Source organism: Leeuwenhoekiella sp. NPDC079379 (assembly GCF_044542075.1).
In the GTDB taxonomy this organism is placed as follows: domain Bacteria; phylum Bacteroidota; class Bacteroidia; order Flavobacteriales; family Flavobacteriaceae; genus Leeuwenhoekiella.
This window is the reverse complement of record NZ_JBITTU010000002.1, coordinates 115,344-173,014: the sequence shown is the minus strand read 5'-3', so window position 1 is coordinate 173,014 and position 57,671 is coordinate 115,344. Positions and strand designations below refer to the sequence as shown.

Here is a 57,671-nt window from a genome sequence, read left to right as displayed (position 1 = left end):
TATGATGTCTGGGATTCCGGTGACTAGAATTGCTAAGACTGAAAGCAATAAGCTTGCTGAATTACCTAAGTCTATTAAGAATAAAGTTATAGGTCAAGATGAGGCTGTTGCTAAAGTTGCCAAAGCAATTCAACGGAACAGGGCAGGATTAAAAGATCCTAATAAACCTATTGGTTCCTTTATTTTCTTAGGTCAAACTGGTGTTGGTAAAACACAATTAGCAAAAATTCTGGCAACAGAATTATTTGATAATGAAGATGCCCTTGTACGTATAGATATGAGTGAATATATGGAAAAATTTGCCGTATCTCGCTTAATCGGGGCACCTCCAGGATATGTGGGTTATGAAGAAGGCGGGCAACTTACTGAAAAAATACGCAGAAAACCTTATGCTGTAGTACTTCTTGATGAGATTGAAAAAGCGCATCCAGACGTATTTAACATGTTACTACAAGTGTTAGATGACGGATACTTGACAGATTCTTTAGGTCGTAAAATTGACTTTAAGAACACTGTTATTATTATGACATCAAATATTGGAGCTCGTAAGATTAAAGATTTTGGTCAAGGTGTTGGTTTTGGGACTAATGCCCGAAAAGATCAGGCAGAGGAAAATGCAAAAGGAATTATTCAAAATGCTTTGAAAAAAGCTTTTGCACCAGAATTTCTAAATCGTGTTGATGATGTAATTGTTTTTAATGCTTTAGACCGAAAAGAGATTCATCAAATTATTGATATTGAATTAAAGAAATTATTCAATCGCATACAGTCTTTAGGTTACAACCTACAGCTTAGTGACAAAGCAAAAGATTTTATAAGCGATAAAGGTTTTGACAAAGAGTATGGTGCACGACCTTTAAAAAGAGCAATTCAAAAATATATTGAAGATGCTCTTGCAGAAGAAATCATTACTGCAAAAATTGCTGAAGGAGATAATATCTTTATGGATATTGAAGATGGTAAAGACGAGTTATCAATTAAGATTGAAAAGGCTGAAAATTCTGCTCAATCCTAAGATTTATAAGACTTTAAACCACTAAAAAAGAACCACATTTGTGGTTCTTTTTTCTATTTATAACATTTCCTTAATGCCTTCTAATTACATTTTAATTATATTTAATTATGGGATTAACAAGAAAGCTAATACAACTTAAAGCTGGTATCATAGAGTTTACAGATTTTTATGCTCTGGGTATTGTAAATCCTGACATTAATTTTGACGAGAATGATCGTAAAGCATTTTTAAAAGCCTGTCTTGATCATTTTAAAAATCAACCTTTTGGGTATATATCTGTGCGTGATCATTCCTACAGTATTAATCCGTTAATATATTTAGAACTTAATAAAATTGAAAATTTGCGCGCATTTGCAATAGTTAGTCGCACACATATAGGAAGAGGGAACGCAAAAATTGAAGGCCAATTTTATAGAAAACCTTTCGGTATTTTTGAAACCAGAAATGATGCTAAAAAATGGATGAGGGCAGAAGTGATTAAATCTATCGACACAAATTAAAAAAAGGTGCCTTGAGCACCTTTTTTTTTATTATTTATTAATTCGAATTGGTATTACCCTACCTTTATTTGGTTTAGGTTCAATATTTATTAAGAACGTATAAACCCACATCAATGTGAATGAAGGAATAATATCTGTAAATGGAAGAAGTTCTTCTATAAAAACAAGAATAGAGGCAAATTTACCATTACGACCGGGATACATTTTGCTCATTTGTTTTGCGGCTACCGGAGCCCAGGCTAAATCTAAGAAAGGCCCAACAACAGGAATTGCCATACTCAACATCCCCACTGCATCAAAGAAAATGCCTTTCATTAGTAAGTTATAATCTAAAGTCTTCATAACTATTTGTTTTTATAAATATAAAGCAAATAACCTGCCATAGTTATCTTAAATCTGAACTAATAAGCTTTAAAAATTCATTTCGCGTTTCAATTTTCTCAAATTGCCCTCTAAAGCCTGAAGTTGTCGTAGTTGAATTCTGCTTTTGAATTCCTCGCATCATCATACACATATGTGATGCCTCAATAACAACTGCAACACCTTGTGGTTTTAAGGTATCATTAATGCACTCTAAAATATTATGTGTTAAGCGCTCCTGAACTTGTAATCTACGTGCAAAAACATCAACTATACGTGGTATTTTACTTAATCCTACAATATGCCCATTAGGGATATATGCAATATGCGCTTTTCCAAAAAATGGCAGTAGATGGTGTTCACAAAGCGAGTATAATTCTATATTTTTTACAATAACCATCTCATTGTAATCCTCCTTAAACATTGCACCTTTTAAAATAGCTACAGGATCAATATCATTACCACTAGTTAGATACATCATAGCTTTTGCAGCACGTTCTGGTGTTTTTAAAATTCCTTCACGAGAAGGATCTTCACCTAAACCTTTAATTATAGACTCATAATTATTTTTTATTTCGTCTTTAACCGTAATATTATACTCTTCAAACTTTCTGTAGGGTGACATAAGCAATTTTTTGTTTTTTTTTAAAGATAGGCTTCCTGTAATTTATCTTGAAAAAGCTTTTTTATCTTATTAATTTTTGGATCTATAATAAACTGGCAATAACCTTGTTGCTTATTATTATTGTAATACGAACTGTGCTCTTCTTCAGCTAGGTAAAAAGGCTTTGCCTCAGTTACTTCAGTAACAATTTTAGAATCAAATATTTTCTCTTTTTCTAAAAGAGCAATAAAATTTTCAGATTCTAATCGCTGGTCTTCCGTATGATAATATATCGCACTACGGTACTGTGTTCCAACATCATTTCCTTGACGGTTTAATGTTGTAGGATCGTGTGTAGTAAAAAATATTTGAAGTAGCTCTAAGTAAGTAATTATATCAGGATTATAATCAAACTGAATTGCCTCAGCGTGACCGGTTCTACCTTGACAGACTTCGCGATAGGGAGGATTTTTTATAGCACCTCCTGTATAACCACTTCGTACATTATAAATCCCGTTAAAACGTTGAAAAACAGCTTCAGTGCACCAGAAACATCCGTTTGCAAAAGTTGCAGTTATTAATTTAGTATTCATAGCATCACAAATTTAGACTCTAAGTATATTCTAAAATTTAGTTTAACTTTTTGTTAATACTTTTCTTCAAATCGTTAAACAAAATGATAAATGACAGTGTTGTTGTATAAAATTATAACGGGTGCTTTATCTTTACCCACAAATAATAACACTGTTTCTCTAGAAATAAAAGAGGTTAAAATAGTCGTAGTATACGACCTTAAATTACATTAAAATCACCCATTACCTTTATGATTAAAGCTGATTCTATATTTAAATCCTACGGAGATGTACAGGTCTTAAAAGGTGTTGATCTGTTGATCAAAGATGGTGAAGTTGTTTCTATAGTTGGGGCGAGTGGAGCAGGTAAAACAACGCTTTTACAAATTTTAGGAACCTTAGATCGTGCAGATTCTATTAAAAATACCCATCTCTCAATAAATGATATTGAAATATCAACGCTAAATGAGAGAGAACTCAGTCGCTTTAGAAATTTAAATATTGGTTTTATTTTTCAGTTTCACCAGTTATTACCTGAGTTTACGGCTCTTGAAAATGTATGTATTCCCGCATTTATTGCAAAAAAAGATAAAGATGTGGCTGAGAAAAAAGCTAAAGAATTGCTTGAATTTTTAGGTCTAAGTCACCGTATGCATCACAAACCTAATCAGCTCTCTGGAGGTGAGCAACAGCGTGTAGCAGTTGCACGATCACTTGTAAACGAGCCTGCGTTAATTCTGGCAGATGAACCTTCTGGCAACCTTGACAGTGAGTCTGCAGAAAACCTACACAAACTATTTTTCAAACTTCGAGATACTTATAATCAAACATTTGTAATTGTAACTCATAACGAGGATCTAGCTGCAATGGCAGATCGCAAATTAACTATGGTAGATGGCAAAATCATCTCTTAAACTTAAAAAGAGCGAACTCAAAGAATTTTTAGATGAAAAGGCAACTCTTTATGAAAGCCCTAAATTTATAGGTACAGATCCTATACAAATTCCACATCAATTTAATCAAAAAGAAGATATTGAAATAATAGGATTTTTAGTTGCCACAATAGCATGGGGAAACCGAAAAAGTATTATTAATAATGGTAACAAACTTATTGAGCTTTTAGATAATGCTCCACATGACTTTGTTATAAATCATTCTTCTAACGATTTAGCTAAACTTCAAAGTTTTGTGCACCGTACCTTTAATGGTACAGATTTGATCACTTTCATTGAAAGTTTAAAAAACATATACACACATCACAATGGGTTAGAGAATGCTTTTAGTACTAATACAACTAAAACGGGTATGCAAACCGCAATTAGTGATTTTAAAAAGTTATTCTTTGAAATCCCTCACTTAAACAGAACTCAAAAGCATATAAGTGATCCTCTAAAAAATTCAGCTGCAAAACGCATCAATATGTTTTTAAGATGGATGGTTAGACCCGCCCAGGCAGGTGTAGATTTTGGTCTATGGAAAAGCATTGAAACCACTCAATTATCTTGCCCGCTTGATGTACATAGCGGTAGAGTTGCGAGACAATTAGGATTATTAAAACGAACTCAAAACGATGCTAAAGCACTAGGTGAGCTTGACAAACAGCTACGTAAATTAGATCCAATAGACCCTGTAAAATACGACTTTGCCCTATTTGGGCTAAGCGCTTTTGAAAAAGACTTATTTTAATTAAGATAATTTGTAATTTTAATTTTTATAATTAGTCTTGTATTTAATCAAGTTGATATATTTTTGATTTTTAATAATAAAATATTATCGATTATAGTAATATTCTAACTATGCCAATACCCTCTTATCCTAAAAATGAATCACAACGGCTTGTTGAGTTAGAGCAATTGCAATTACTGGATAATGCTTCAGATCCAAATTTTGATACTATTACCAGGCTTGCTGCCTCAATTTGCAATGTTCCTGTTGCGCTAATTTCTTTGGTAAGTGAAAATAAACAATGGTTTAAATCTAAAATTGGCTGGGATATTTGCGAGACAGATCGTGAGGTTTCGTTTTGTGCTCACGCTATCTTACATCCTGAAAACATAACCCACGTTCCTGATTCTAGATTAGATGAGAGATTTAAAGATAATCCCTTAATTTCAGCAGAATTCCCTGTTATTTTTTATGCTGGGGTACCCTTACTTACGCCTACAGGAGAAGCATTAGGAACTTTATGCGTTATAGACAAGGTTCCTAGAGAACTTAATCAGATTCAATTAAATTCACTCAAAGACCTTGCTACTCAAGTAGAAAACCTTTTTGAACTTAGACGCAATAACATTCGCCTGGTTGAGATTGAGAAATTGCTTAATGCTAAAAACGAGCAGCTTAAAACTTTTGCAGGAGTCATATCTCATGATATGAAAATGCCGCTTGCAAATATGATTATTACAACAGATATTTTAAAAGCTAAATATGCATCACAATTTGATGACCAAGGCAATGAATATTTAGCATATTTGAAGCAATCATCTTTCTCTTTAAGTGATTATATTGATAATTTATTATCCTATTATGAGAGTGAAGATTTAACTATTCAAAACTTAGAATTTTTTGAACTAAACCATCTTATAGAAGACCTTATAGATCTTCTCAATATAAGTGATGACTACATTATAAATCTACCCGAAAAAAATCTTGAACTTCAAACAAATCGTTCTGCTGTAAGTCAAATACTTATTAATTTAATAACCAATAGTCTTAAATACAACGATAAGGAAACAGGCTTAATAGAATTTAAATGTACAGAAGATCACGCTTTCTACTATATTCAAGTTAGAGATAATGGTAAAGGTATATCTAAGGATAAACAGGATTCAATATTTGAATTATTCTCAACAGCTTCACAGACTGACAATAAGGGAAGAAAAGGAAATGGCATTGGGCTTTCTACTGTTCGTAATTTAGTAAAATCCCTAGGTGGCATAATTACCGTTAATAGTGATGGTATTAGTGGTACTACATTTGATTTTACCATAAAAAAGGTGCTTTCTTAAGAATATTTGTTTAACTATCTTTAGGGCCAATTAAAACCGGTAGTTCTGAACGAAAAGAAACGACAAGCAGCTGTAGATTCTTACAAATTAGTAGGGACGCTTCCTGAAAGAAGTTATGACGATATAACACAGATTGCAGCATATATCTGCAATGCGCCTATAGCATTAATTACAATGCTTGACTATAATCGTAATTTTTTAAAGTCGCATTATGGTGTTCCCTTTTCTGAATCACCACGTCAAATTTCATTTTGTACTCACGCTATACAATCACCAGAAGCTATTTTTGTGATTCCTGATGCACGTATAGATGATCGTTTTAAGAGCAACCCCTTAGTAACCGGCGATATGAAGGCTATATTTTACGCCGGTGTCCCTTTAATTGATAAAGGTGGCCATGCGCTGGGAACGCTTTGTGTTTTTGATCACGAACCCAGAACTCTAAATGAGCGCCAGCAAGTAACACTCATAGCGCTTGCAAACCAGGTCGTAAATCTTTTTGAACTCCACCGTCAAAATATAGAAAACAAAGCTTTACAAAAAAATCTGATTAAGAAAAATGGTCTTTTGAAAGATTTTGCAGGTGTTGTATCTCACGATATGAAAATGCCTTTAGCTAATATCATTACCACGACAGACTTGCTAAAAGCTAAATACAAAGAACTTCTAGATGATAAAGGTCTTGATTATCTCAATTACCTTAAAAGCTCTTCGTTCTCGCTTTCTGAATACATAAATGGTATTTTATTGCACTATGAAAGCGACAACCTTACCATAAATCAACGTCAAATATTTGACCTTCAGGATTTATTAGAAGAGTTAGAAGATTTGTTGAATACAGATTACAAGTGTGTAATTCACTTACCTGAAACTAATCACGCCATAAACTGTAATCGCGTTGCTTTAAATCAGATATTTCTAAATTTAATAGGAAACAGTTTAAAATATACAGACAAAGAACATCCTGAAATCACCATTACTTTTGATGAAAACGAGGATTTTTATTTGTTTGAAATTACAGATAATGGTATAGGTATTCCTAAAGATAAATTAGAAGAAATATTTGACCTGTTTACCGTTGCGACAGATACAGACAAAAACGGAAATCGTGGAAATGGTATAGGCCTATCTACTGTAAAAAAGTTAGTTACTAATCTAGGCGGAAAAATAAAAGTTATATCTACTGTTGGCGAGGGTACCACCTTTAAATTTACTGCTCGTAAAGAAGATATTCCTACACAATTGAGCGGCCCTGAAATAGACATTTCTCAACATATAAATTAATTGAAATAAAGGTTTTGTTTATGAATACTTTTACTTGTAAATCTCTTAATTTCGTATAGCACAATTAGCGCTCTAATATGCAGTTTAAAAACCCCGAAATTCTTTACGCTCTTTTTTTGCTGCTTATTCCTATTCTTATTCATCTTTTTCAATTAAGGAGGTATAAGAAAACCCCGTTTACAAATGTCGCTTTTCTACAAAACCTAGTTCAAAATACACGTAAAAGTAGTTCCCTTAAAAAATGGCTCGTTCTAGCCACTCGCCTTATAGCTTTAACTTGTTTGATCTTTGCGTTTGCTCAGCCGTTTATACCCGCTTCTAAAATAGCCACACAACCTAAAGAAACTGTTGTTTTTATAGACAATTCTTTTAGTATGCAGGCTACTGGTAAAAAAGGCAATTTACTCACTGAAGCTACTCAGGATCTTTTAACTAATTTACCTAAAGATAAAAATGTTACTATTGTAACTTGGAATGATGTAATTAGAGATTTTAAGCCTCAAGCAGATCAGAACTTATTATTAAATCTTGACTTCTCTTCACGTACTACAGACTCTCAAAGTCTTCTACTTAAGATAAACACATTATTTACAAAGAATAGAAACACTGTAAAACAGCTTGTTTTACTTTCAGATTTTCAAGACCTTGACTTATCTAGTACTCTTGATACAAACGCGATTCAACAATACCCTGTAATGTTGAAGCCGGTAAGTATCAATAATTTTTCGATAGATAGTATTAGTATTAATAGAAACTCAGAATTATACGACCTGCAAGTTCTATTATCTAGCACAGCCGCAAGTGATAGTGAATTACCAATATCGCTTTATGATTCAGATAAACTTATCGCTAAAGCTTCGGTGAAATTTGAATCTAAAGATACTGCTTCAGTAAAATTTCAAATTCCTACAGATAAAAAAATTAATGGAAAATTAAGTATCTCTGATCCGTTCTTAAAATATGATAACTCGTTTTATTTCAGTTTAAATAAGCTAGCACCCTTAAAAGTACTTGCTATATCAAATAATGACGATGACTTTTTAAGAAGATTATATCGTTCTGAAAATTTTGAATTCACGTCAATCCCCGAAAAACAACTTGACTATGCACTTCTGCAAGATCAAGATATGCTCATACTCAATGAACTCAAAAACATACCTGGTTCATTAATTAATATTTTAAAAGCTCATACTCAAAAAGGTGGCTCTTTAGTCCTAATACCTTCTATGCAAAATCCTGCAAGTAGTTATAGTACTTTACTTACAGCTTATGGTTACCAGCCTTTTTTAGAAAAAGTTGAAACCCCCAAGCTTATAAGTCAGATAAATTATGATCACCCACTCTATAAAAACGTTTTTGACGGAAGATCTTCAAATTTACAGTCGCACATCGTAGAGTCTTACTTTAAACTTCCCTCAAGCAATACCATACTTACGCTTGAAAATGGAGATCCTTTCTTAACCAGTAACGATAATTTGTATTTATTTACAGGATCGTTAGCCACAGCAAATAGCAACTTCACTAATGGACAGCTTATTGTACCTACTTTTGATAAAATAGCTTTAGCCGTTCTGTCACTTCCAGAAATTTATTATACCATAGGGAATAACTCAAAATTTGATATAAATACCACTCTTAGCACTGACGCCACTTTAGTTATTGAACAAAATGGCAAGCAATTTATTCCTTTACAAGAAAAGCAAGGCGATAAAATAGCAATTTCAACTGCCGAAGGTATTTTTACAGATGGGCTCTATGCTGTCAAATATAAACAAGACACCCTGGCTACTGTTGCGTTTAATCATAATAGAGCAGAAAGTAAATTACAAAATGTAAGAACACAGTTTAATACGGATTTTGCGTTTGCAACAGATATAAAAACATTGTTTAAAAAACTAGAACAAGACTCAGATCTTAATTTATTTTACAAATGGTTTGTTATTTTTGCACTACTCGCATTTCTTGCTGAAATGCTTCTACTAAAATTTCTTAAATGAACGCACGGATCGCACAGGCAACTCTTATTGATGAGAGTAATGACCACCACGGCAAACAGGTTGACATTCGCATTAAAGATGGGATTATAACAGAAATTGCTCCCAGCCTCAAAGCTAACAAAGGTGAAGAGCTTATTGATTTTGAGAACTTAATTGTTTCTCCAGGTTGGTTTGACAGCAGCGTAAGTATCGGAGAACCAGGATTTGAAGAACGGGAAACCATAAAAAATGGACTTGTTGTCGCTGCAAAAAGCGGTTTTACATCTATAGCGGTTAACCCAAATACTTATCCGGTAATAGATACCAATTCAAGCGTTTCTTTTTTAAAAAATAAAGCATCCGGCAATGCCGTATGCCTCTACCCTATAGGTGCTTTAACCCGAAAATCTGAAGGTGTAGATTTAGCTGAATTGTATGATATGAAACAAGCCGGGGCTATTGCCTTTGGTGATTATCAGCACTCGGTAAGCAATCCTAACTTGCTTAAAATTGCTTTACAATACACACAGGGGTTTAATGGTTTAGTACTTTCATTTCCGCAAGAAAATGATTTAGTAATAAAAGGTATGGCTAATGAAGGAGAAACTGCTATAAAACTAGGCTTAAAAGGAATTCCTGCTCTTGCCGAACATTTGCAGATCTCTCGTGATCTTTATATTTTAGAATATACGGGAGGCAAATTGCATATACCTACAGTATCTACCGCTCAAAGTGTAAAATTAATTAAAGAAGCAAAAGCTAAAGGTCTCGATGTAACCTGCAGTGTTGCTATTGCAAATCTTTTTTTTACAGATCAAGAGTTAGAAGAATTTGATACCCGCTACAAACTACTTCCTCCTTTAAGAGCCGAAGAAGACCGCAAAGCTTTAGTCGCAGGCGTTAAAGACGGCAGTATAGATATGGTTACCAGTGACCACAATCCGCTTGATATAGAGCAAAAGAAACTTGAATTTGATCACGCAAAATTCGGAACCGTGGCACAAGAAGCAACTTTGGGAGCGCTACTTACCTTATTTTCAGAACGTAAAGCGGTACAACTACTTACGGCAGGAGCATTACGATTTACGGGTAAAAAAGCCACAATAGCACTTAATGAACAGGCAAATCTTACTTTATTTACTTCAAAAGGCACGAGTATATTTACTAAAGAAGCGATTCTAGCTAAATCTAAAAATGCAGCTTTTCTAGGAGCTAAATTAAAGGGAAGCGTTTACGGCATTATTGCAAACAATCAATTTATAGCATCATAATAAATGAATGATCAAATAATTAAAGAAGGTAAAACAACCGCTATAATCGCTTATCTAAGTATGATAGGAACGGTAATCGCTATTTTTATGAATTCAGATTCAGAAAATACATTTGCCCGCTTTCACATCAGACAAGCCTTCGGTATTTTTCTAACCTTTTTTGCGTTGGGCTTTTTAGTTTCCTTTTTAAACAGTTGGCCCGCATCAATAGGCTTTTATATTTTTATCATTGTACTTTGGGGTTATGGTATTACCAGCGCCTTTCAAGGTACATTCACCCCTGTACCACTTTTAGGAAAACAGTTTCAAAAATGGTTCACCTTTATACAATAATATGAGTACGCTTTCACTTGAGCATCTAATACAAAGACCAAAAACTACAACAACTTCAAAATCTCCACTTATACTATTGCTTCATGGCTATGGTAGTAATGAAGAAGATTTATTCTCATTTGCACCAGAATTACCAGATAATTATTTTGTTATTTCTGCAAAAGCACCCAGACCTATGCAACCTTCAGGCAATGCATGGTACACAATACACTGGGATGCTACAGATGGTAAATGGTCTGATGATAAAGAGGCCATCGAGTCTCGTGAACTTATTTCAAAATTTATTGACGAGGCCGTAACGGAATATGATTTAGATGCCGAAAATGTTACGCTTCTTGGCTTTAGTCAGGGATGCATACTAAGTTATGCAGTTGCCTTGACCTATCCTGAAAAGGTTAAAAATATTATAGGACTTAGTGGCTATGTAAATGCAGATATTACAACTGCAAAAACCGACCTAAGTGCATACAGTCATTTATCAATATTCAGTTCACACGGTACAGTGGATCAGGTAATCCCTGTAACGGCAGCGCGCCAGATTCCTGCGTATTTAAAAAATTTAGGAATTTCTATTGAGCTAAATGAATATCCCGTAGGTCACGGTGTAGCTCCTCAAAATTTTTACGATTTAAAAAACTGGTTGTTAAAACATTAGACTTTATGGATAAAGGACACTTTGAAGCGTTTCAAAAGAAATGCTTCCGTCCTTTGCCACATTATAAAGTAAAATAAGTTCTCCCCAGCGTTTGCCGTCGCTAAAATCTGCAATAACCCATTTGTGGTTTAGAACCTCTATTTTATTTATTTGAAAAACATTTCCGTCTGCACTATCATAAGTTACAAGAGGGTTTCCTGAAGTACCATTTTTACTTATTAGAGCAGATTCTATTCGTGCCTCTAAATCTGTATAATCTACCCCAAAGCTTTCAAAATAGGAATAGGCATTATCATTGTTTGTTAGTTTAAAATAACGTGCCGATTGATCTCCTTGAATATTTGCAGACACAGAATTTGCTCTCTGCAATTTTTCCTCAAGCCTGGCAATTTGAGATTCTTGATTTTCATAAATCTTAGTTGAGTTCACATATTGAAAGACAACCCATAAAGAGACAAATAAAAATAAATACAAAAATATATTACGACGCATAATTTTAAATTTCTAACGTTAAGCCATCATAAGCTAAATGAACATTTTCAGGAAGCTTCTCTTCTACTTCTGCATGAAAACCTAGCAAATGACTAATGTGAGTAAAATAAGTTTTTTTAGGATTTATCTCGGCTACAAATTCGAGTGCTTCTATTAAATTAAAATGAGTGTAATGAGCTTCTTCACGAAGTGCATTTACAACCAAAACATCAAGGTTTTTAAGCTTTTCTTTCTCTTCAGCAGATATAGTTTTTACATCGGTTAGATAAGCAAATTTGCCAAAACGGTAACCAAACACCTGAAGATTGCCGTGCATTACATTTATAGGTTGCACCTCGAGATCGTTTATTTTAAAAGGTACATTATTTACAACTTCATTAATTTCTACCGCAGGAGCACCCGGATATCTATTTTCGGTCTCAAAAATATAATCAAAACGCCGTTTAAGCTCATTAATTACGCGCTTATGGGCAAACAATGGAATATCACCTTGTCTAAAGAAAAACGGTCGTATATCATCTAAACCGGCAGTATGATCAGCGTGCTCATGCGTAAACAATAATGCCTCAAGATGAGTTACATTTTCACGTAACATTTGCTGTCTAAAATCAGGCCCACAATCAATTACATAATTCGCATTATTGTAGTTAATTAAAACAGAAACACGCAACCTTTTATCACGTATATCGCGACTTTGGCAAACGGGATGCGTACTGCCTATAATAGGGATGCCCTGTGATGTTCCTGTGCCTAAAAAGGTAACTTTCAAACCTGTGAAATTTAGAACAAAACTACACTTAATTTTTTGTAAGCCCTACCATTTTGTTACCTTTAACCCCTAAAGGAACTATCCTATATTTACCCAAAACTTAGCACAATGCCTATAACAATTCAAGGTGACAAAGAGTTTGAAAACATCCCTTCCCTAATTAACAAAGCACTACGCATAAATCTTAACGAAAACATCTATGGGACGTTTGCTGAGATTGGTGCAGGGCAAGAAACCGTAAGGCATTTTTTTAGAGCAGGAGGAGCCAGTGGTACTATTGCAAAGGCGATGTCTGCTTATGATAAAGACTTTAGTGATGCTGTTTATGGTGTAGAAGAAGACCATCGTTATGTTACCGAAGCGCGATTGAAAAAGATGCTCACGCACGAGACTAATCTACTTGAGAATAGAATTTCGCGCGAAAAACACCCTAATAAGATCTATTTTACCTACGCTAATACTGTTGCTACTATAGATTTTGCCAAGAAGTATAAAGGTCACGGTTGGGTAGGTATAAAATACCAAACAGAGCCGCAAGCTGAGTTTAATGAGATTATCTTACATGTACGTTTTCACGAGACTGATGCCCGGTTGCAGCAATTAACACTTGGTACATTAGGTGTAAATCTAATTTACGGGGCCTACTATAAATACGACTCTCCTAAAAAATTACTGCGTTATTTATATGACCATATAGATAAAGATCAAATAGAAATTGATATGATCAATTTTTCTGGTCCGCAGTTTGAGCGTGTAGACAATCGCTTAATGAGTTTGCAACTTGTAAAAAATGGCTTTACAGACTCGGTGATGTTTGGTCCTGACGGAAACAATGTACTAGCTGCAAAAATCCTATACAAGAAAAACATTTTAGCGCTTCGCGGAAGTTTTAGACCGGTGACTAAAGTGAATACCGATATGTATCGTAAATCACTTGAAATATTCTTGAATGAAAACCGGGTAAAAGAAGAAAACACCGAAGTTATATTTGAAATTACCCTTTCTAACTTACGTGCAGAAGGTGAAATAGATGAAGAAGATTTTATGGCGCGTGCGCGATTGCTTTGTAATCTGGGCCATACGGTAATGATTTCTAACTTTCAAGAATATTATCGTCTTGTTGAATACTTCTCGCGCTATACTAAAGAGCGTATGGGGCTTGCAATGGGCGTAAATAACCTTATTGACATATTTGATGAGTCGTATTACAGACATTTGAGTGGCGGTATTCTAGAAGCCTTTGGCAAACTATTCTTCAAAGATTTACGCGTGTATTTATATCCTATGCGTGATCCTGAAACAGGCGAATTCTTCACCAGTGAGAACTTAAAAGTTCATCCTCGTATGAAGGAGTTATACAAATTCTTTAAATACAACGGTCGTGTTGTAGATATTGAAGATTACAATCCAGATATTCTAAACGTATTTTCGAGACAGGTATTAAAAATGATTAACAATAACGAAGAGGGCTGGGAGGCTATGCTTCCAAAAGGAATTGCAGATCAAATTAAAGAACAGCGTCTTTTTGATTACACACCACCGTCAGAATTATTATAAAATAAATAAAGTAAATATTAATAGCAAAAAAAAATCCCGAACTTTTCAGTTCGGGATTTTTTTAGTTTTAGCAATATCATGAGATTGCTGTTATCAAATCTGTGAGATTCAAACGCTGCTGATCTCCTGTTTTCATATTCTTTAGAGTAAAAACATTTTCTTCCATCTCTTGAGTTCCGGCAAGTACGACAAACTTGATATTGCGTTTATCTGCGTGAGACATCTGTTTTTTCATCTTTGCAGCATCAGGATATAATTCTGCTGTAATGCCCGCTTCTCGAAGTGCTTGCACCGCCTTTAAACAATACAGTGATTCATTTTCACCAAAATTTATAAAAAGCAATTGTGTTCCTTTAATGGCTTGTGTCGGGAAAAGATTTAATTCTTCAATAACCAGATAAATACGATCAAGACCAAAAGAAATCCCAACACCACTCATATCTTTTAAACCAAAAATACCAGTAAGATCATCATAACGACCGCCACCGCCTATACTTCCTATAGCTACCCCTTTAGGCGCAGCAACTTCAAAAATCGCCCCGGTGTAATAATTAAGTCCGCGAGCTAAGGTTACATCAAGGTCTAAATAAATAGTTTTGAGCCCTAGAGCTTCAATTTTAGTATGTATATATTCTAATTCTTCAATACCTCTTTTACCAATTTCAGAATCAGTTAAAAGTGCCTTTAGTAAAATTAGTTTATCAGCAAAATTTCCGTGCACTCTAAAGATAGGCTTCACGCGTTCTATTGCATCTTCAGAAATACCTTTTTCAAGCATTTCTTTAATAACGCCTTCTTCGCCTATTTTATCAAGCTTATCTAAAGCTACTGTAAAATCTATTAACTTATCGGCTTCACCAATAGTTTCGGCTAGGCCGGAGAGAATTTTACGGTTATTCATTTTTACCGTTGCGCCTTTCAGCCCTAAATCTGTAAAAACCGCATCATAAAGCTGAATAAATGCAACTTCTTGCAGTAAACTATCTGATCCCACTGCATCTGCATCACATTGAAAAAATTCTCTGAAACGCCCTTTCTGAGGACGATCTGCACGCCAAACAGGTTGAATCTGATACCGTTTAAATGGGAATTCTATCTCATTCTGATGCTGAACCACATAACGCGCAAACGGCACTGTTAAATCGTAGCGCAACGCTTTTTCTGATATTTCTGAAGTAAGCGCAGTGCTATTTTTTGAAGATAAATTTTCTTCAGAAGCTTTATTTAAATAATCTCCGCTATTTAATATTTTGAAAATGAGACGATCACCTTCTTCCCCGTATTTCCCCATTAGAGTACTGCTATTCTCGAATGACGGAGTCTCTATAGGCTGAAAACCAAATAACTCAAAATTATGTCGTAATGTATTTATGATATAATTACGTTTTGAAACTTCTTCGGGAGAAAAATCTCGTGTTCCTTTAGGTATACTCGGTTTTTGGGCCATTTTTAATATCTGTTCAAAAGCAGTAATTGCTTAAATTTAAGTTCTAAAAACATCCTATAAAGATGCGCGGCTGCAAATATCTTAAAAATTGAGGGTTTGCCACTTCTTATTTTTTTAAAACGGTAACTTTTTAGCACTTTAGCAGACCTATAGTTTCAAATCTTAATTTTATGTTCTCACTTTTTAGGGAAAATCTACGTATCGCTTTTGATGCGATACGCAGTCAGCTTTTAAGAACCATACTTACCGTAGTCATAATTGCTATAGGTATAACAGCTTTGGTTGCTATTTTAAGCCTTGTAAAAGCACTTGAAAACACAATTAGTAGTGATTTCTCTTCTATGGGGTCAAACACCTTTAACATACAGCGCTATGAATTTACAACCCAAAGACGCGGTAGTGGTGAAACTCAAAAAGTAAATCCTACCATTCGATACACCCAGGTTCGCGATTTTGAGGAGCGTTACACCTACCCAATGACTCACGTTGCCGTATCGTTTACAGGTACAGCAAATGCAGAGGTTAAATATGAGAATCAAGATACAGATCCTGAAGTAACCGTTCTAGGAACTAATGAAAATTTTCTTGAGAATTCTGGACTAGAATTGGCGCAGGGACGAAATTTTAATCAATTTGATGTAGAAAATAATAACAACGTTTGTATTCTGGGAAGTGATTTTAAAAACGGTCTACTAAAAAATTTAGACCCTATTGACAAAACAATAAGCATACGCGGAACAAAATTTAAAGTTATAGGTATTCTGGAAGAAAAAGGCTCGACTTTTGGAAATAGCCAGGATTTACGAGTTCTCATACCTATACAAATCGCACGCTCAATGTTTACCGCTCCCAATATAAATTACAACGTGAGCGTTAAAGTTGACGATAAACAACTTCTTGATGGTGCCTTAGATGAAGCTGTTATAACCTTTAGAAATGTTAGAAAATTAGCTCCTGTTGAAGAAAATGACTTTGGAATAGGCAGAAGTGACGATCTTATAAATCAAATCTCACAAATAAGCGGATATCTATCTATGGCCGCCTGGATAATAAGTATGATCACCGTATTGGGATCTTCTATAGCGTTAATGAATATCATGTTAGTTTCTGTAACAGAACGAACACGGGAGATAGGTGTTAGAAAAGCATTAGGTGCAAAGAAATCTATTATTGCCGGTCAATTTCTAATGGAAACTATAATCATTGGACAATTCGGAGGTATACTTGGTATTATATTGGGTATCTCTATAGGCTTACTAATCTCTACAGTGGCTAATTTTAACTTTACCACCCCGTGGATGGCGATGCTCTCTGCTACCGCTATAACTATTATTGTAGCTATTGTTGCCGGCTTATTCCCTGCTATAAAAGCTGCCAAACTAGACCCGATAGAATCGTTACGTTATGAATAAAAAAAAGCCTGTCTGATTTAAAATCAGATAGGCTTTCTTATAAAAATTAATTTCTATTCTACTTCTACAAATTTCTCAAACCAGGCAAATAAATCTCCTTGAGTTATTGAAGCTCCCTGTCGTATTAAAACGAAAATATCATTGTTACGATCTTCAGATAAGAGCTTACTAGACGTATACAAGTTAACTTCATCTTTCATAAAGTTATTTTGTAGCCATTTATATCCGGCAGGTGTAGTAATATCTATTTCCTTATTTTCTACCTCAATAGAGATCATACTAATTTTTAGATCTCCTACGTTAAATAAAAACATATGCTGAGGAGAGAAATGCTCAAGGAATTTTACCTTACTTAGCACGCCTTCCCAAACTAAATCGCTAAAAACATCGAGCTCTTGCTCTGCTACTTCAGGCTTATCTTTTTTAATAGATTCCCACTCCTCTGCAGTTATAGATTGTGCAGCTAAAAAGTTTATAAACTCTTTATGCATCTCTTCTAATTGCTCTTTTGAAAGTCTGATATACTTCATTACCTCATTTTTTAAAATAAAAAAGCTCCCGCGGTTAGCGGAAGCTTTAATTTATAACTTGATTGTCTTAAGCTTCTGCTATAACATCAAATGTAAGAGTAGCAACAACCTCACGGTGAAAACGAAGACTAGCTTCATATTGACCTAAACGTTTAATGTTACCACCAGCAATTGTAATATATTTTCTGTCTATCTCTACGCCATTTTTAGCTAGAGCAGCTGCAAGATCTGCATCTGTAATAGAACCGAATAACTTGTCTGCTTCACCTGCTTTAGCCGTAAGTTTAATATCTAAACCATTTAACTTCTCAGCTTGAGTCTTAGCAGCATCTACGATCTTCTTATCTTTATAAGCACGTTGCTTTAAATTTTCAGCTAGAACCTTCTTAGCAGAAGGAGTTGCTAAAATAGCGTGACCTTGTGGGATAAGAAAATTTCTTCCGTAACCGTTTTTCACAGTTAAAAGATCATCAACAAATCCTAGATTTTCGACGTCTTTCTTTAAAATAACTTCCATCTTATCTAGTTTTTATTTGTATAAATCAGTTACATATGGCATAAGCGCAAGATGTCTTGCTCTCTTAACTGCTACACTTACTTTACGCTGGTACTTCAAAGAAGTTCCTGTAAGGCGACGTGGTAACAATTTACCTTGCTCATTTACAAAAGAAGCTAACCAATCTGCATCTTTGTAATCAATATATTTAATACCAGAACGCTTAAAACGACAGTATTTTTTTGTCTTAGAGGTTTCAATATTTAACGGAGTTAAATATCTAATTTCCCCATCTTTCTTAGCTTTTGCTTGTTGCTCTATAGATGATGCCATAACTATGCTTTTTCTTTGTTACGTTTTCTACGCTTTTCAGCCCACTCGATTGCGTGCTTGTCTAAGCTTACAGTTAGGAAACGCATAACACGCTCGTCACGTCTAAACTCTAGTTCAAAACTCTTGATAACCTCTCCAGGTACCGTGAATTCAAAAAGATGGTAGAAACCACTTTTTTTGTTTTGGATCGCGTAAGCTAATTTTTTTAGCCCCCAATCTTCTTTGGATATCATCTTGGCACCGTTAGAAACAAGAAAATCTTCAAATTTCTTTACTGTTTCCTTTACCTGGTCATCAGATAAAACGGGATTCAAGATGAAAACAGTTTCGTAATGATTCATAAAAAATGTTTATTTATATAAAAATGAGTGCAAAAGTAATGTTATTTATCCACTTAACAAACCTTCAATACACATAATTTTAAAATGAATTTATAGCAATTAATTTCAAGTGATTAAGATATCAAAAAAAAATATCGATGAAATACACAAAGTAATTGGTAAATACTTATATTGCAGTAAGATTTGTTGAACTAATGTTATCTCATTAAATATTTTGGAAGAACTCATACTAGACTGTGCTGTAGTAGATGACTCAAGCTTACAGCGTCTTGCCATTGTTAAGATGATCAAAGATCATCCTAACCTGCGTTTGGCGGCACAATATAATAACGCTATCGAAACTAAAAACGGGCTGTTAGAAACTAAGGTTGACCTTATTTTTCTAGATATAGAAATGCCCATTCTTACAGGGTTTGATTTGCTTGATGACTTAGTTCATAAGCCGCAAATTATTTTTGTGACAGGTAAAACTAAATATGCTTATAAAGCATTTAATTACAATGCAATAGACTATTTACGTAAACCTCTTACTAAAGATCGCTTCTTAAATGCTGTACATAAAGCTATTAATCTACACCGCCTCAAAACGGAAGGTAGTGTTGAAGATGATGATTATATTTTTGTAAAAAGTAACCTTAAAAAGAAGAAAGTATTTCTTAATGACCTTAAGTTTATCGAGGCTTTGGGAGACTATGTGAAGCTAGTTACTTACAACGAACCTATTATTGTGCTTTCTACAATGAAAGCTTTTGAAGAGCAATTACCTTCAGAGCGTTTTATGAGAATTCATAAATCTTATATTATTAATCTTGATAAGGTAGAGAAATACAATAGTCGTAACATAGAAATTGAAGGAGATAAAATACCATTAAGTAGACATAAGAAGACAAAACTTATGGAAGCTTTATCAAAATAACATAAAACACATATATATTAAAATCCCGATTTAACAATCGGGATTTTTTATACCTAATAGTTATCTACATTAATTACGACCTTAACACTCCTAAACTGCGAAACGCTCAAAAAACTTGTTCGCACTCTTAATATCGCTTTTTTAGTCTTTGCAAGACTTTGCTTACGCGGAATTTTGATAAGAATATTTCTATAGTATTCATTACGTATACGGGAAACCGGCGGAGGCTCAGGCCCCAATATCTCTTCTTTAAAAATATTTTTTAATGCTTGACCCATCCACTGTGAAGATTCTTCAATTTTCTGAAAATCCCGATGTTTCAAAGTTATTTTAATTAATCTGCAAAATGGGGGATATTTATATTGATGGCGCTCTTCTAGCTGCTCGTGATACATGGCATCATAGTCATTCATAGAAACCTGCTGCAATATCTGATGATGCGGATTATAGCTTTGTATTAAAACGGTTCCCCTTTTTTCTGTACGCCCTGCCCTACCTGATACCTGCTGTATCAATTGAAAGCTACGTTCGTGGGCTCTAAAGTCTGGAATATTCAGCATATTATCTGCATTTAATATGCCTACAAGAGTCACATTTCTAAAATCAAGGCCTTTAGTAAGCATCTGTGTTCCTACCAAAATATCTAGTTCGCCTTGCTCAAATGCCGTAATTATCTTTTCAAAACCAAATTTGCCACGTGTCGTATCAGAATCCATTCGCCCTATAGTATGCTCTGGGTAAAGTTCTTTTAATTCTGTTTCTATTTGTTCTGTACCAAAGCCTTTCGTATCTAATTCTACACTGCCGCACGCCATACATTTTTTAAGCATTGCAATATGGTAACCGCAATAATGACAACGTAATTGCTCTCGGTGCTTGTGATAAGTTAAACTCACATCACAATTAGGACATTGTGGTGCGTGACCACAGGTTTTACATTCAAGTATAGGTGAATATCCTCTTCTATTTTGAAATAAAATGACCTGTTCTCCAAGAGCTAAAGCGTCTGTAATTGCACGCAACAAATCATCACTAAAATGACCTGTCATACGTTTCTTACGTTGCCGATCCTGAATGTCTATAATTGTATTTTCTGGCAATAAAATATTTCCGTAACGCTGTTTCATTGTAACTAAACCATATTTACCGCTACTGGCATTATAGAATGTTTCTAATGAAGGTGTTGCCGACCCTAGTAAAATTTTAGCCTTTTGTAAACTTGCTAAAACGATACCCGCATCTCGTGCCTGATATCGTGGCGCAGGATCGTATTGTTTGTAGCTACTCTCATGCTCTTCATCTACCACAACAAGACCTAAATTGTTAAATGGAAGAAAAAGAGCACTACGTGCTCCTAAAATAAGTTGTGCTTTTGATTCTTTATTCAGAACGTTATTCCAAACTTCTACACGCTCGTGAACTGAGTATTTAGAATGATACACAGAAAGTTGCTTACCAAAATACTCCTGTAAGCGTGCTACTAGTTGTGTGGTTAGGGCAATTTCTGGTAATAAGTAAAGCACTTGTTTGCCAGCATCGAGATATGATTTAATTAGGTTAACATAAACTTCTGTCTTACCCGAAGCCGTTACCCCATGCAATAAGCAAACTTCATGATTTTTATAAGATTCATTAATCTCATTTAATGCCCGCTCTTGTTGACTATTTAACTCTTTAATATGTGAGTCATCGTTCCCAGAATAGACAATACGATCTTTTTGAATTTTGTAAGTTTCAAAAATACCCTTAGTCACAAGAGCTTTTAACTGAGCTCCACTAGCGCTGCTCGCTTCTTGTAGTTCTTTAGATTTGATAGGTTTCTTAGATCGTGCCTGCAGCGAAAAGTAGGTAAGTAATAATTCACGTTGTTTTGGAGCATTATCTAAATCATCTAGTGCCTGATGCATCTTTTCTTCTTGTTCAAACTCCTTAGATAATCGTACATACGTAATCAACTTAGGTTTGTAACTTTCATAGATTTCCTGATCTAACATAACCAGATCAAGATCTATTAAGCTTTTTATACTAGGCAAAACTTTCTTTTTACCTAATAATTGCATCACCTCGCTAATGCGTAAAACAGATTTGTTCTCAAAGGCCTGTAGAATCATCTCCCCATCCTCATCTAAAGCATCTAAATGTGGAGTACTGTCATTTTTAACCAGTCGCTTTATAATAGTCTCACTTTCTAATAAAAAAGCCCCGGGTAATGCTGCACGCATCACCTCCCCTAGCGTACACATATAATATTCTGACATCCATTTCCAGAATGTGAGTTGCTCAGGATGAACAATAGGTGTTTCATCTAAAATCTGCTCAATCTCTTTAGCCTCATATATACGAGGTTCATTTTGATGAACTGCGATAGCCATTGAGGTATAAATCTTGCTTTTACCAAAGGGTACAGCAAGACGCATCCCTGGTTTTATAAAGGAATATTCGGCTTCACTTATACGGTAAGTGAATGCGTTTTCAACAGGAATAGGTAAGATTACATCTACAAAATACACAGGGTAAAGATAAAAAAAAGGCTGTCTCTAGTTTTAGAAACAGCCTTAGATTATACAAAGGAAAACTTTTAGTTTACGCGACTCCAGTATTGTGTTCTTCCTAATAAAGAAAAGCCTACATAGCCTCTAACTTTTAGTTTATTTGCACCTTCTAATTCAATTAAACATTTATATAATTTACCGCTTTGAGGATCAAGTATTTTACCATCTGCATACTCATCCCCATCTTTTTCTAATCCTTTTATAATGACTAGACCGTTTACGGGCTTACCTTTATCTGAACCGGGACAATCAACACATTTAGCATCCTGACGGTCTTTATTCAAAATTTCAACAATTTTACCATAGACTTTGCCATCTTTTTTATAAATCTCGACTATAGATTTTGCATCTCCAGTCTCATCATCAATAGTTTTCCATTTTCCGGTTACATCCTGAGCAAAAACTCCTGCTGAACAAATAAGTGCTACAATTAAAAACGCGTATACATTTTTCATAATTCTAATTTAAGGGGTTATTTAATTAAGTTATTCGTTAAATCTACATTAATATTCAATATTATTAACAAAACTAATATTGTTTTTTCTAATTTTTTCTTAGTTCGTGACTTCGCTTTAGTCTATACATTGTTGCATTTAATTCAAAACCCAACAATAACAAATTTGAGTTTAACCAGATATATACCATCATTATTAAAAGGGCTCCTATAGAACCATAAAGTTGATTGTAAGTAGCAAAATTATTAATATAAATACCAAAAAAATACGTGGTTACCACAAACAGTATTGTTGTAAGTGTTGCACCTATTGAGAAAAACCGAGCATTTTTTCCTTCTTTAGTTCCAAAATAATAAAGCGTTGCTACCACACCATATATCAAAATCAATAACGCTATAAAACTACCTAATTGAGAAATAAGCTTTAGTGTATTTTCATCAACGATATCTCTGCTCTTCAGATCAATAATAATATATTGAAAGTATAAAACAGCTACAACAGTAGAAAGCAACAACAGTGCCAACATTAAAGAAACACCTAATGCGATAAAATATTGACGTACGATGGGTCGATTAGTTATACTATGAAAACTGTATTCAAAGCCGGTAAATATGGCATTCACACCATTTGCCATCAAAAATATAGCAAATATTAATGTTACTGAAAGTAAACCACCTCGAGGGTTTGCAGCAATATCTAATAGAATAGGATCAAAGAAATCCTGTGTTTGAGGAGGAAGAATATTATTTATAAAAGCTAAAAACTCAGTTTGAAAACCATCTATGGGCACATAGGGAATAAGGTTTAGAATAAATAGAAAAAATGGAAATAGCGCCATAAAAAAGCTAAATGCAATTGCGCTTGCCCGTGTAGCAAAAGTTCCCTTAAGAATACCTACTGCATACATTTCCCAAAAATCGTGGAGGGATAACCCTTCAAAACCGGGTAAAATCACGCCTTTTGCCCATTTTACTACCGGCAACAAGAATTTTATGGTTAATAGTTTCTCATTAAACTCTTTATCCATTTATACCGCTTTAAGACTCAAGTCCAAATTATAAACAGAATGCGTTAAAGCTCCACTAGAAATATAATCTACTCCGCACTTCGCATATTCGACAAGTGTTTCTTCATTAATTCCGCCAGAAGATTCGGTTAAACATTGATCTCCTATAATTTCTACAGCTTTACGTGTATTTTCATAATTAAAGTTATCAAGTAATATACGATAAACGCCACCCGCCGCTAAAATTTCTTCAACTTCAGAAAGATCTCGTGCCTCTACAATTATCTTGAGATCAAGATTGTTTTCGGCTAAGAACTTTTGTGTTTTTTGGATAGCTAAAGTTATTCCGCCGGCAAAATCTATATGATTATCTTTTAACATCACCATATCGTATAATGCAAAGCGATGATTTTCTCCTCCTCCTATTTTTACAGCTATTTTTTCTAAGGCTCTAAATCCAGGAGTGGTTTTACGCGTATCTAGAATTTTTGTTTTTGTCCCCTCAAGTAAGTTTGTATAGTGCTTAGTTTTTGTTGCGATAGCACTCATACGCTGCATTGCATTTAGAACAAGACGCTCCGCTTTTAAAATACTTTGAGAATTTCCACTTACATAAAAAACGATGTCTCCTACTTTAACTACTGCACCGTCTTTAATAAGGATCTCAACTTCTAATGAAGGATTTACATAATTAAAAACATTGCAGGCAAACGACACACCGGCTATAATACCCGCTTCTTTAACCAGAAGTTTTGCCTTTCCGGTTGCGTCACTGGGGATACAGGATAACGAACTATAATCACCGGGGCCTACATCTTCGCGTATAGCATTTTCAATAATCAAATCTATCTCTTTATTGAGTTTAGCTTGTGAAATCATAAATTTTATCGGTTTGTGCTAAGTTAGAAAAACAACCTGCCAATTTACAATTCCCATTTGCAATTATTCTAAAGTAGCTCATGATTTATTGTGTCCTCAATTATGAAAAATATTATTTTTGAATTATGAATATTAAACTTCTTTGCATAGGCAAAACCGATGATGCTCATCTAGACGCACTTATTGCGATTTATACTAAACGATTAAAGCATTATGTAAATTTTGAATTGGAGATTATTCCTGATCTAAAGAAAACAAAAAACCTATCTGAAGAACAACAGAAAGATAAAGAAGGTGAATTAATTCTGGCAAAACTGAATCCTCAGGACGAATTGATTCTTTTAGATGAAAATGGAAAAGAGTTTAGTAGTGAGAAGTATGCAGATTATCTTCAGAAAAAAATGAACAGCGGCATCAAAACTCTGGTATTTGTCATTGGCGGTCCTTATGGATTTTCTGCAGAAGTCTATGCTAAAGCACGCGGTAAAGTTTCACTTTCAAAAATGACCTTTTCACATCAAATGATTCGGCTTTTTATGACCGAACAAGTGTACAGAGCTTTCACTATTTTAAGAAATGAACCTTATCATCACCGCTAGATGTAAAAAGATTCAAATCTTAATTTTAATTCTTTCTTTTTTTACTTTCTATTTTCTTCTTTATTTCAACTGAACCGGCAACCAAATTTCTTCTTCAGAATCAGGATGTTCTGGACCATAGTAGTTTTCTCCAAGCAGTTCAAAGTGTGCGCGATCATCTAGTTTATATTTCGATTGCGGTAACCAACTTCCGTAGATATAGTTAGAGGTCTCTACAAATTTCTTAACCGGTCCCACGTGTGTAAATACAGCGTATAAGCCACCGGCAATAGTTTTAGTTTGCATTTCTTCTGGGACTTCATCAAACGATTCTACTTCAACTGCTGCCCAGCGTTCAAATTTAGTTTCTCTCGTAAATTCTTCCGGATTAAAGCCAAAAGGATACACCTGCATTGAATAAAAACTCGAGCCTATTCGTTTTTTAATTTCTTTATGACGCGACATAAAGCTTTTCCACAAAGCTGCGGTGTCGTCAAATGAAAGTGTAGTTGTGAGACATTTACCCACTAGCTTGCGGGGTTTAATTTCTAGTATTTTTGGACTCATAATTCTTTTTTGACTTCTGAAAATACAAAACTTAAGTTAGACCTAAATTATAGGAGTTCTTTAACCCTATATTCTGTATTAAACTCCTATAATTAGAATTCTAAAACACAAATTATGAAACCTAGAAAATTAATTAGTCGCTTCTTCCTATTCACAACTGCTATGCAAATTGGCTATTACGCTGTAACATTTGCTGACAGAAATAAGAATACTATTAAAAAGAAGTACAAAAAATTAAAAAAGAAAAAACACTAATTATTACATCTTCTTAATTCCGTTTTCCAGCACTTGTTTAATGCCTTCTAAATTATCTGAGAACTGCATCATTTGGGCTAAAACCTGAGCCATCTCATTTGCATTACCAAAACCTTTGAGCTTGTTGTTTTTTACAAAGGTTTCTTTGATAGATGCCCATCGGGCTTGTTCTTCATTTGAAATCAAATCAATCAATTCTTTGTATTTCAACAAGTTTGCTTCTGCAGATCCGGTGAGCGTTTGCGCTTCACTTTCATAATGCGATAGTAATAGCGTTTGCAGCTCTTTATCGTTCATAATAGGCAGTACCTTAGCGACGAGCTTATTCATATCTCTGTAAGATCCTTGTAATTTAAAGGAGGGCTCTGTACGATAGGCATCTTGCATCGCAGCAGATTTTATATATGCTGTATTTACTGCAAGTACCGTATTTCTAATTTTTAGAACTTTTTCTAGAACAGATTGATATTCTTCTATCTCGCGGTTACTGTGATTACCTTTTAACTGTAATTCTTGATTTCCTGATTCTAAACGTTCTAGAAGCGTATAAACATCCCCAAAATTCTTACTACTTAATTGCTGTAAAATAGGATTTGCAGTAAGAGAATTTTCTATCAAACTCAATTTAAATAAATCTGCGGTATCACCTATTATATCTCCCAGGTTGTAAATGTCAGCCCGGTTTGAGAGCATATCTGGAATCTGGAATTTTGCACCGCTTTCGGTATAAGGGTTACCAGCCATTATCACACAGAATTTCTTTCCGCGAAGATCGTAGGTTTTAGGTTTTTCTTTATAAACACCTTCAATTTTTCGGGTTCCGTCAGAGAGCGAAATAAATTTCTGTAAAAACTCAGTATTGCAATGCTGTATATCATCAAGATACAGCATAACATTATTACCCATTTCAAAAGCCAGATTAAGCTTTTTTAACTCTTCACGTGAAGCCGAATTAGTTGCTGCTGCCGGGTCTACCGAAGTAACCTCGTGCCCTATCGCCGGGCCGTTAATTTTCATAAAAACCAGTCCCAGGCGATTGGCGATATATTCCATCAGCGTGGTTTTACCGTAGCCCGGCGGCGAGATTAACAGTAACATTCCCATACGATCTGTACGTGTGGTGTCTCCCACAGTTCCCAATTGCTTTGCAAGATTGTCTCCAAAAAGAGGGAAGTATACCTGATCTATTAATTTATTACGTACAAACGAAGTCAAAACTTTCGGTTTAAACTCTTCAAGTTTGAGGTCTTCTTTCAGGGTTTGTGTGACTTCATGTTTCGCCTGGCGAAAAGCCTCAAAAGCGGGTACATCTTGAGTTACAAACGCAGATAAAGTCGTCACAAACTCGTGATAGTTAAAATTGAACGTACCATTAGATAACGTTTTGTGATCGCCACTTAAATTTGTTATTACTTCATTAGGTGAAATTGCATTAACCTTAGAAACCGAATCATCCTCAAATAGAATTAAACAAACAACCTCATCTGCATACTGCAATTGCTGCAGCTGCTCATTTACTTTAGAAACACGACTACTTTTAATAAACGCCGAAATCCACTGTCTAACAAGCCTTATTTTAGAGGCATAATCTATCTGCGACTCGTAACTATTTTTAAACTTAAGATCTGCCTGCTGTTCTTTTAAATGAATTATAAAGTCATCTTTTATTGAAACCGCTAAAGCGGTATTTATAAACGAATCGTCACTTTGCAATTCTTTAAAAAGGTATGCTGCAATAGTTGCGCTATGTTCTTTAGGAAATAAAACGGTCTCCTCTGCGAAAACTCTCAGTTTAGCAATTAATATGTTTACCACAAACTCATAATCAGGATTATCAGGAAAATACTGAAGCACTTCACCTGAAGCCTTTATTTGGGTATTAAGCTTGCTCTTCTCCCCTTCCTCGAGATAATTCCAAAAATACTGCGCATTTGCGCGTATTTGTGGCGGATAGATCAACAAACCTAAATCACTATGCTTTTGTATAAGTACACGCAAAATCTTAGCGGCATCAACATCGTGAACTCCTTTCACGTAGCCTTCGCTGTACTTATTGCTACTTGCTTCCTGTACAATTTTTAAGAGTTCTTCATCTGAAGCCTGTTGTAGAAGATGCGCAGTTGTAGTTTCAAAAATTGAATAGGCTAAGTATTCAGATCTATATACAACCGCATTTTCTGAAACATATTCCTGATCCCAAATCTGGCGGGAATTCAACAACACCGGGTGATTAAGCTCCTGATAAAAATCTGTACCGGTGAGGTGGTATGCAAGAACGCCATCTTTTAAAACAATAGTTAAATCAAGTGCCTGACGGTTTACCCCAAATTTATGTTTTCCTAAACGTATGATGTTCTCACCATCTTCATACAGATCAAGTTTATCTTTGAGTTTGCGTAGCGCATCTTCACGTGCAACTTTTAAAGCCGTTTCTAACTCTTCTGCCTTACCACTATCATCTAAATCATTAAGCTGCTTGATAATGTCGCGCACCTTATTTATCATCAAATCTGCAGCAAAATACCCGTTAATTTCATCTACAGAACCCAGACTTTGAGCTCGCTTTTCAACACCTTTTAATATACGTTCTGAAGCATTTTTAAGTGATAATGCTTTCTTATTTCGTTTTTCGACCAACGCATTTTTTCGGGCTTCAAAAGCAGCATAAACCTCTTCCCGTTTCTCCAAGATTAAGGTGATAAATTCTTCAAAATCTGCAAATTTACCTTCTAATTCCTCAAGTTGAATTGAAATCTTATTTTGAAACTCGTCGCATTTTTCCGGCGTAGCCGCAATATCCAGGTAGTTAATGATACTTTGATCAATCAATTTAAGTTGAGCGGCAAAATCTGCCTGTGCTTCTGCACTTCCTAAACTTTTTTTCTTGTTCTTGAGTGCAGCTTTAAGCTGATTTATAGTTGCGAAAATCAACGAAATAGCATCGACAATCTGTGTTGCGTGTGAGGTATCTTCTATCTCAAGATTGGTTACAATATCAATCAATAACTCTAAATCTGCCGCAATCTGATTTACTTCCTCTTCAAGCTTTTTAGCATTGATAACCTTTTTAATTTCATCTAACGCTGTTTTTTTCTCAAATACTTTATCGTGATAGGGTTGTAACGCTTTAGGATCTAACAAGAACTGAACACAACGCTCAGAAATTTTTTGAGATTGTGCTGCAATATCTTCTTCTAACTTTTTCAGAAAAGCTGCATCAACATAACGTACTTCATAAAGACTAATAACTTTTCCGCGTAAAGCACGCAACTGCGTCAACAGCTCTACAAATTCATTAATAGACTTAAATGAGGTGCTTTTTATTTTACTAAAAACCTGCTCTGCGTCTTCCCGTATTTCTTTGGTTTGCTTCTTTGCATTTTGACGCAGTTGAGTAACCTTTTCAAATTCGTCGATAGCGGCATTTGCGGCTTTATTTATTTCCGCAAGCGGAAGATCTAAACGTTGCGTTTGTTCATCGGTAAGCCAATAATAAGCATCCTTAATATCTTTAGCAGACTTTGCTATATCTGCATAAAGACCATCATAATTATCTTCTTTATTTAGCAGCGTAATTAAGGCTTGTGACTCTGCCATCGCCTTAACGATGTCTTTGTTACCTATTTTATAGAGTATAGAATCTGTATACTGAGAAGGCATATAATCGCCCTGTAGATAAGGTGTTTGCCAGATTTGTACCGTATGATGTTTAGTTTGATTTTCTTCGGAATTAAAATAACAGAGTTCGCCATCTTCTAAAACCGTAAAACCACTACAAACAATAGGCGTAATAATTTCCTGACTAATGATGTTATAGGACATCAATTTGTACAAGCCTTTTTTAGGCTCATAAAACACATACATAAAATCCTCCCCATTAGGCGAAGCAATTTTCTGTTGAAATTTTAAATCAATGATTCCGTCATCAAAAACATGATATTCACCGGTTTGCAAATAATAGCCATTCGGGAAAATTATTCCCTGATCGTCTGGCAGTAAAACAGCTGCTTTACCTATGCTTTCAATCTTATGAACTTCTTTTATTTTATGATTGTATACAAAGTATCTGGGCGGTTCCTGAAAGGGTTTTATTTCAATCGCAATTAAGTTTCCTAAATCGGCAAAACGATATTGACCATCATCAAGCGTCTGGTCTAAATGTGCTACAGGTTCAGATAAAATACCTTTACCATCTTCGGTGTTGTCTTCAATTTTAATAGTTAAATCACCCCCTATAGTCTCTACAAAAACACGATCTAAAATCGAAACATGCGAGTGTACACCATAACGGTGCATATCGCGGGTAACTTCTAACCATTTAAACTCATGCTGCGCCGGGAAACGATACTCGTGGTCGCTACGGTTATCTATATACTCAAGTCTATTTTCTTTTATTAACCACTTAAAGGTTTTGATATCAGTCACACTTTCGCTCAGCTGAAACACCATATGCAGGTAGTTTCCTATGATGGCAAAACGTGAAAAAATGGTATTGCGGTAGTATTTATAAAGATTGGAAAAATCGGTTTTGAAGGTATTATCTTCCAATAAATCAAGAGAAATTGCTTCAAATCGATTTTTAGTAAAGCGATACATACTAAACACATCTGAAAGTACAATTTCTGTGCGCAGTCCAAAATGAACATTATAACCAAAAATACAGGTTTCTCCCAGTGAAACGATATCTCGCGCAATACAGTTATTTTCTGTATTGATACGGTCATTAGCAATAAGTTTAGTCTCTAAAGATCCAAAAACCGTCTTACGATCTTCATTTAGTTTTCCTAATTTATCCTGAAGCTCCTGCTTATGCTTTTGCAAACGCCCACGTATGATCGCATAGGTGCCTCCATCAAGGGAGTCCTGAGTGGGAGTTTCTATAGGGTTATTTATTGATTTTGACGTTTCTGCCATTTTAAATCTTACTTTTTTAAGTAATTATAGTAACTAACTAAATAGGTCTTCGACAAGCTTAGACTTGCATCTCTCTGAATTACTTTTCTTAAAGTAATCGACAAACTCAGACTGACACCACAACGTCACACTGAGCCTGTCGAAGTGCTTATTTAATTTTACTTCAGCTTCTTATCAGATAAACCTAAACCTTTTGCAAGATTAAAAAGATTACCAAATAAACTCTGCTCTTCACTGTCGTGAGATTGCTCTTTGAGATGCATCAACAGGTTTGCTATCGTAAGATTTTTAATATTTTCTGAAGAAACGCCGTATTTGTCTGCAAACTCTTTTACTTTTTCAAGCAGATTGCCTTTGACATCATCGCTGCCCAAAATTGCATTCTTTACATCCTGAATGTTAGTGCTGTTAGCTACCAGTCGATCGTAACCTTTTGCTCTTGTAATCTGACCGATAATCTGATCAAAGAACATGGTCTCGCCACCTACAATATCAATTTTAGCTGCTTTCAACGCATCGCCTATTACCTGAGCCTGAGCATCAGCAATATCTTTTTGAATGTTTATATGTGCCAGATCAACCTGCAATTCTTTATCTAAACGCAGTTTAAACTCTTCGTGCTCTTTACCTACACCGTCAAGTTTCTTCATTGCGTTTGCTTTCTCTTCGATACCTGCTGCATCTGCAAGTGCTTTACCTTTTATTACATCTGCTTCTGCCATACCATCTTTGCGCTTGGCATCTGCTTTTGCTTCCATACCGGCTGCTTCTGCTTTTGCTTTCTTCTCTATAATAGAGGCTTCAACAACACCCTGGCGCTCGTGCGCATCTGCTTTTGCGTGCATTACCTGTGCTTCAGACATACCTACAGTCGCTTCTTCTTTAGCTTGTGCTTCTGCTAAAATTTTACGTGCCTGCGCTTCTTTTTCGGAAGCTTCTTTATGTGCAAGTGCTTCGATATTGATCTCTTCCGCTTTTTGCTTAGCCGCTTCTTTTTGAGCTTCGGCAGCTTTAATCGTTTTAATTAATGATTCTTCTGCATTAGCTTCAGCTATGGTAATTTTAACCTGCTTATCTCGATCTGCCGTTTTAAATGCCTGAATATCTTTCATATTCTCCTGCTCGGCCACCACACCTTTTTCAAGAATAACACGATCGCGTATCACATCCTGAATATTTTTCTTCTCAACTTCTACAACTTTCTCTTTCTCAATTTGAGCTAGTGTTACCACACGTTCTCTTTCAGTTGCTTCCAATAAACGATCTTTTTCAACACGTTCTGTTTCTACAGCATCAGTGCGTTGTTTATTTTTTGCAGCGACAATAATCTGACGCTCCATATTTTCTTCGGCAACCTTAACTTTTTCCTGTGTTGCAATACGCGCTGTTTCAGACTTCAGGAGCTCTTCTTCTGCAACCTTCATCGTCTCTGCTTCCTCCCGTGCTTTAATATTAGCAATCTCTCGTTTCTGCTGTTCTTCTTTTTCAGCAAGCTGTTTGTCTAACTCTAGTATCGCCTCGCGAGCTTCAACATCCTGCTTACGAATGGTTTTCTCCTCATCTCTCTTAATAAGATTTGCTTTTACATTCTGAATTGCGGTAAGCTCTGTAATTTTCTTAATCCCTTCAGCATCCAGAATATTATCGGCTTTTAAATGTATAACCGGAGTTTGCTCTAAAAAGTCAATCGCACAATCTTCTAGCGTATACCCATTAAGATCTGTACCAATGATATCTACGATCTCATCACGAAACTCGCGACGCGCCTCATACAATTCAATAAACTGAAATTTCTTCCCAACAGTTTTAAGAGCTTCAGAGAATTTTGCTTCAAAAAGATCTTCTAAGGTTTCTATACGAGAAGCACGAGCCACACCAATAGTCTGCGCTACTTTTTTGATATAGGCTACATCGTTATTAACCCTAACAAAAAATGCCACTTTAATGTCTGCGCGCATATTGTCTTTACAAATAAGACCTTCTACACCCATACGTTCTATCTGGATTTTCTTGACAGAAACGTCCATTATTTCTACTCTGTGGAAAACAGGAACCACATACAAACCTTTGTCTGTTGCTACTTTTGTACCTCCAAAACCGGTACGTATAAGTGCCTGACCTTGATGCACTTTTTTGTAAAACATCGCGATGATCGCGAAATAAACGATAACCAGGAACAAGAGAATTCCTAGTCCAATTCCAATAATTGGTAAAATTTGATTCATATTTGATTGATTTATTTAGTCGTTATAATTTTGTACTAAGTAATAGGTATGATCTGGTGAGTGTTTAATAATCAACACCGAACTTCCATAAATTAGTGGCTCACCCGTAAGTGATTTTACATAAATAGACATGGAGTTGCCGTCTGCAACAACTTCTGCATTGCCCATTTTTTCGCCTGAAATATTTGAAAGCAAAGTTGCTTTTCTACCCAAATAGTCTACTGCTATATCACCGTCTTTGTTCAGATGAGTAAAAAAACCTTTAAAAGGAGTTGTAAATATTTTATTTACAAATAGTGCCGGAATACACGCAATTAACATAATTGCAAAGCCAAATACATTATCGTAAGTAAATGTAAGCGCAGTAGTTATACTGGTCATTAACCACCAGATAAAAATCCAGCAGGTAAAGGTGAACATAAACGGAAGTCCAACAAAATTGAAGTAGATCAGGAAAATCTGCCAACCTTTTAAGGGTTTACGGCGTTTCCCTATTACATTCTCTTTTGTCACTTCAACATTAGACACATCTTCAAAGTCCATATTCCCGCCTTCCAGACCGGTATCAAGATCTACATCTGCATCAATATCTACATCGACATCAATGTCAAGATCAAAATCAAGCCCTCCTATCATGGTGACAATCCAGTATAAAATAAGGATGATCAACAATATGGATAGAACCATATTTACGGGTGAAAAAAGGACTTCTGTTAATGTTGCGTTCACGATTATGCCTGGTTTTTAGAATCGTTAAAACCTAATTGCGATTTTAATTTTTCAAGTTCGTCTTCTGCTTTTTCAGTTGTAAGATCTGCTGCTTTATCCAGTTCGTCATCAATAGATTTTTTTGAACTGGCTATATCTCCATACGCTTCTGCTAAAGCTTCTTCCTGCGCAACTTTTTCCTTCATACGCTCAAGCATGGAAACAGTACCTGTACTGTCTAATTCAGCCATTTGTTTATTGAGGCTTTTAGTCGCGTTACTTACCTTAACACGGGCTTTAAGCGTTTTAAGTTCATTCTCCCATTTGCTGATATTCGCTTTTATATTCTGAATATTTTTTTGCAATTGCGCTACGTTACCGTCAAATTTCTCAGATTCAACTTTAGCCTGCTCTACTTGTTTCTGCGCTTCTTCTTTCTTTAATAAAGCTTCTTTAGCCAGGCGGTCTGCTTCTGCAGAATCCATTTGCTCGTTGTGCGCTTTTTTGAGAATAATTATAGCTTTACTCTGGTAGTCTTCTGCTTTATTTTGATATTCATCCTGATCGTTTTTGGCTCTAATAGCCAAAGCTTTTACTTGCGCTAAAGCCTCCAGACTTTTATCAAGATCCTGCTTCATATCACGAATTCCCTGCTCTGTTAATTTGATAGGGTCTTCCATATTATCAATTGCCGAATTTGCTTCAGCCTCTCCTATTTTAAATAGACGTCTAAAAATGTTCATGGTTTCTAAGGTTTAATATTTTGAAAATTCAATAATTTTATCTGAGTACTCACTCATTAAAAGGCTTAGTGAGTTTAAAGAACCTTCCAATTCATTAATATCCATATTCTCAATCTGAAGTGTATCTCTAAATATCACTTTCTCACCAGATTCGTTTATCACAAATGCCCCGTGAATGATATCTCTGTTTTTTTGTAACAAGCTTTTAAAAATTTTTTCAGACTGATTGTTAATCTTAAAAATAAATTGCTCCAGTATTAAAATAGGTGGAGCAACTCCCAGAATAAGATTTCGTATACCTGAACTCTCCTTTTGCACAACGATTATCCCATCTTCAGGATTCTCAAATGTTATGTTGAAATCGAGTTCAAGTAGAAAGGATTTTGTAATTAAGAAATGATCTTTCATTAGTTAGTACTTAGTGAAATGTTAAATTTTTCTAAAGTTTAATAATACAAAAAACTGTGGTTTAAATCTTCAGACAGCGGTAAATATTGTTGTTAATAATGTGTAAATAAGCATTCCCATAACGTTTGATTTTTGATTGATGAATAAATTATTTGAAAATAATGCCAACTAATCTTTTAGTAATACTAAAAAGATTAGCTGATTGATGATTTATTAGCTAATATTGTTAGGTAAATATAACTAATAATTTACAAATTGCAAATTAAATTAGCAAGATATGTCTTTTTTTGGAAAAAATATTAGAAAAATTCGTAGCGTTAAAACACTAAGCCAACAGTCATTTGCAGAGCTATTTGACTTAAAACGAGGTACTTTAGGCGCTTATGAGGAAGGTCGTAGCGAACCTAAGATCGAAACTTTAATAAAAATTGCTAATTATTTTAGCATTCCCATAGATGATTTGCTCACACGTGAATTAACTGTAAACGAACTTTTAAAATTTAAAGGGGACCTAACCGAACAATTAGAAGCGATTAATAAAGAACGTTTTACCACAATACCCTGCATTACCGAAAAGAATAGTGCTGATTATATAAACTACTTTGATAAGAACAGTTTTATTGCCGATATGGTGCACGTTGAAGTACCCATTGATATCAAAACACCCTTGCGCGCCTACATTATCACAAACCTGGAAATGAGTAGTCAGGATCAGGGTTTGTTTCCTAAAGACTGGGTCATAGGAGAATTTGTAGCCCTGGAGAACTATAAAAAATTAAAAAATGGTACTCTTGTGCTTATTCTGGCGATGAACCAGCTCATTTTACGCAGACTTTATATCGTACATGATCAACTCACTTTAAGAGCAGATCACAAGAGTATAGATGAGATTACAGTTGCTGTATCTGATGTTAAAGAGCTCTGGTCAATAAGCGCAGTTTTTAACAGACGTGTTACTGAAATTTCAAGCGGTATTGAAGAAAAACTTCTTATGCTCGAGCAGGAATTTGCAAAATTAAGAGGCCGACTATAAACTACTCTGCAAGTTCAAAATCACCTAACTTTTCTTCCTCGCGCAGCAGCTTACGTTGTTGCTTTATTGTTAAAGTGCTGCCATCGTGGCTCCAACCTGGTGGGCCAAAAATGTACATAAACTTATCGTAAAGTTTGGGTGATTTTTTTGTATCTAACCAAATGTCTTTATACTCATGGGTAAGTATAATTAGCGGGTTGTATGAATTAGGAGCATGAGTTACGCCATATTCAATATCTATTTCCTCATCGAGTTCTTTGAAAGTCCCAAAAATACGATCGAAAGTATTTAAAAAACCACCATGGTTCTTATCCATATATTCCAGATTTCTGGCGTGATGTACTTGATGCATCGTATGGGTATTAAATACTTTATCTATGATACCCAGCTTTGGCACATATTGAGAATGTAATTGAAATTGCCATAGTGCTTCAATACCTAAACAAACAACTAACATTTCTGGTGGAAAGCCTATAGCGACAATCCACACATAAAATAATGGCTTATAGAATATCGTAAACCAACCGTTACGCACCGCTGTTCCCAAATTAAAATTATCTGATGAATGGTGTACGATATGTGCTGCCCAGAAAAACCGAACCATATGATTTTGTCTATGAAACCAGTAATAGGAAAAGTCGTCTGCCAATTGACATAAAATCCATACATACCATGCGTAACCAAAGGAGTTCCAACCCATGATATTTGTTCGAATTCCGTCTATTTCAGGATTAAAGATATCATATACCCAATTAAATAGAAGAATAACGGTGATTGTCTTAACTAAGGGAGCGATAAGTGTAGAACCAATTCCCATGACCAGACTGGCGGTAAGATCTTTCCAGTGGTATAATTCTTTTCTTTCAGAATGTTTACTGTAAGTAAGTTCAACGAGTATTAATCCTAAAAAACAGGGAACGCCGTATATCAACGGATTAGTAAAGTCCATAAAGTTGGTTTAATTCCAAAAATAACGTTTGCAAGGCACAATACACTATTTTTAATGCTAAAGCTCTAATTTTTAATAATATTGCAATTTTAAAGTTTTTTAGCCTCTTCCCAAAACACATCCATCTCTCTCAGAGTCATATCTCGCAAATCTTTATTTTTCTCTTTCGCTTTAGTTTCTAAATACTGAAAACGCTTAATAAATTTCTTATTAGTACGCTCAAGTGCACTTTCAGGGTCTATTTTTAAAAATCTCGCATAGTTAATCATCGAAAATAGAACATCACCAAACTCAGCTTCCATTTTAACCTGATCCTGCGCATCTACCTCAACCTGTAGTTCGGCTAGTTCTTCCTGTAATTTTTCAAAAACCTGCTCCGGCTTTTCCCAGTCAAAACCTACACCTGCAACTTTATCCTGAATACGACTAGCTTTTACAAGTGCCGGCAACGATTTAGGCACACCTTCTAATACCGAATTTTTACCTTCTTTCAGTTTTAAATTTTCCCAGTTGCGCTTTACATCTTCCTCATTATCAACTTTAACATCGCCATATATATGCGGATGCCGCGAAATAAGCTTTTCACATATTCCATTAGCCACGTCTGCAATATCAAAATCGTTAGTTTCACTACCTATTTTTGCATAGAACACAATGTGTAATAATAAATCGCCCAACTCTTTTTTAACTTCCTCTAGGTTATTATCAAGAATCGCATCTCCTAATTCATAAGTCTCTTCTATGGTAAGGTGCCTAAGACTTTGTAAGGTTTGTTTGCGATCCCACGGGCATTGCTCACGTAACTCACTCATAATAGTTAGTAAACGATCTATTGCTTTTAACTGCTCTTCTCTAGTATTCATAGCGATATGTGTATAAACTAAAAAACCACAATCTGATTTAAATCAAATTGTGGTTAATTTATAAAAACTAATCTGTTTATTTTTTACGGGCTGCAGTGCTTTTTGCACTTGCACCTTTTTTAGCCGAAGATGATTTACCACCTTTAGGCTGAGTATTCGCAGTCGTTTGTGCTTTAGGAGCAGCTTTAGCTGCTACTTTAGATTTGCCTTCTTCAGAAGCCTCATCTGCAGTTTCTTTTTGAGCTTCTCCTAAAAGGTTATTTTTCTGTAATAAATTATACCACTGTATTACTTTTTTGATATCACTTGCATAAACGCGATCTTCATCAAAATTTGGTAGAATCTCAAAGAAATAAGCTTCAAGTTCATCTTTAGAACCTTTGTGATCTATTGCGCTACCGCCATTTTCTTTCTCAGCAATTTTAGCGAAAACTTCACGTAAAGGTGACTCCCCATCTAGGGTATAAATAGAGATTTCTGAAAGAACACTTACATTATGCCTTAAACCTACAGGCATTTTTTTACCATCTGCCAGTGATTCTGCAATAAAACCAGATCGCGTTTGTGCGCGAAGGTGATATAATCCCGGTTTACCTGAAATTGAAACTATTTTATCTAAACTCATATTATATTTTTATCCGCGAGAGCGGGTTTAATTTCTAAAATTATATTCTCTAAAAGGCTGGCAAATATCTAGGCTCTTTTTCAATTTTCAAAATTTATTAGAAGCCTAAGTGAAAAATTAATTAACGCATTTTTTTATCGGGGAAACGCATGCGGTATTCTGCATTGGTTTTTCCTTTGCTTATACCTGCAAGTTTACTCTTAATAATACGTTTTTTTAGACTGCTTAGTTTATCTGTAAATAAAATTCCTTCAATGTGATCATATTCGTGCTGAATCACACGTGCTAATAATCCATCAAATTCTTCTATATGCTCGTTAAACTCAAGATCCTGATACTTGATCTTGACATTAGGACATCTAAAAACATCTTCATTAACACCGGGAATACTTAGACAGCCTTCGTTAAAAGCCCATTCTTCACCCGTTTCTTCTAGAATTTCAGGATTTATAAATGCTTTTTTAAATGTTTTTAAACGTGCTTGTTCTTCTTCAGTCAAATCTTCATCATCTGCAAATGGTGTCGCATCTACGATAAATAAACGTATTGCTTTTCCTATTTGAGGCGCAGCGAGCCCTACTCCACTAGCCGCATACATCGTATCAAACATAGTATCAACCAGCTTTTCTAATTCTGGAAAATCTTTAGCAATAGGAGCTGCTTTTTTTCTTAATACGGGATCTCCGTATGCAACTATAGGTAAAATCATGAGTTCTAATTTCTATATTTTAATTCTCAATTATTCAGCAAGCTTACAAATTATATAAGTAAGACTGTAGAATAATTGTAGCACTTATTTCATCTAAAAGTGCCTTATTCTGTCTTTTTTTCTTTTTTACGCCACCGGTTAAAAGCGTTTGCGCAGCCATTTTTGAGGTAAAACGCTCATCAACCCGTTGTATGGGTATTGAAGTAATTTTTTCAAGGCTGTCGCGAAATTTACTAATTTCAACTTCAACTTGCGATGCGCTGTAATCCATCCGTTTAGGTTCTCCTAAAAGTATAAGCTCTACATTTTCTTTTGCGAAGTATTCTTTTAAAAAACCCATTAAAGTTTTAGTATCTACAGTAGTTAGCCCAGAGGCTATAAGCTGCAACTCATCAGTAACCGCAATACCTGTGCGCTTTGTACCATAATCTAATGCCAGAATACGAGCCATATTATTTTTTGGCAAAAATAAGGCTTTAAAACTTATAGCGGGTATCTTGGTTTTTTTATTGTGCCTAAACTATCTTTAAACCCTGAATCTTTTTAAACGATTCTCTTATTTTATATAACCGGAAATCTTATTAAATGAAACAAGTACAAAATGTAATTGAAGCAGCCTGGGAAGATCGTTCTCTTTTAAGTGAGAAAGTGACCCAAGATGCAATACGTGAAATTATTGAACTTCTAGATAATGGTACCTTAAGAGTTGCAGAACCAGACGGTGATGGCTGGAAGGTGAATGAGTGGGTTAAAAAAGCCGTAGTGCTTTATTTCCCTATTCAAAAAATGGAAAAATTAGAAGTAGGTATCTTTGAATACCACGATAAAATGCCTCTTAAAACAGGATATCAGGATAAAGGAATACGTGTTGTGCCTAATGCAGTTGCACGTCACGGTGCATATATCTCTAAAGGTGTAATCCTAATGCCTAGTTATGTAAATATAGGAGCGTATGTAGATGAAGGTACGATGGTAGATACCTGGGCAACCGTAGGTAGTTGTGCTCAAATAGGTAAAAATGTACATCTAAGTGGTGGTGTAGGCATAGGTGGTGTTTTAGAACCCCTACAAGCAGCTCCTGTTATCATTGAAGATAACGCATTTATAGGATCTCGCTGCATTGTTGTTGAAGGCGTGCATGTAGGTAAAGAAGCTGTTCTGGGTGCAAATGTTGTATTAACCGCATCCACTAAAATTATCGATGTTACTGGTGATACTCCTGTTGAAACTAAAGGGTATGTACCACCACGTTCTGTGGTAATTCCCGGTAGTTATACTAAGAAATTTGCTGCAGGAGAATACAATGTTCCTTGTGCATTAATTATAGGTACTCGTAAAGAAAGTACCAACAAGAAGACTTCTTTAAATGATGCGCTTCGCGAATATGATGTAGCGGTATAAACATTTTTAATGAAAATTCTCATTATACAACAGAAGATGATAGGTGACGTTCTTACGTCATCTATCCTTTTTAAAGCCCTACGAGAATTATATCCTGAAGCAGAACTTCATTACCTCATTAAAAAACATACGTTTGCGGTTGTTGAAAATAACCCGATGATTGATAACATTATTTTTGATCAGGAAGACTTTGAGGGTGCTGAAATTTCTTTCTTAAAATTTGCACACTTACTTAGAGCTCAAAACTTTACCGCAGTTATTGATGCATACTCTAAAATAGGTTCTGCCCTCTTATCTTTTTATAGCGGTGCTAAAATTCGTTCCGGAAGAGCCAAATGGTATACTCGGGCTTTCTATACCACGAGTTCTACCTACGAAAGTATTCAAGTAAATAAAGCCGGACTAGCTATACAGTTTAGGCTTAAATTAGCAGCATGCCTGGGTTTAGATCAAACAATACCTTATCAACCCGAAATTTATTTAAGTGATCTTGAGATTACTGAGGCAAAAGAATTTCTAAAGAGTTTTAAAATAGATCTCTCTAAACCTCTTATAATGATCGGTGTTTTAGGAAGCAATCCTCAGAAGACCTATCCGCTTTCTTATCTTGCAGAACTTTTAGAAACACTCATTGCTACCTCAGATGCACAATTATTATTTAACTATATCCCCAGTCAGCTCGCTGAAGTTAAAAAACTATACAAATTGTGCTCTCCTAAGGTTCAGGCTAAGATATTTTTAAATTGCTATGCTAAAAGCCTTCGGAAATTTATCGCGATATGCCATCATTGCGATGCGCTTGTAGGTAATGAAGGTGGCGCCATACACATGGCCAAAGCAGTAGGCACGCGTACATTTGCGATTTACGCTCCACAAATAGAAACAAAAGCCTGGAGTTTTGAGGAAGATAAAATTCACAGCAGTGCTCATTTACAACATTTCAAACCCCAACTCTTTAAACATTTAAAATCTCAAAAAGAAATCCTGGCAGAAAACCATAATTTATATCAGAACTTTACTCCAGATTTAATTAAACCTGATTTGATGCGTTTTTTAAAAAACTTAACTCCTTATGAAGTATAGATTTCTCATCTATATCTCGCACACCTATGGTATTCCTATAGGTGAACCTTTAGAAGAAGAAATCAAAAGGCTGGGCTATGAGGTAAAATGGTTTGCTGACCTGGAGTATACACAAAAAGCAATATCAGGGAAGGCGGTTTGTAATACTGTTGAAGAGGCTATATACTACCACCCACATATTGTTTTAACGGCTACAGACAGCGTTGCTTATTTCATACCCGGGATCAAAGTACAGATCTTTCACGGTTTTCTGGCAAATAAGCACAGTATGCGTAAGGGACACTTTAGAATACGTAGTTTCTTTGATTTATACTGCACACAAGGACCTTCTACTACATCTGTTTTTAATGAAAAGAAAAAGAAGCTTGGCTTTTTTGAAGTTGTAGAAACAGGATGGAGTAAAGTAGATCCTTTATTTCCATTAGTACCAAAACCGGTTACCGAAAAACCAGTAATTTTTATCGCTTCAACATTTTCACCTAAATACAGTCTTGCGTATCAAGAAAGTATGATTCAAGAAATAAAAAGACTTTCAGAAACAGGACGGTACAGGTTTTTGTGCGTTTTACATCCTAAGTTACCAGAACATATAATAAACCAGTTTAAACAGCTGGAAGGACCTGATTTTACATATTACAATACGACAGATCTCATGCCACTTTTCAAGAAAGCAGACTTGATGCTGGCCGATACAACATCTGCAATTACTGAATTTATTTTACAGGAAAAACCGGTAATTACATTTAACAATTCTAAACCCGGACCTCACTTTATTAATATTGAGAAAGCTGAGGATTTAGAAACAGCAATAATAAAAGCGGTAGAAAAACCAGCAGGGTTAATGACTGCTATAAAAAATTATATACAGATAACACACCCTTACTTTGATGGGAAATCGAGCAAGCGGGTCATCGAGGCTACGATAGACTTTTTACATAAGGATAAATCTTATTTAAAAAAGAAACCACTCAATCTCGTACGCAAATATAAAATGCGTAAGCTTCTCAATTACAAACCCCTTAAGTGGAGCTCTGCCGTACCAACGCTTCCTAAAATTGAGAACCGTAAAAAACTTTCAGTACTCATTCCTACATTTAATGAAGAGGCTAATCTTGAGCAAGCATTACAATCTGTAGATTTTGCTGATGAAATTATTATAGTTGATTCATTTAGTACAGATAAAACTCTAGAAATTGCGAAGCGTTATTCTGCAACTATTCTACAACGTAACTATGAGAATTCCGCATCTCAGAAAAATTGGGCAATTCCTCAAGCTACGCATAAATGGATTTTGATTATTGATGCAGACGAGCGAATAACTCCGTCCTTAAAAGACGAAATTCTAATCACCTTACAAAATCCTGATCCTGAACTTGCTGGTTATTGGATTTATCGCCGCAATCATTTTAAAAATAAAGTAATTTCTTATAGTGGTTGGCAAAACGATAAAGTAATCCGTTTATTTAAGCATGATCAATGCAAGTATGAAAATAAATCTGTTCACGCTGAAATAAAATGCACCAATAAAATAGGAATACTCCAGAACAAAATAGATCATTTCAGTTTTAAATCTGAAAAACAATATGTTGATAAGCTTAGAACATATGCATTCTGGCAAGCCAAAGACTATGATAAGATTACCGGAAAATTAACGGCCTATCACTTTATACTTAAACCGTGCTGGCGTTTTTTTAAACATTATGTTCTGCAACAAGGGTTTAGAGATGGGTTGCCGGGTTATACTATAAGCAAACTACAGGCATACGCTGTGAGAATGCGCTATATTGAGCTTCGTAATTTGAGAAATATCAATTAAAATTCTATTTCTTCCAGAATTTAAGTTTCTTTTTTAAGGCACGCTTCTTTTTAAAACGCTCTTGAAAATTTACCGTTTCCTGCCACATAGCATCTTCGGTTTCTTTAGGATCATAATTTGCTAAATGTGCATATTCCTGCGCCATAATGGCAACCATTTCCCGGTGTGGAGTAAGTCGTGAAAAGTTGTGCATTCGGGTTTTAAAAGACATTGGTTTAAACTCCATTCTATTGAGGTCTACCAGGTAAAAATCATAACCGGCTTCCGTTTTTTTAATTAATGTATTTCCTGCAGAATGGTCTAGAAAATGAATTCCCTTTTCGTGTAATTCAAAGGTAAAGACAGTAAAATCTACCAGAATTTTTCTCCAATCTGGGTAATTTTTATCGTGAACTAAAGTCCTGTAGGTTAGGTCTGCATTTAAATTTTTGCATACATAATAACTCCTACCAAAAAGCAAACCTGAATCTTCAACCGCATAAGCGATAGGGTCGGGAGTTTTTATATGTAAACTCAACAACTTCTGCGCATACTCAAACGAGCGCTGCGCTTTAGATTTTCTGAAGTACTTGTAAACAACTCTATTTATAAAATTAGGTACCCCAAAGGCTTTAATAGCCACCTCGTCACGGTCTAACTGAAAAATTTTTATCTGATTGCGTGTACCATCAGAAAGCATTTTACCCTTACTTTCGAAATTTTTGATCAGTGCTTCTAGTTCAGAAAGACTATTTTTATGATTTTTGTCTGCAACGATTTTCATTGTATGAATTGATACGCAAAATTAGTCTTAATTGTAAAAGTATTTTTCAATAGGAGACAAGGAAATATAATTTATCTAATATATTCTGCAACGTAATTAATTATTTTATAATTGTAAAATTACCTCAATTATAAAATACACAGATAGTTTTTGATCCTGAATCATTGTATTACTTTTCAAACATTAAAACAAAACTATGATTAATAAGCGTTGCATATTGCATATATGTTCTGGAATGGCCTGGCGTGGAGGTGATTCTCAAATGTTAACGATTGTAGAACTTTTGAGTTCGGAAAACGATCAATCACATATTGTACTATGCCCAGAAAATTCTGAAGTAGAAAAAAGGTGTCGTGAGCGCAATCTTAGATATATAAGCGTACCAAGAGGAAGTAAAATTTCGCTTTCATACGTTCTGAACATTATTAAGGTTTCTAAATCAGAGAAAGTTTTGGCTCTTCACGCACACGACAGTAGTGGCTTAACGATGGCTCTTTTGGCTAAAACGTTTTTGAAGAATAAAAAGCTCATTTATATCAGAAAACGCAATAACAGAATCAGCTCCAATCTATTTAAAAAAATAAAATACAATTCTTCTAATATTACTAACATTCTTTGTGTTTCAAAAGCTGTTGAAAAGGTATTGCAACCTATTATAAAAGATCATTCTAAAATTGAAGTGATTTATGATGGTATCGATGTAGAAAAATACACTCAGGCAACAGATAAGGATTATGTGCGCAAGTTATTAAAGTTAAATCCTGACGCAAAAATCGTAGGAACTTTAGCTGGATTAGTACCTCAAAAAGATATACATACTTTTATAAAAGCTGCTGCATATATTAAGAAAGAATTAAAATCAGAAGTTAAATTCGTAATTGCGGGAGACGGCCCCTTGCTCAAGGAATTAATGGAGTTTGCAGCCTTATTAAAAATGGAGCACGACATTTTCTTTTTGGGTTTTCGTAATGATGGTCCTCAACTTCTTAAGGGATTTGATGTTTTAATGCTTTCCTCAAAGACTGAAGGGTTACCTCTGGTAATTTTAGAGGCATTTGCCACAAGAACTCCAGTCGTTTCTACCGATGCCGGTGGAGTCGATGAAGGAGTAACTAACGAGATAAACGGTTTTATTGTGCCAGTTGAAAATGATCAAGCCCTTGCAAAACGTGCTTTACAAGTACTAAATGATGAAAATCTCGCTAATACTTTTACTCAAAAATCAGAAAAATTAGTTAGGGAAAAATTCACACTCGATGTCATGAAAAGCAACTACAAAAAATTTTATAACAAGCTTTAATTAAATATTAAATACCGCATGTATCCAAGATTCTTTTGAATAGGATTTCAAAATATGCTCGGGAACTATTTTATATTAATTTTTAGAAATTCATTTGAAATTGTAATGTTTTTAGTATCGAGAACAAAGATTTTGAGGATCATAAAAATAATAATCTACAATACTTTTATTGGTGATTATAAGTTTCTTTTTAAGTGCAAGTGCTTCAAAAATGCGAAAAGTCAAACCTTCTTGATTTCCTTTTTGGACATCAAGCAAAATGTCATAATCCTGCATGAGAATATTTACCATTTTGAGGTCAATATCCTTCTTAATAATCTCCAGATACTCTGACTTTACCTCTTTTTTACTTCTTACTATAAATTTATAAGGATAATTATGTTGTTTTAAAAATTTGGCAACTTTTTCAATGGTTTCAAATCGCTCATCATACGAGGATATATAAAAACACCGCTACCTCTACTCGTAATTTCAACTTAATCATAAGGGATAAAGTTGGTTAAAAACTTTAGTTTATATTTTACGACGTCCTCCTTTTCATAGCTATAAACTTCATCAAAATAATCGATTAATTTACCTTTCTTAGGGAATTTTAAAATAGGGTCGAAATAATAAGAAATTAATTTATTTGTTTTATTCCGTAAATGAAGAAGTAATTTTCGCTCCAGTTTATCTGGCCTAATTACAAGAATATAATCTTGGTCCGCTTTACCAGCTAATTTATCAATTAACTGCTCGGTAATGAACTGCTTCTTTAAATTTTTGCCAGTGAACGTTTTTAAAAAAAAATTGTAGACTCTTGAAACGGTAGAAGGGTATTGATATTTAACTTTTTCATAATTAATATAGGTCACTTCCACATCAGGGTACTCGCGCAATTTGTCGACAATGGCATCTATATAATTAAATGTATAGGGAGCCAAAACTGTAATTTTCATGAATAAAATATTAGAATAAGTTACTAAGTTGTTTCAGCTTCAATTCTAGGAAAAAGATATTATTGACCTTACTTTTAGTTTGCTACTTTAGCTAAAGTCGATGTTGTTTTTTACTAAAAAGTATAAGAAACTATATTAGAATTTTTGAATTATTTCAATTTATACACTCCTAAACTACGCTTTAGAATCTTATAGAAATAGTCTCGATGTTGCATAACATTATTCTTAAGGCTTTCAAATTTCCACTTGGATACAGGTACTGTTTCGGTTATTATCTTAGAACGCCAGGGATCCTTTATCTCTACATGTTTTAAAAATTCTTCCGGTTCTACATGACCGTGGCCTGCAAAATCATTTATTTTATTAGCAGCGTGAATTACAGCAACCCATATTGGTACATTACGTACAGCTTGAAGATTTTTTTCCCGTTTCCAATGTGAATGCCGTTCTACACTCCAAACGGTTCTGGGGTTTTTGTTACGCTCTATAATTGTAATAAAAGGATTGAATTGATCTATACGCCTTCCTATTTTTATTTCCGGCTGAACTTGAAGAATAAAGCCGTCTATGAAATCTAGTGCTAAAAATTCCTGATTATCAAAACGCTTTTGTACTTCCTCAACAAAAATTCTACAAAAACAATCATCATTATCCAATCTGGTAGTTATAATAAAATCTTCTTTAATATTGGAAACAACCTCCTGAATACCGGGTAAATAATTACCCATTCCGCTTACAAAAACGGGTTTGAAAAAATTATGCTCTTCTTTTAGCCTATCGATAATCGACCTAAACTCTGCAGTTGTCGTAGTATCAAAAAACACATACCATTCAAAATTCATATTTGTCTGAGCACTCAAAGAACTTAAACAAAAATCTTCAAACAGTTTAAATCGATCTCGATGCCATTCATCCGTAAGAACTTTCACATTTTCTTTATCTGTATCCCATTTAGGATTACGAAGATTAAATCTGGTGATAATCAAATGTTTGAAAGTGCTCATATTAATTAGAATAACTCTTTAATTAAAAATTCTAGACAAATCTAAACTACTTTATCAAAAATCCCAGTAATGGACACATCTTTCAAGTTTAAAGAACAAATAAATTCTATTTCAAAAATGAAACTAGTATGAAGAAGTTTTAAACGATAATATCTACAAAACTGACTGCAAAATTCTATTTCTAGTGTTATTTTTAAACCCTGCTTAATTCGCTTTACAAATTGATATTACTAATGGTAAAAGTGCCATGCCTAGATTTAAAATTTTAAAACCTGGCCTTAAAAAAATCACTGCTTGTTTATGGCAAAGAAACGATACGAACAAAATATTATTGACGAAGTAAATGAGTCAATAGTAATTCTAAAACGCGGTGGACTCCTGCTCTACCCAACAGATACGGTATGGGGAATAGGTTGTGATGCAACAAATGCTGAGGCTGTAAATAAGATTTTTGCTTTGAAAAAAAGAGCAGAAAGTAAATCTTTAATTTGCCTTGTAAGTGATTTTAAAATGCTGAATCAGTATGTAGAAAAGATTCCGGAGATCGCTTACAGTATTTTAAAATATGCAGATCAGCCTACTACTATCGTTTATGACGACCCCATACGTGTAGCCGAAAATCTGATTGCAGAAGACAATACCTTGGGAATACGCGTTGTTGAAGATGGCTTTTGTAAAGCCTTGATTAAAAAATTAGGTAAACCACTGGTTTCTACTTCAGCAAATATAAGTGGTGAAAAAACTCCTATGCGCTTCCCAGAAATAAGCGAGCCAATTTTGGAAGGAGTAGACTATATCGTAAATTTGCAGCGCAAACATAAATCGACCAAATCCTCGACTATAATTAAGTTGAAAAATAACGGCCAGGTCGAGATTTTACGAAAATAACACCTCATGTCAATCCCCAAATATCCGGAAGCACTAAAGCCTAAAATCTTTGATATAATTACTCGGGCTTCTGAAGAGCTAGCATTAGAAAGCTACGTGATAGGTGGTTATGTGCGTGATTATTTATTAAAACGTGGTTCTGCAAAAGATATAGATATTGTTGCAGTAGGAAGTGGTATTGAGCTTGCTAAAAAAGTGGCCTCACTTCTTAAACACAAACCTAAAGTACAGGTATTTAAAACATATGGCACTGCAATGCTTCGTGACGGCGATATTGAAATTGAATTTGTAGGAGCGCGCAAAGAGTCTTATTCTGAAAATAGCCGAAATCCCGTTGTAGAAAACGGTAGTCTGGAAGACGATCAAAACAGACGGGATTTCACAATTAATGCTTTGGCCTTAAGCCTTAACAAGGCTACTCGAGGCAATCTGGTTGATTCTTTTAATGGTATTGTAGATCTTGAACGGAAGATTATAAGAACGCCTTTAAATCCTGATATCACCTATAGCGATGATCCTTTGCGCATGATGCGCGCTATACGGTTTGCTACGCAGTTAGATTTTACAATAGAACGTACTTCTCTAGAAGCAATCACTGCAAACAAAGAGCGTATTGAGATTATCACTAATGAACGCATAGTAGATGAGCTCAATAAAATAATGCTGAGTAAAAAACCTTCTAAAGGATTTCTTTTACTTGAAAAAACCGGATTACTTCCGCTGATATTACCAGAACTTACCGCTCTAAAAGGTATCGAAGAAAAAGAAGGTCAAAAACATAAAGACAATTTTTATCACACGCTTGAGGTGGTTGATAACATTTCAGAAAATACAGATGATGTATGGCTTAGATGGGCTGCACTCTTGCACGATATAGGTAAAGCACCCACTAAGCGTTTTGATAAAAAAATAGGATGGACCTTTCACGGTCACGAGTTTGTAGGTGCTAAAATGGTTTATAAACTTTTCAAAAGGCTAAAAATGCCCCTTAATGAAAAGATGAAACTTGTTCAGAAATTGGTTTTAATGAGTTCGCGTCCTATTGTAATCGCCGAAGATTTTGTGACAGACAGCGCCGTACGCCGTCTTATTTTTGATGCAGGTGAAAATCTCGAAGATTTAATGACGCTGTGTGAGGCAGATATTACCACAAAAAACCCAAAACGTTTTAAACGGTATCACAATAACTTTAAAACTGTACGATCTAAAATTGAAGAGGTAGAAGAACGAGATCACTTACGTAATTTTCAACCACCAGTAAGCGGTGAAGAAATTATGGAAACTTTCTCTTTAAAGCCCTCACGGGAAATCGGTCTTATTAAAGAGGCTATAAAAGAAGCTATTTTAGAAGGAGAAATCCCTAATGATTACCATGCAGCGCACGAATTTATGCTTCAAAAGGGAGCAGAATTGGGCCTGGAAGCTATAAGTAACTAATTCTGAAAAGGTGTATAAAAAATCAATAATAGTATCGCTTATTCTGGTTTATCTTGTGATAATTGCAGGTGCGGTTGTACGTATGACTGGTAGTGGAATGGGATGTCCAGACTGGCCTAAATGTTTTGGATATATTATACCGCCTACAGAACAAAGCCAGTTAGATTGGCACGCAGATCAATCTTATAAAAAAGGGCAGGTTATTATTTATGAAGAAAGCCTGCGTATTGCTAAAGAAGACTTTAATACCGGTTCTGCATTTAATGCAAAAAACTGGAATGGCTACGACAAGCACGATTATGCAATTTTTAATCCCTGGCATACGTGGATTGAATATATTAACCGCCTCTTAGGAGCTCTGGCGGGTCTGGCTTTTCTGGTTATGCTGGGTGCGGCAATTTTTAAAGAACGTAATAGAAAACGCATTCTTTTATCCCTAGGTGCTGTAGTGTTAATAGGTTTTCAGGGATGGATAGGTGCTACAGTGGTTTACTCTGTTCTGTCACCAGTACGCATTACTATACATATGGTTATTGCTCTATTTATAGTTGCCCTACTAATTTATATGCTATATGAGACAAAAAGCAAGACAGTAACTTTTAAATTTGATAATGCTTTTAAAGCGGGTATGCTGGTTGCTTTAATTCTTACACTCATACAAATTATTTTAGGAACTCAGGTTAGACAACATATAGATGACACCATAGATGTTGTAGGCTATGCTGCTAAGTCACTTTGGTTAGAAAAACCGGAGCTCTCTTTTTACATACATCGCTCGTTCTCGATTATCGTATTTCTTTTAAATGCGTGGTTATTTTATCGTAATAGATCATTATTATTAGGACACCGCTCTTTTAAATGGGTGGTAAATTTAATTTTATTAGAAATACTCACAGGAGTTCTAATGTACTATTTAGATTTTCCTTTTTTAACGCAACCGCTACATCTGGTAATAGCTTCTATTTTATTCGGGATTCAATTTTACATACTATTGACATCACTTAAAGAAAAAACAAGCGCCCAGACATCAACTGTTGTCTAAATTGTATCTTTACCCTCACCTTTTTCAAAAGGTATGAGATCACATCTCAAAACAAAATAGTTCACTAATTCAGACTGAAAAAGAGCAAGTTTAAAATCTTGTTCTGTTTTAAATTTATTGTTATGATTTACCGTTTTCGCATCATTCTCGATACCGAAGAAGATATTTTTAGAGATATAGAAATAGAGCAATCTGCTACTTTTGAAGATTTGCACAACAGCATAACTCAAAGTTTTGGGTTTGATGGCACAGAGATGGCTTCCTTTTACGTAAGTGATGATGAGTGGACGCAAGGTGAGGAAATTGCTTTATTTGATATGAGCGATGCCGAAATACCATTGCGTACTATGCAAGATACCTCGCTAGAACAGATGCTTAACGCAGATCAAAGACGTATGATTTACGTCTATGACTTCTTTAACCTATGGACGTTCTTCGTTGAGCTTGCTGAAATTACGGAAGCCGATGAGAGCACCCTATACCCCAATTTAATGTACGTTTTTGGTCAGATTCCGGCAGAAGCTCCAGAAACCGATTTTTCGGGAGAGGAGAAAGATGCAGACGACGATGAGTTTGATGAAGATGATCCCTTTGATGATGATTATGACATCGAAGATTATGAAGGTCTCGACTTTGATGAAAACTGGAATTAAAAATAGACTTCAGATTACAGAAATTAGAATCTAAACATCCTGTTTAAAATTTTACTTTCTTAAATCTAAACACACAAAAATAAATGATCAATTTATATTCTACGCAGATAGAGTCACTTTCTATCCACCGTATTGGTAATAAAAGTCGCGGTGAAGGTGCATTTCTATCTAAAGAGCGTTATGCTTTAAATGATGAGATTACACCGCTTTTAAAAGAATTTTTCTTCAAACCTTTCCGCGAGAAAGAAGAGAACTATTATCAATTTGTGCACGAGTCTGATCTTGAGTTTCACTCCCTTTCAAACTTAATTGCATCGCTTTTTGCTGACCCAGGCAAATCACATGAAATCTCTACTGAGATTGCAAAATTACTCTATGAGCAATCAAGCCATCCGCATATAAAGCCGGGTGAGGTCTACGTTGCGCATTTAGAAAATGTGATGCTAGATAATGAGAAAGTAGATGCTATAGGTATATTTAAGTCTGAATTAAAACAAGACTTTCTACAATTTGAAGAAGCCGAAAGCAATCTTAAAATGCAACTTGAGCAAGGCGTTAGTCTAAGTAAGCTAGACAAGGGCTGCCTTATTTTTAACAAGAATGCAGATAATGGTTATAAAATATTATCTAGCGACTCTAACCGCTACGATACTAAATACTGGTTAGAAAATTTCTTAGGAGTAGATATGCTTGCCGATGAAAATTTCTACACTAAAAAATACCTTAAATTCTGTCAGGATTTTGCAAAAGATGTCGTGCTTCCCGCAGAAGATAAAAAGGAAGAAGTAATGTTTATGAATCGTGCCGTAAATCACTTTGCTAAAAACGACGAATTTGTAGAACAGAATTTCATGAACGAAGTAATGGAAAATCCTGCACTCATCCCCGAGTTTAACAATTATAAATTAGAGAAAGCTCCTAAATATAAAATAGAAGATCTTACGTCATTTCCTATCGCAAATACAGCGGTTACAGCTGCTCGTAAAAAGATTAAAAGCGTTATTGAATTAGACACACACATACAGATAAAGCTAGACTTTATAAATCCTGAAAGTGCAGAGAAATTTGTAGAAAAAGGTTGGGATGAAGAACGGCAGATGTATTATTATCTGGTGTATTTTAATAAAGAGCAGAAGTCGTAATTCAAATCTATTAAAAATTAAAAACCCGAATCTAATTAAGATTCGGGTTTTGTGTTTTTTAGACTTTATGCAAGTTCCTTAACCTGTTCCTGATAAGTTTTAATACGGTCACGCAGTTTTGCCGCTTCCATAAAGTCGAGCTCTTTTGCAGCAGATTCCATTTGTTTACGAGTGTCTCGTATCAGCTGCTCAAGTTTCGGCTTACTCATATAAGCAGTTTCCGGCTCTGCCGCCATATTTAATAATTCCTGAGCCTCTTGTTTAAATTTATCAGTTTTTGCTAGTGCACTATCCAAAGATTTTTTGATAGCTACAGGCTTTAAACCATGTTCCTCATTAAAGTTAATTTGTTTCTGGCGTCTGTAATTAGAATCATCTATAGTTTCCTGCATACTGCGTGTGATCTTATCTGCATACATAATGGCAAGACCATTAATATTACGCGCAGCTCTACCTATGGTTTGCGTTAACGAGCGATTACTTCTCAAAAATCCTTCTTTATCTGCATCCAGAATAGCTACTAAAGAAACTTCAGGTAAATCAAGACCTTCTCGTAAAAGATTTACCCCTACCAAAACATCAAAAATACCTTTACGCAAATCAGACATTATCTCCACGCGCTCTAACGTATCGACATCTGAGTGAATATAACGTGTTCTAATATTTACACGCGTAAGATATTTGGTCAATTCTTCAGCCATACGCTTAGTAAGTGTTGTTACCAGCGTACGCTCATCTTTATCAATACGCTTATTTATTTCTTCAATTAAATCATCAATCTGATTTAAACTTGGGCGTACCTCAACCACCGGATCTAATAATCCTGTAGGTCGTATAATTTGCTCAACATAGGTTCCTTCAGACTTTTGTAATTCATAATCTGCAGGTGTCGCACTTACATAAATTACCTGATTCTGCAATTGCTCAAATTCTTCAAACTTTAACGGGCGGTTATCCATCGCTGCCGGTAGTCTAAAGCCATACTCCACGAGATTTTCTTTACGACTGCGGTCACCACCATACATAGCACTTACCTGTGACACGGTTACGTGACTCTCATCAACCACCATTAAATAATCATCTGGAAAGTAATCTAACAAACAGAACGGTCGCGTGCCGGGTTCCCTCCCATCAAGGTATCTCGAGTAGTTCTCTATACCGCTACAGTAACCTAGTTCTCGTATCATTTCCAAATCAAAATTTGTACGTTCTTCAAGACGCTTTGCTTCCAGATGTTTTCCTATCTCCTTAAAATAATCAACCTGCTTTACCATATCAGATCCTATTTGATCAATGGCGCCCTGCAAGCGGTCAGGACTGGTCACAAACATATTTGCAGGATAAATATTAAGACGGTCGTATTTTTCTAATATCTCATTAGTAGTCACATCAAACGCTTCAATCTCTTCTATCTCATCCCCAAAAAAATGCACTCTAAAGGCGTGATCGTCGTACCCCGGAAATATATCTACGGTATCTCCTTTAATACGGAAATTTCCGCGGTTGAAATCACCAGTAGTACGACTGTACAAACTTTGAACTAATCGCTTGAGCAATTGCGTTCTGGAGATTACCATATCTTTTTCGATACTAATAACGTTTTTCTGAAATTCAACAGGATTACCTATACCATATAAACAAGAAACAGAAGCTACTACGATGATATCGCGTCTTCCAGATAATAAAGAAGAAGTTGTACTTAAACGTAATTTTTCAATTTCCTCATTAATGGAGAGGTCTTTTTCTATGTAGGTACCAGAGGTAGGAATATAAGCTTCCGGTTGATAATAATCATAATAAGAAACAAAATACTCTACCGCATTTTCAGGAAAAAAAGCTTTGAACTCACTGTATAGCTGTGCTGCAAGTGTTTTATTATGTGCAAGTACGAGTGTAGGTTTTTGAACTTCCTGCACCACATTTGCCACTGTAAATGTTTTACCACTACCGGTAACCCCTAATAATGTCTGATACTGTTCACCGGTATCAAGACCATTAACTAATTGTTTTATAGCACTAGGTTGATCACCAGCAGGTTTAAATTCTGAATGTATATTGAATTTCAAAGTATAGCAATTTTTCGCATTTTCTGCGAGTTAAAATGGACGCCACATACAACCAAGAAAGCTTAACACTTTTTAAATTAAGGTTAGCCTCCTACCCTTTTATGGACGAGTTGCAAAATTAAACTATTTGAGATTCAGCTAAAAGGATGTAAATCTTAGGAGAAACTTAAAGTTTTGTCCAGAATAGATTAGCGTTTTAAGGTAAAATGCGATTTAAACACTCTGCCATCTTCTAAAAGAACATCAAACCAGTAATCGTCTGCAGGTGAGTTGACGCCTCTAAACGTACCATCCCAACCTTCTCCTAGCGGGTTGATTTCTTTTAATAGCTTACCGTACCGGTTAAAAACTCTAATTACTGTACCGGGCTGAACAAATTCACTAATACCCTTAACCTGCCACGTATCGTGATATCCATCACCATTAGGAGTAAAGTACTTCATAAATCCTATAATACTAAACTCCTGCTCAACAATACCACAACCTTCTTTAGATCGTACATAAACGGTATGAAATCCGGGTAATAATCCTGTAAAAGTCGAACTGTCCTGATAAGGCCCTATAGCATCATCTAGGGTAAATTCATAGTCACCATCCCCAGAGATTGTGACAACTGCTGTATTATTTTCACTAGCATCAGTTACTTCAATATTTTCAATAACTGCTAATTCCTTTTCTTCGATGGTAAAGGTTTCCTCTCTAAAACAACCCGTTAAAACATCTGTAACCCGCAAAGTATGCTCGCCCGGTAAATTAGTTTGTAATTCTGGTGTGGTTTGCCCTTCTGGCAACCACTGATACGTATAGGTTCTTGAAGTATCAAGATTTGAATAATCTGGCATATAAGTCTCTAATTCCGGAAAAACCGAGGCACAGTAAAATGCCTCTTCAGGAAGCGTAAAATCTGGTCTGGGGTTTATCAGCAATTCAAGTCTACTTATTGCAAAACAAGCATTATTGTTTTCAACACGAGCGAAAATAATTTGATTATAGGCTGTACTATTTGTGTATGCTACAGGTAAAAGTTCATTTGCATCTTCTAGCAGCGCTCCGCGTTCTGTTAAATAATAATTTATATCAGGAGTACCCGTACTGGATCCAGACACTTGAGAATCTGCGTCTCGCAGATTGAATGTAACAAAACCGGTATCATCAATATCGCACTCCTCTAAAAGCCCTGTTGTTGCTGCCGTACTGCTCACAACTAGATTTAAGGGCGCAGCTACAGCACATCCTGCGGGATTAACTATACGCGCATACAAAGTTTCAGAAGGTCTTCTGTTTTCGTATCCTATCGGTTCTATGGGGTCAATATCCAGTAATGCCTGATTTAAACTAGGGTGATACGTCACGCTCAAGTTAGGATCTGCGAAAGTAAAATCTGAATTTGCTTCATTAAGGTTAAAAATGCTTAAGCCATCAGCCGTTGCAGAATCTTCGCATTGAACCAACCTTGCCCCTGCAGAAGCCTGTGGAAATGCATAATACGTTACCTCTGCATATCCTATTTTCTCACAACTACCGTCATTAGGGTCTAATCTAAATTCGTAATTTTCAGTATACGGTAATGTAACACCGGCTGGTTGTCTAATATTTAACTCAAAAGTTGTCGCTCCGGTTATAAGATTATCATTTAAATACCAGCTGTATGTAGCACCGGAAACTGCTTCATATTTTAACGTATAGGTATCGCCATCACAAAGTGCTAATTGTTTAGAATCTGTGCTATTTTGAATGATATCTAACTCATTAAACAACGATTGATTAAAAGGCGGTAAGCCTTGAAAACTTATTCCGCTTCCTAAATTAATCGCGCGATCTCTATAATTTGCAGCGACACCGGCTGCATTAGGATTATCTATAACTCCTAAATACGGTAAACCTACTGCATAAGCTAAACTCAAAGCACGGTAAATCTTACCATCGGGAGCTAATTGAAGGCTGCCGCGATAATATCCTTGTTGATCTAATAAGACCTGACTGGCATTTATGTCTGCAGCTTCTGTATCATATTGAATTAGCGATGAGAAATGATTACCTACCTCAGGTTCATCTGAACTATTAGAACTATGAACGTAGAGATATTTATTATTAGGCGAAAATTCAACGCCATATGATGCCCCATTAGGACCTGCAATTGATAATCTCTGAACATTACTCGCCAGACCGGTTGCGGAGTCAAAATCTGTAAGATATAAACCCGAAAACATATTAGCTATTGCAAGTTGCTTTCCGTCAGGAGAAAATTTCATATTTCCTCTACGATCTTCTACATCCAAAGAAAGACTAGATTTTACAGGAGTTAATTGAATGCCAGAATCATTCAATTCATATGCATATAGTGTATTTATAAAATTTTCATTTCCGCTTGATGAAGAGAACGCAACCATCCACACACTATTAGTTACGCAACTTTTAATAACAGCACTTAATTTTTCTGAAGCAAAATTTAAAAGTTTTCTGTTTTTTACGGTGACTTCTCCCTGTGGATTTGAGTTAAAATTGACAATACTATAATTCAAACCTTGATCATCATCTGACTCGCGCAAACGGGTATCTATAGTAAAAATGTAATAAATACCAGGTGTGTTAGGTTGTGGTATTATAATAGCAGATTGTGTACTTGAAGCATTGCCAAACAAACCGTTTCCGTTCACCATCACCGTATGGTTAGCAGTGTAAACCGTCTGACCATCCGTATAAAATAGTAAACTGCCATTATCATCTGAGATGGTCGCACAGCCTTCTAAAGTATCTAATAGACCATCTGTTAGAACCTGTGGAGTAGAGTTATTAAA

At 35.2% G+C, this 57,671-nt stretch carries 55 protein-coding genes (2 of these 55 cut by a window edge); 24 read left to right on the top strand and 31 right to left on the bottom strand.

Annotation, left to right across the window (positions count from 1 at the left end; translation table 11 throughout):
• Together ACIGAM_RS04260 and ACIGAM_RS04255 are read left to right on the top strand one after the other, a co-directional pair.
• On the top strand, positions 1-1,015 hold the end of the coding sequence (locus ACIGAM_RS04260; protein ID WP_396510224.1) for an ATP-dependent Clp protease ATP-binding subunit. Its footprint begins 1,532 nt before the window's first position; only the last 1,015 of its 2,547 coding nucleotides appear in the window; its start codon lies off the left edge, out of view; the stop codon is at positions 1,013-1,015.
• Between the two features lie 107 nt (positions 1,016-1,122).
• A complete protein-coding gene (locus ACIGAM_RS04255; protein WP_396510223.1) occupies positions 1,123-1,515 on the top strand; it encodes a hypothetical protein in 393 nt (130 codons plus the stop codon).
• Between the two features lie 30 nt (positions 1,516-1,545).
• Here the strand turns inward: ACIGAM_RS04255 and ACIGAM_RS04250 are convergent, their stop codons facing one another.
• Genes ACIGAM_RS04250 through msrA form a run of 3 tightly spaced genes read right to left on the bottom strand, consistent with a single transcriptional unit; the run spans position 1,546 to position 3,072 of the window.
• Complete coding sequence (locus tag ACIGAM_RS04250) at positions 1,546-1,857, bottom strand: hypothetical protein (protein WP_396510222.1); 312 nt, start codon at positions 1,855-1,857, stop codon at positions 1,546-1,548.
• Between the two features lie 43 nt (positions 1,858-1,900).
• On the bottom strand, positions 1,901-2,500 hold the full coding sequence (folE, locus tag ACIGAM_RS04245) for a GTP cyclohydrolase I FolE (protein WP_396510221.1): 600 nt from the start codon (positions 2,498-2,500) through the stop codon (positions 1,901-1,903).
• A 20-nt stretch (positions 2,501-2,520) separates the two neighbouring features.
• Complete coding sequence (gene msrA / locus ACIGAM_RS04240) at positions 2,521-3,072, bottom strand: peptide-methionine (S)-S-oxide reductase MsrA (RefSeq protein WP_396510220.1); 552 nt, start codon at positions 3,070-3,072, stop codon at positions 2,521-2,523.
• Positions 3,073-3,302: 230 nt separating this feature from the next.
• On the opposite strand from msrA, the gene ACIGAM_RS04235 reads away from it, so the two are divergent.
• The 8 genes from ACIGAM_RS04235 to ACIGAM_RS04200 all read left to right on the top strand — a co-directional run bounded on the left by ACIGAM_RS04235 (position 3,303) and on the right by ACIGAM_RS04200 (position 11,578).
• A complete protein-coding gene (locus tag ACIGAM_RS04235) occupies positions 3,303-3,965 on the top strand; it encodes an ABC transporter ATP-binding protein (RefSeq protein WP_396510219.1) in 663 nt (220 codons plus the stop codon).
• Complete coding sequence (locus tag ACIGAM_RS04230) at positions 3,946-4,737, top strand: TIGR02757 family protein (protein WP_396510218.1); 792 nt, start codon at positions 3,946-3,948, stop codon at positions 4,735-4,737. The genes ACIGAM_RS04235 and ACIGAM_RS04230 overlap by 20 nt, the downstream gene beginning before the upstream one ends.
• A 110-nt stretch (positions 4,738-4,847) precedes the next feature.
• Complete coding sequence (locus ACIGAM_RS04225) at positions 4,848-6,059, top strand: ATP-binding protein (protein WP_396510217.1); 1,212 nt, start codon at positions 4,848-4,850, stop codon at positions 6,057-6,059.
• Positions 6,060-6,104: 45 nt separating this feature from the next.
• Positions 6,105-7,343 (top strand): ATP-binding protein, encoded by a 1,239-nt coding sequence (locus ACIGAM_RS04220; RefSeq protein WP_396510548.1) that lies wholly within the window; start codon positions 6,105-6,107, stop codon positions 7,341-7,343.
• Between the two features lie 77 nt (positions 7,344-7,420).
• Positions 7,421-9,340 (top strand): BatA domain-containing protein, encoded by a 1,920-nt coding sequence (locus tag ACIGAM_RS04215; RefSeq protein WP_396510216.1) that lies wholly within the window; start codon positions 7,421-7,423, stop codon positions 9,338-9,340.
• Entirely contained in the window at positions 9,337-10,590 is a 1,254-nt protein-coding gene (locus tag ACIGAM_RS04210; protein ID WP_396510215.1) for a dihydroorotase family protein, read from the top strand. Before ACIGAM_RS04215 ends, ACIGAM_RS04210 begins: the two co-directional genes overlap by 4 nt.
• A 3-nt stretch (positions 10,591-10,593) precedes the next feature.
• The gene (locus tag ACIGAM_RS04205) at positions 10,594-10,923 is read left to right on the top strand and encodes a hypothetical protein (protein WP_396510214.1); all 330 of its coding nucleotides are present in this window, start codon (positions 10,594-10,596) and stop codon (positions 10,921-10,923) included.
• 1 nt (position 10,924) lies between these two features.
• Positions 10,925-11,578 (top strand): alpha/beta hydrolase, encoded by a 654-nt coding sequence (locus ACIGAM_RS04200; RefSeq protein ID WP_396510213.1) that lies wholly within the window; start codon positions 10,925-10,927, stop codon positions 11,576-11,578.
• A gap of 3 nt (positions 11,579-11,581) precedes the next feature.
• Here ACIGAM_RS04200 and ACIGAM_RS04195 read toward each other — a convergent pair whose 3' ends face one another.
• On the bottom strand, positions 11,582-12,070 hold the full coding sequence (locus ACIGAM_RS04195) for a hypothetical protein (RefSeq protein ID WP_396510212.1): 489 nt from the start codon (positions 12,068-12,070) through the stop codon (positions 11,582-11,584).
• Positions 12,071-12,074: 4 nt separating this feature from the next.
• The gene (locus ACIGAM_RS04190) at positions 12,075-12,839 is read right to left on the bottom strand and encodes an MBL fold metallo-hydrolase (protein ID WP_396510211.1); all 765 of its coding nucleotides are present in this window, start codon (positions 12,837-12,839) and stop codon (positions 12,075-12,077) included.
• 108 nt (positions 12,840-12,947) lie between these two features.
• Here ACIGAM_RS04190 and ACIGAM_RS04185 point away from each other — a divergent pair, with 108 nt between their 5' ends.
• Positions 12,948-14,396, top strand: coding sequence for a TonB-dependent receptor (locus tag ACIGAM_RS04185; RefSeq protein ID WP_396510210.1), 1,449 nt, complete (start codon positions 12,948-12,950; stop codon positions 14,394-14,396).
• 76 nt (positions 14,397-14,472) lie between these two features.
• On the opposite strand, the gene hisS is transcribed toward ACIGAM_RS04185, so the two are convergent.
• Positions 14,473-15,843, bottom strand: a complete 1,371-nt coding sequence (gene hisS, locus ACIGAM_RS04180) for a histidine--tRNA ligase (RefSeq protein ID WP_396510209.1) — start codon at positions 15,841-15,843, stop codon at positions 14,473-14,475.
• A 170-nt stretch (positions 15,844-16,013) separates the two neighbouring features.
• Here hisS and ACIGAM_RS04175 point away from each other — a divergent pair, with 170 nt between their 5' ends.
• Positions 16,014-17,255, top strand: a complete 1,242-nt coding sequence (locus tag ACIGAM_RS04175; protein ID WP_396510208.1) for an ABC transporter permease — start codon at positions 16,014-16,016, stop codon at positions 17,253-17,255.
• Between the two features lie 53 nt (positions 17,256-17,308).
• On the opposite strand, the gene ACIGAM_RS04170 is transcribed toward ACIGAM_RS04175, so the two are convergent.
• The 4 genes from ACIGAM_RS04170 to rpsF all read right to left on the bottom strand — a co-directional run bounded on the left by ACIGAM_RS04170 (position 17,309) and on the right by rpsF (position 18,955).
• Positions 17,309-17,785 carry a DUF6495 family protein gene (locus tag ACIGAM_RS04170; RefSeq protein ID WP_396510207.1) on the bottom strand — a complete coding sequence of 159 codons (477 nt, stop codon included), beginning with the start codon at positions 17,783-17,785 and terminating at the stop codon, positions 17,309-17,311.
• A gap of 67 nt (positions 17,786-17,852) precedes the next feature.
• Positions 17,853-18,302, bottom strand: coding sequence for a 50S ribosomal protein L9 (rplI, locus tag ACIGAM_RS04165; RefSeq protein WP_396510206.1), 450 nt, complete (start codon positions 18,300-18,302; stop codon positions 17,853-17,855).
• Between the two features lie 12 nt (positions 18,303-18,314).
• Positions 18,315-18,614 (bottom strand): 30S ribosomal protein S18, encoded by a 300-nt coding sequence (gene rpsR, locus ACIGAM_RS04160; protein WP_028375809.1) that lies wholly within the window; start codon positions 18,612-18,614, stop codon positions 18,315-18,317.
• 2 nt (positions 18,615-18,616) lie between these two features.
• The gene (gene rpsF / locus ACIGAM_RS04155; RefSeq protein ID WP_028375810.1) at positions 18,617-18,955 is read right to left on the bottom strand and encodes a 30S ribosomal protein S6; all 339 of its coding nucleotides are present in this window, start codon (positions 18,953-18,955) and stop codon (positions 18,617-18,619) included.
• Between the two features lie 214 nt (positions 18,956-19,169).
• Here rpsF and ACIGAM_RS04150 point away from each other — a divergent pair, with 214 nt between their 5' ends.
• Positions 19,170-19,871 (top strand): LytR/AlgR family response regulator transcription factor, encoded by a 702-nt coding sequence (locus ACIGAM_RS04150; protein WP_396510205.1) that lies wholly within the window; start codon positions 19,170-19,172, stop codon positions 19,869-19,871.
• 53 nt (positions 19,872-19,924) lie between these two features.
• Here the strand turns inward: ACIGAM_RS04150 and priA are convergent, their stop codons facing one another.
• From priA to nadC, 4 genes are all read right to left on the bottom strand, one after another.
• Positions 19,925-22,381, bottom strand: coding sequence for a primosomal protein N' (gene priA, locus ACIGAM_RS04145; protein ID WP_396510204.1), 2,457 nt, complete (start codon positions 22,379-22,381; stop codon positions 19,925-19,927).
• 68 nt (positions 22,382-22,449) lie between these two features.
• Entirely contained in the window at positions 22,450-22,878 is a 429-nt protein-coding gene (locus ACIGAM_RS04140; protein WP_396510203.1) for a DUF2147 domain-containing protein, read from the bottom strand.
• An 88-nt stretch (positions 22,879-22,966) separates the two neighbouring features.
• A complete protein-coding gene (locus ACIGAM_RS04135; RefSeq protein ID WP_396510202.1) occupies positions 22,967-23,905 on the bottom strand; it encodes a YihY/virulence factor BrkB family protein in 939 nt (312 codons plus the stop codon).
• Positions 23,906-24,763, bottom strand: coding sequence for a carboxylating nicotinate-nucleotide diphosphorylase (gene nadC / locus ACIGAM_RS04130; RefSeq protein ID WP_396510201.1), 858 nt, complete (start codon positions 24,761-24,763; stop codon positions 23,906-23,908).
• 125 nt (positions 24,764-24,888) lie between these two features.
• Here nadC and rlmH point away from each other — a divergent pair, with 125 nt between their 5' ends.
• Positions 24,889-25,362: a 23S rRNA (pseudouridine(1915)-N(3))-methyltransferase RlmH gene (rlmH, locus tag ACIGAM_RS04125; protein WP_396510200.1), complete on the top strand. Its 474-nt coding sequence runs from the start codon at positions 24,889-24,891 to the stop codon at positions 25,360-25,362.
• A 60-nt stretch (positions 25,363-25,422) separates the two neighbouring features.
• On the opposite strand, the gene ACIGAM_RS04120 is transcribed toward rlmH, so the two are convergent.
• The 6 genes from ACIGAM_RS04120 to ACIGAM_RS04095 all read right to left on the bottom strand — a co-directional run bounded on the left by ACIGAM_RS04120 (position 25,423) and on the right by ACIGAM_RS04095 (position 35,161).
• Positions 25,423-25,908, bottom strand: coding sequence for a GyrI-like domain-containing protein (locus ACIGAM_RS04120; protein ID WP_396510199.1), 486 nt, complete (start codon positions 25,906-25,908; stop codon positions 25,423-25,425).
• A gap of 258 nt (positions 25,909-26,166) precedes the next feature.
• A complete protein-coding gene (locus tag ACIGAM_RS04115; RefSeq protein WP_396510198.1) occupies positions 26,167-31,077 on the bottom strand; it encodes a DNA repair ATPase in 4,911 nt (1,636 codons plus the stop codon).
• 158 nt (positions 31,078-31,235) lie between these two features.
• Positions 31,236-33,302 carry an SPFH domain-containing protein gene (locus ACIGAM_RS04110; protein ID WP_396510197.1) on the bottom strand — a complete coding sequence of 689 codons (2,067 nt, stop codon included), beginning with the start codon at positions 33,300-33,302 and terminating at the stop codon, positions 31,236-31,238.
• A gap of 15 nt (positions 33,303-33,317) precedes the next feature.
• The gene (locus ACIGAM_RS04105; protein ID WP_396510547.1) at positions 33,318-33,989 is read right to left on the bottom strand and encodes a hypothetical protein; all 672 of its coding nucleotides are present in this window, start codon (positions 33,987-33,989) and stop codon (positions 33,318-33,320) included.
• Between the two features lie 44 nt (positions 33,990-34,033).
• Complete coding sequence (locus ACIGAM_RS04100; protein ID WP_396510196.1) at positions 34,034-34,753, bottom strand: PspA/IM30 family protein; 720 nt, start codon at positions 34,751-34,753, stop codon at positions 34,034-34,036.
• 12 nt (positions 34,754-34,765) lie between these two features.
• Positions 34,766-35,161: a molecular chaperone Tir gene (locus tag ACIGAM_RS04095; protein ID WP_396510195.1), complete on the bottom strand. Its 396-nt coding sequence runs from the start codon at positions 35,159-35,161 to the stop codon at positions 34,766-34,768.
• Between the two features lie 277 nt (positions 35,162-35,438).
• Between ACIGAM_RS04095 and ACIGAM_RS04090 the strand changes: the two genes are divergently transcribed.
• On the top strand, positions 35,439-36,194 hold the full coding sequence (locus ACIGAM_RS04090; protein WP_396510194.1) for a helix-turn-helix domain-containing protein: 756 nt from the start codon (positions 35,439-35,441) through the stop codon (positions 36,192-36,194).
• A 1-nt stretch (position 36,195) separates the two neighbouring features.
• Here ACIGAM_RS04090 and ACIGAM_RS04085 read toward each other — a convergent pair whose 3' ends face one another.
• The 5 genes from ACIGAM_RS04085 to ruvX form a co-directional block, all read right to left on the bottom strand.
• On the bottom strand, positions 36,196-37,143 hold the full coding sequence (locus ACIGAM_RS04085) for a sterol desaturase family protein (protein WP_396510193.1): 948 nt from the start codon (positions 37,141-37,143) through the stop codon (positions 36,196-36,198).
• A gap of 89 nt (positions 37,144-37,232) precedes the next feature.
• Positions 37,233-38,006, bottom strand: coding sequence for a nucleoside triphosphate pyrophosphohydrolase (gene mazG, locus ACIGAM_RS04080; RefSeq protein WP_396510192.1), 774 nt, complete (start codon positions 38,004-38,006; stop codon positions 37,233-37,235).
• A 76-nt stretch (positions 38,007-38,082) separates the two neighbouring features.
• Positions 38,083-38,631: a DUF5606 domain-containing protein gene (locus ACIGAM_RS04075; protein WP_396510191.1), complete on the bottom strand. Its 549-nt coding sequence runs from the start codon at positions 38,629-38,631 to the stop codon at positions 38,083-38,085.
• A 121-nt stretch (positions 38,632-38,752) separates the two neighbouring features.
• Entirely contained in the window at positions 38,753-39,340 is a 588-nt protein-coding gene (gene def / locus ACIGAM_RS04070) for a peptide deformylase (RefSeq protein ID WP_396510190.1), read from the bottom strand.
• Positions 39,341-39,383: 43 nt separating this feature from the next.
• Entirely contained in the window at positions 39,384-39,791 is a 408-nt protein-coding gene (gene ruvX, locus ACIGAM_RS04065) for a Holliday junction resolvase RuvX (RefSeq protein ID WP_396510546.1), read from the bottom strand.
• 134 nt (positions 39,792-39,925) lie between these two features.
• Between ruvX and ACIGAM_RS04060 the strand changes: the two genes are divergently transcribed.
• Genes ACIGAM_RS04060 through ACIGAM_RS04050 form a run of 3 tightly spaced genes read left to right on the top strand, consistent with a single transcriptional unit; the run spans position 39,926 to position 43,640 of the window.
• On the top strand, positions 39,926-40,741 hold the full coding sequence (locus ACIGAM_RS04060) for a 2,3,4,5-tetrahydropyridine-2,6-dicarboxylate N-succinyltransferase (RefSeq protein ID WP_396510189.1): 816 nt from the start codon (positions 39,926-39,928) through the stop codon (positions 40,739-40,741).
• A gap of 9 nt (positions 40,742-40,750) precedes the next feature.
• The gene (locus tag ACIGAM_RS04055; RefSeq protein ID WP_396510188.1) at positions 40,751-41,824 is read left to right on the top strand and encodes a glycosyltransferase family 9 protein; all 1,074 of its coding nucleotides are present in this window, start codon (positions 40,751-40,753) and stop codon (positions 41,822-41,824) included.
• Positions 41,814-43,640: a glycosyltransferase gene (locus ACIGAM_RS04050; protein WP_396510187.1), complete on the top strand. Its 1,827-nt coding sequence runs from the start codon at positions 41,814-41,816 to the stop codon at positions 43,638-43,640. Before ACIGAM_RS04055 ends, ACIGAM_RS04050 begins: the two co-directional genes overlap by 11 nt.
• A 4-nt stretch (positions 43,641-43,644) precedes the next feature.
• On the opposite strand, the gene ACIGAM_RS04045 is transcribed toward ACIGAM_RS04050, so the two are convergent.
• Positions 43,645-44,403, bottom strand: a complete 759-nt coding sequence (locus tag ACIGAM_RS04045; protein ID WP_396510186.1) for a lipopolysaccharide kinase InaA family protein — start codon at positions 44,401-44,403, stop codon at positions 43,645-43,647.
• A gap of 196 nt (positions 44,404-44,599) precedes the next feature.
• Here ACIGAM_RS04045 and ACIGAM_RS04040 point away from each other — a divergent pair, with 196 nt between their 5' ends.
• Entirely contained in the window at positions 44,600-45,703 is a 1,104-nt protein-coding gene (locus tag ACIGAM_RS04040) for a glycosyltransferase family 4 protein (RefSeq protein ID WP_396510185.1), read from the top strand.
• A gap of 111 nt (positions 45,704-45,814) precedes the next feature.
• Here the strand turns inward: ACIGAM_RS04040 and ACIGAM_RS04035 are convergent, their stop codons facing one another.
• The 3 genes from ACIGAM_RS04035 to ACIGAM_RS04025 form a co-directional block, all read right to left on the bottom strand.
• Entirely contained in the window at positions 45,815-45,994 is a 180-nt protein-coding gene (locus ACIGAM_RS04035) for a hypothetical protein (protein WP_396510184.1), read from the bottom strand.
• A gap of 185 nt (positions 45,995-46,179) precedes the next feature.
• On the bottom strand, positions 46,180-46,641 hold the full coding sequence (locus ACIGAM_RS04030; RefSeq protein WP_396510183.1) for a hypothetical protein: 462 nt from the start codon (positions 46,639-46,641) through the stop codon (positions 46,180-46,182).
• Between the two features lie 149 nt (positions 46,642-46,790).
• Positions 46,791-47,645 carry a glycosyltransferase gene (locus ACIGAM_RS04025; protein ID WP_396510182.1) on the bottom strand — a complete coding sequence of 285 codons (855 nt, stop codon included), beginning with the start codon at positions 47,643-47,645 and terminating at the stop codon, positions 46,791-46,793.
• Between the two features lie 300 nt (positions 47,646-47,945).
• Between ACIGAM_RS04025 and ACIGAM_RS04020 the strand changes: the two genes are divergently transcribed.
• The 5 genes from ACIGAM_RS04020 to ACIGAM_RS04000 all read left to right on the top strand — a co-directional run bounded on the left by ACIGAM_RS04020 (position 47,946) and on the right by ACIGAM_RS04000 (position 52,807).
• Positions 47,946-48,533, top strand: a complete 588-nt coding sequence (locus ACIGAM_RS04020) for an L-threonylcarbamoyladenylate synthase (RefSeq protein WP_396510181.1) — start codon at positions 47,946-47,948, stop codon at positions 48,531-48,533.
• A gap of 6 nt (positions 48,534-48,539) precedes the next feature.
• Positions 48,540-49,970 carry a CCA tRNA nucleotidyltransferase gene (locus tag ACIGAM_RS04015; protein WP_396510180.1) on the top strand — a complete coding sequence of 477 codons (1,431 nt, stop codon included), beginning with the start codon at positions 48,540-48,542 and terminating at the stop codon, positions 49,968-49,970.
• Positions 49,971-49,980: 10 nt separating this feature from the next.
• Positions 49,981-51,012, top strand: a complete 1,032-nt coding sequence (locus ACIGAM_RS04010; protein ID WP_396510179.1) for a heme A synthase — start codon at positions 49,981-49,983, stop codon at positions 51,010-51,012.
• Between the two features lie 122 nt (positions 51,013-51,134).
• Positions 51,135-51,665 carry a hypothetical protein gene (locus tag ACIGAM_RS04005; RefSeq protein WP_396510178.1) on the top strand — a complete coding sequence of 177 codons (531 nt, stop codon included), beginning with the start codon at positions 51,135-51,137 and terminating at the stop codon, positions 51,663-51,665.
• An 83-nt stretch (positions 51,666-51,748) separates the two neighbouring features.
• Positions 51,749-52,807, top strand: a complete 1,059-nt coding sequence (locus tag ACIGAM_RS04000) for a nucleoid-associated protein (RefSeq protein WP_396510177.1) — start codon at positions 51,749-51,751, stop codon at positions 52,805-52,807.
• 65 nt (positions 52,808-52,872) lie between these two features.
• On the opposite strand, the gene uvrB is transcribed toward ACIGAM_RS04000, so the two are convergent.
• On the bottom strand, positions 52,873-54,873 hold the full coding sequence (gene uvrB / locus ACIGAM_RS03995; protein WP_396510176.1) for an excinuclease ABC subunit UvrB: 2,001 nt from the start codon (positions 54,871-54,873) through the stop codon (positions 52,873-52,875).
• Between the two features lie 188 nt (positions 54,874-55,061).
• Positions 55,062-57,671 carry the 3' portion of a T9SS type B sorting domain-containing protein gene (locus ACIGAM_RS03990; RefSeq protein ID WP_396510175.1) on the bottom strand. 120 nt of this gene lie beyond the right edge of the window, so 2,610 of the gene's 2,730 nt are visible here — the last part of the coding sequence; its start codon lies off the right edge, out of view — the gene reads right to left on this strand; its stop codon occupies positions 55,062-55,064.

Bases quoted from the DNA above. Each gene is read 5' to 3' on its own strand.
- rplI (WP_396510206.1), bottom strand. From the start codon at position 18,302: ATGGAAGTTATTTTAAAGAAAGACGTCGAAAATCTAGGATTTGTTGAT.
- ACIGAM_RS04000 (WP_396510177.1), top strand. From the start codon at position 51,749: ATGATCAATTTATATTCTACGCAGATAGAGTCACTTTCTATCCACCGT.
- ACIGAM_RS04050 (WP_396510187.1), top strand. From the start codon at position 41,814: ATGAAGTATAGATTTCTCATCTATATCTCGCACACCTATGGTATTCCT.
- ACIGAM_RS04215 (WP_396510216.1), top strand. From the start codon at position 7,421: ATGCAGTTTAAAAACCCCGAAATTCTTTACGCTCTTTTTTTGCTGCTT.
- ACIGAM_RS04200 (WP_396510213.1), top strand. From the start codon at position 10,925: ATGAGTACGCTTTCACTTGAGCATCTAATACAAAGACCAAAAACTACA.
- rpsR (WP_028375809.1), bottom strand. From the start codon at position 18,614: ATGGCATCATCTATAGAGCAACAAGCAAAAGCTAAGAAAGATGGGGAA.
- nadC (WP_396510201.1), bottom strand. From the start codon at position 24,763: ATGATTTCACAAGCTAAACTCAATAAAGAGATAGATTTGATTATTGAA.
- ACIGAM_RS04075 (WP_396510191.1), bottom strand. From the start codon at position 38,631: ATGAGTTTAGATAAAATAGTTTCAATTTCAGGTAAACCGGGATTATAT.
- ACIGAM_RS04105 (WP_396510547.1), bottom strand. From the start codon at position 33,989: ATGGTTCTATCCATATTGTTGATCATCCTTATTTTATACTGGATTGTC.
- ACIGAM_RS04170 (WP_396510207.1), bottom strand. From the start codon at position 17,785: ATGAAGTATATCAGACTTTCAAAAGAGCAATTAGAAGAGATGCATAAA.
- ACIGAM_RS04235 (WP_396510219.1), top strand. From the start codon at position 3,303: ATGATTAAAGCTGATTCTATATTTAAATCCTACGGAGATGTACAGGTC.
- ACIGAM_RS04195 (WP_396510212.1), bottom strand. From the start codon at position 12,070: ATGCGTCGTAATATATTTTTGTATTTATTTTTATTTGTCTCTTTATGG.
- ACIGAM_RS04135 (WP_396510202.1), bottom strand. From the start codon at position 23,905: ATGGATAAAGAGTTTAATGAGAAACTATTAACCATAAAATTCTTGTTG.
- hisS (WP_396510209.1), bottom strand. From the start codon at position 15,843: ATGGCCCAAAAACCGAGTATACCTAAAGGAACACGAGATTTTTCTCCC.
- ACIGAM_RS04185 (WP_396510210.1), top strand. From the start codon at position 12,948: ATGCCTATAACAATTCAAGGTGACAAAGAGTTTGAAAACATCCCTTCC.
- ACIGAM_RS04205 (WP_396510214.1), top strand. From the start codon at position 10,594: ATGAATGATCAAATAATTAAAGAAGGTAAAACAACCGCTATAATCGCT.
- ACIGAM_RS04055 (WP_396510188.1), top strand. From the start codon at position 40,751: ATGAAAATTCTCATTATACAACAGAAGATGATAGGTGACGTTCTTACG.
- def (WP_396510190.1), bottom strand. From the start codon at position 39,340: ATGATTTTACCTATAGTTGCATACGGAGATCCCGTATTAAGAAAAAAA.
- ACIGAM_RS04225 (WP_396510217.1), top strand. From the start codon at position 4,848: ATGCCAATACCCTCTTATCCTAAAAATGAATCACAACGGCTTGTTGAG.
- rlmH (WP_396510200.1), top strand. From the start codon at position 24,889: ATGAATATTAAACTTCTTTGCATAGGCAAAACCGATGATGCTCATCTA.
- msrA (WP_396510220.1), bottom strand. From the start codon at position 3,072: ATGAATACTAAATTAATAACTGCAACTTTTGCAAACGGATGTTTCTGG.
- ACIGAM_RS04120 (WP_396510199.1), bottom strand. From the start codon at position 25,908: ATGAGTCCAAAAATACTAGAAATTAAACCCCGCAAGCTAGTGGGTAAA.
- ACIGAM_RS04090 (WP_396510194.1), top strand. From the start codon at position 35,439: ATGTCTTTTTTTGGAAAAAATATTAGAAAAATTCGTAGCGTTAAAACA.
- ACIGAM_RS04030 (WP_396510183.1), bottom strand. From the start codon at position 46,641: ATGAAAATTACAGTTTTGGCTCCCTATACATTTAATTATATAGATGCC.
- ACIGAM_RS04230 (WP_396510218.1), top strand. From the start codon at position 3,946: ATGGCAAAATCATCTCTTAAACTTAAAAAGAGCGAACTCAAAGAATTT.
- folE (WP_396510221.1), bottom strand. From the start codon at position 2,500: ATGTCACCCTACAGAAAGTTTGAAGAGTATAATATTACGGTTAAAGAC.
- ACIGAM_RS04025 (WP_396510182.1), bottom strand. From the start codon at position 47,645: ATGAGCACTTTCAAACATTTGATTATCACCAGATTTAATCTTCGTAAT.
- ACIGAM_RS04175 (WP_396510208.1), top strand. From the start codon at position 16,014: ATGTTCTCACTTTTTAGGGAAAATCTACGTATCGCTTTTGATGCGATA.
- ACIGAM_RS04060 (WP_396510189.1), top strand. From the start codon at position 39,926: ATGAAACAAGTACAAAATGTAATTGAAGCAGCCTGGGAAGATCGTTCT.
- ACIGAM_RS04085 (WP_396510193.1), bottom strand. From the start codon at position 37,143: ATGGACTTTACTAATCCGTTGATATACGGCGTTCCCTGTTTTTTAGGA.
- ACIGAM_RS04015 (WP_396510180.1), top strand. From the start codon at position 48,540: ATGTCAATCCCCAAATATCCGGAAGCACTAAAGCCTAAAATCTTTGAT.
- mazG (WP_396510192.1), bottom strand. From the start codon at position 38,006: ATGAATACTAGAGAAGAGCAGTTAAAAGCAATAGATCGTTTACTAACT.
- ACIGAM_RS04210 (WP_396510215.1), top strand. From the start codon at position 9,337: ATGAACGCACGGATCGCACAGGCAACTCTTATTGATGAGAGTAATGAC.
- ACIGAM_RS04020 (WP_396510181.1), top strand. From the start codon at position 47,946: ATGGCAAAGAAACGATACGAACAAAATATTATTGACGAAGTAAATGAG.
- ruvX (WP_396510546.1), bottom strand. From the start codon at position 39,791: ATGGCTCGTATTCTGGCATTAGATTATGGTACAAAGCGCACAGGTATT.
- ACIGAM_RS04035 (WP_396510184.1), bottom strand. From the start codon at position 45,994: ATGGTAAATATTCTCATGCAGGATTATGACATTTTGCTTGATGTCCAA.
- ACIGAM_RS04110 (WP_396510197.1), bottom strand. From the start codon at position 33,302: ATGAATCAAATTTTACCAATTATTGGAATTGGACTAGGAATTCTCTTG.
- ACIGAM_RS04255 (WP_396510223.1), top strand. From the start codon at position 1,123: ATGGGATTAACAAGAAAGCTAATACAACTTAAAGCTGGTATCATAGAG.
- ACIGAM_RS04005 (WP_396510178.1), top strand. From the start codon at position 51,135: ATGATTTACCGTTTTCGCATCATTCTCGATACCGAAGAAGATATTTTT.
- ACIGAM_RS04115 (WP_396510198.1), bottom strand. From the start codon at position 31,077: ATGGCAGAAACGTCAAAATCAATAAATAACCCTATAGAAACTCCCACT.
- ACIGAM_RS04095 (WP_396510195.1), bottom strand. From the start codon at position 35,161: ATGAAAGATCATTTCTTAATTACAAAATCCTTTCTACTTGAACTCGAT.
- ACIGAM_RS04045 (WP_396510186.1), bottom strand. From the start codon at position 44,403: ATGAAAATCGTTGCAGACAAAAATCATAAAAATAGTCTTTCTGAACTA.
- ACIGAM_RS04250 (WP_396510222.1), bottom strand. From the start codon at position 1,857: ATGAAGACTTTAGATTATAACTTACTAATGAAAGGCATTTTCTTTGAT.
- ACIGAM_RS04100 (WP_396510196.1), bottom strand. From the start codon at position 34,753: ATGAACATTTTTAGACGTCTATTTAAAATAGGAGAGGCTGAAGCAAAT.
- ACIGAM_RS04140 (WP_396510203.1), bottom strand. From the start codon at position 22,878: ATGAAAAATGTATACGCGTTTTTAATTGTAGCACTTATTTGTTCAGCA.
- rpsF (WP_028375810.1), bottom strand. From the start codon at position 18,955: ATGAATCATTACGAAACTGTTTTCATCTTGAATCCCGTTTTATCTGAT.
- ACIGAM_RS04040 (WP_396510185.1), top strand. From the start codon at position 44,600: ATGATTAATAAGCGTTGCATATTGCATATATGTTCTGGAATGGCCTGG.